Below are 55,651 nucleotides of genomic sequence, written 5' to 3'. Positions count from 1 at the left end.
TGAAGGCGAGCGCATCGACGTCGAACAGCGCCAACTCGGCGCGCAGGAGCGGATCTTCTACGCCCTGCCGTGCCAGCATCGCGCCGATGGTGACCAGCCGGTCCCCGCCGCCCGCGCCCGAGATCATCTCGCGCTCGTGGCCGAGCAGGTACTTGGCGACGTCCCAGCCGCGATTGAGCTGGCCGACGATCTGGTCCTTGGGGACCTTCACGTTGTCGAAGAAGGTCTCGCAGAACGGCGAGGCACCGCTGATCAGCTTGATCGGCTTGGTGGTGACGCCTTCGCTCTCCATGTCGAACAGCAGGAACGAGATGCCCTGGTACTTGTTCGCCTTGTCGGTCCGGACCAGGCAGAAAATCCAGTCCGCCTTGTCGGCGTAGGAGGTCCAGATCTTCTGGCCGTTGACCTGCCAGTAGTTGCCGTGATCCTCGCCGAAGGTCTGCAGGGACACCAGGTCGGAGCCGGAACCCGGCTCCGAATAGCCCTGGCACCAGCGGATTTCGCCGCGGGCGATCTGGCCCAGGTAGTGGACCTTCTGCTCCTCGGTTCCGAACTTGAGCAGCGCGGGCCCCAGCATCCAGATGCCGAAGCTCGACAGCGGCGGCCTCGCCCCGATCCGGGCCATTTCCTCGCGCCAGATCTTGGCTTCGGCAGGGGACATCCCCGCACCGCCATAGGCCTTGGGCCAGTCGGGCACGGTGTAGCCCTTTTCCGCGCAACGTTCGAACCACACCCGCTGGGCTTCGCTCTGGAAGACGGCGCGGCGGCCGCCCCAGAAAACGTCGCTCTCGTCGCGGACGGGCTGGCGCATCTCTGACGGGCAGTTCTGGTCGAGCCACGTACGGATTTCGCCGCGGAAATTCTCCAGGTCGGACATGTTTGTCGCTCCTCTCTTAATCGAGAGGTTAAAGCGACTCGCGGCAGCCGCGCAAGCGCGGATTTCCGCGGTTTGCCACGATCCCTGCATGCCGTAGCGTAAACCTGTGCGGCATTGACGGATGCGACGTCACGTTTACGTTCGCGGCAAAACAAACAACGATTTTGGAGAGGTCGATGCGCTTTCAGGACAAGACCGTCGTCGTGACCGGGGCCGCCTCGGGGATCGGCAAGGCCAGCGCCCTGCTTTTCGCCGCCGAGGGCGCGAAAGTCTATGCCGCAGACATCGACATGGACGGGCTCGGCAATGTCGCCGCCCAGTCCAACGGCAGCATCGTCGCGGTGCGCTGCAACGTGACCTCGTGCGAGGACATCAAGGCCCTGATGGACCGTGCGGGAAGCGAGACCGGCGGTATCGACGTCGTCTTCAACAATGCCGGCGCCGGCGGTGACCGCGCGAAGATCTTCGAGATCGAACCCGCCGGATGGGACCGGACGATGGACCTGCTGCTGCGCTCGGTCGCCTTCGGGATCCGCTACGCCGTCCCGCACATGCAAGGGCGGGCGGGCGCGGCGATCGTCAACACCTCGTCGATTGCGGCCGAAGGCTCGGGCTATTCGCCCACCGCCTATGCCGTTGCCAAGGCCGGCGTGCTTCATCTGACCAAGCTGGCCGCGGCCGACCTCGCGCAGTTCGGGATTCGCGTGAACGCGGTCCAGCCGGGCTTCATCAACACCAACATCTTCACTTCGGCGGTCGAGATGCCGGAGGACAAGGTGCCGGCGGCGCTCGGCGTGATCGCGGAAATGTCGAAGCACGCCCAGCCGGTGGCCCGCGGCGGGCAACCCACGGACATCGCCGAAGCGGTCGCGTACCTCGCCAGTGACGCCGCCGGGTTCGTCAACGGCACCTCCCTGCTGGTCGACGGCGGCATCCGCGTCGGCGAGCGGCCCAGCTGGGATCCCAACGCGCCCGGCCTGTTCGATGCGCTCGAGGCCATGGCCGCGGGCGGCGCAGAGGGACGCGAGTGACCGCCGCCGGGGGGCGCGTTTCCTTTCGCCTGGCCAATTTTCACGGCTTCGGCGCCATCGCATACGGGATCAAGGACAGCGGGTTCTCGACGTTCCTGCTGCTGTTCTACAACCAGGTCCTCGGCATGGACCCGAAGATGGTCAGCCTTGCGCTCGCGCTGGCGCTGATCCTCGATGCGTTTCTCGATCCGCTGATCGGTCACCTCGGAGACCGCACCCGCTCGCGCTGGGGACGCCGACTGCCGTGGCTCTACATCGCGCCCATCCCGCTCGCATTGGCATGGACGATGCTGTGGTCGCCTTCCCCCGGCGACACGCCTAGTTTTGTCGAGCTGGTGCTGCTGGCCATCCTCGTCCGCACGCTGGTCTCGTGCTGCGAGGTGCCGTCGATCGCGCTCGTGCCCGAATTGACCCGCGACTACGACGAGCGCAGCAGGTTGGTGCGCTACCGGTTCCTCTACGCATGGCTGGGCGGGCTGGTCATGCTGTTTCTCGCCTACCAGGTATTCCTCAAGGACGGGATGCTGTCGATCGACGGCTACCACCAGTTCGGAATTGTCGGCGCTATCCTCATGGCGGCATCGGTGCTGATCTCGGCGGCGGGGCAACACAGGGCGGCCGTGGCCGTTCCGGTCGCCGACTCAGGCACTCCCCTTTCGATCGGAGCCGCCTTCCGCGAAATCCGCGAGGCATTCACCCACCCAGCATTCCTGGTGGTCGTCAGCGCAGAGATCTTCGCCTACACCAGCCAAGGCGTGACCTTTTCCATCGCCAACTATCTTTACCTGTTCGTCTGGCGTTTCTCGGAGACCGCATACCAGCTTTACCCGCTGCTGCTGTTCGCCAGCGTCGTGACGACCTTCGTCGCGGTCGGGCCGCTGCACAAGGCGTGGGGCAAGCGGCTGACGGGGGTGCGCTGCACGCTCGCCGGGATGGTGTTCTGGGCAATACCGTTCCTGCTGCGCGGAGCGGGCCTATGGCCCGAAGTCGGCTCGACCGCCTCGACGTCGCTGGTGTTCGCGTTCTTCTTTGTCGCCAACGTGTTGTCGGTCTCGGCGGCCGTATCGATCGTCTCGATGATTGCCGACGTGGTCGAAGCCTCGGAGATCGAGACCGGCAGGCGCAGCGAGGGCACGTTCTACTCCGGCCACCTCTTCGCCCAGAAGTGCGCGACGGGCATGGGCATCTTCGTCACCGGGCTGCTGCTGAGCTGGGCGGGACTCGGAGAACAGTCCAAGCCTGGCGAAGTGGCCGAGCCGGTCCTTGATTCGCTCTCGCTGGGTTACATTGGCCTGGTCATCGTGTTCTCGATCGTGATCGCCGCGATCCTTCGCCGCTTCCCGATCGACCGCAAGGACCATGAAGAACGCCTCGCCGCTTTGGCCGCAGCGGCCCGCCTCGATCCGGACGCATCCGGGCTCCATCCTTAATCGCCCGGTTAAAACGGGCTTCCATCATACCGGCCAGTCTGCCAAACCACCCGCAAACAAGACTCGCGAAAACCCACGGGAAGGACAGGAAATGGATTTCGATCTCACCGACCGCCAGCGCTTCTGGCGCGACCGCGTCCGCCAGTTCATCGAGGATCACGTCCGTCCCCGCGAAAAGGACTACAAGGCCGAGCAGGCCACCGGCGACCGCTGGAAGGTGCTCCAGGTCGTCGAGGAAGAGAAGGCGCGTGCCAAGGCGCAGGGCATCTGGAACCTGTTCATGCCGCCGCGCAATTCCGGACACCATCACGTCGATGAAAGCTTCGAGTTTGAAGGCCCCGGCCTGACCAACCTAGAATACGCACTCTGCGCCGAGGAAATGGGCCGCATCGGGTTTGCGAGCGAGGTGTTCAACTGCTCCGCGCCCGACACCGGCAACATGGAAGTGCTCCATCGCTATGGCACCGCCGAGCAGAAGGAACGCTGGCTCAAGCCCATCATGAACGGCGAGATGCGCTCCGCCTTCCTGATGACCGAGCCGCTGGTCGCCTCGTCCGACGCCACCAATATCGAGACCTCGATCCGCCGTGAGGGCGACGAATATGTCATCAACGGCCGCAAGTGGTGGTCGTCCGGCCTTGGCGATCCGCGTTGCAAGGTCGCGATCGTCATGGGCAAGACCGACTTCGAAGCCAAGAGGCACCAGCAGCAGTCGATGGTCCTGCTCGATCTCGACACTCCCGGCGTGGAGGTCATCCGGCATCTCCCTGTGTTCGGCTATGACGATGCGCCGCACGGGCACATGGAGGTCGTCCTCAACAACGTCCGCGTCCCGGCCTCGAACATATTGCTGGGCGAAGGCCGCGGGTTCGAGATCGCGCAAGGCCGCCTCGGGCCGGGCCGTATCCACCACTGCATGCGCACGATCGGCGTGGCGGAAGAGGCGATAGCCAAGATGGCCCGCCGCCTCCAGTCGCGCGTCGCGTTCGGCAAGGCAATCTCCGAGCATTCGGTGTGGGAACAGCGCATCGCCCAAGCCCGCATCGACATCGAAATGACGCGCCTGCTCTGCCTCAAGGCGGCGGACATGATGGACAAGGTCGGAAACAAGGCGGCTGCGCTCGAAATCGCGATGATCAAGGTCCAGGCCCCCAACATGGCGCTGCGGATCATCGACGATGCGATCCAGGCCCACGGCGGTGGCGGCGTGTCCGAGGACTTCGGTCTTGCGAAGATGTACGCCGGCCAGCGCACGCTGCGCCTTGCCGATGGTCCGGACGAAGTCCACGCCCGCGCCATCGCCCGGATCGAGTTTGCCCGTCATTCGGGCAAGGTCAGCGATCCGGGGTTCAGCTCGGGCGACATCGGCGTCTCACGCTAACCTGCCCCTTTACCCGCGCGGCATCCGCCGCGCGGGTCAGTCCCCGACAGATCCGAGCACCGGAGCCGTATCGCATGAAAGCCGCCATCCTTGAGCAACCCGGCAAGCCGCTGGAAATCGACGACCTGACGATCTCGAATCCCGGCCCGCACGAGGTCCTGATCCGCACCGCCGCCTGCGGCCTGTGCCATTCGGACCTGCACTTCATCGAGGGCACATATCCTCACGCCCTGCCCGCGGTCCCGGGCCATGAAGCGGCGGGGATCGTCGAGGCGGTCGGCAGCGAAGTCCGCACGGTCAAGGTCGGCGATGCGGTGGTCACCTGCCTCTCCGCCTTCTGTGGGCACTGCGAGTTCTGCGTGACCGGGCGGATGGCGCTGTGCCTGGGCGGGGATACCCGGCGCAAGACCGGCGAGGCCCCGCGCCTGACGCGCTCCAGCGACGGCAGCGTGGTCAATCAGATGCTCAACCTCTCGGCCTTTGCCGAAATGATGCTGGTCCACGAACATGCCTGCGTCGCGATCAACCCGGAGATGCCTCTCGACCGGGCCGCGGTAATTGGCTGCGCGGTGACAACCGGTGCCGGCGCGATCTTCAACGCCTGCAAGGTGACACCCGGCGAGCAGGTCGCCGTCGTCGGCTGCGGCGGTGTAGGCCTCGCCACCGTCAATGCCGCCAGGATCGCCGGTGCTGGCCGGATCATTGCCGCCGATCCCATGCCGGAGAAGCGCGAACTGGCCAGGAAGCTCGGCGCGACCGACGTGCTCGACCCGACCGATCCCGATGCCGCTAAGCAGCTTCTCGAGCTGACCAAGGGCGGCGTTGACCACGCGATCGAGGCGGTCGGTCGTCCGGCGTCGGCCCAATTCGCAGTCGGCGCGCTGCGCCGCGGCGGCACCGCCACGATCCTCGGCATGATGCCGCTCAGCGAAAAGGTCGGCCTCGGCGCGATGGACCTTCTGTCCGGCAAGAAGCTCCAGGGCGCGATAATGGGCAACAACCGTTTTCCGGTCGATCTTCCCCGATTGGTCGACTTCTACATGCGCGGGATGCTTGACCTCGACACGATCATCGCCGAACGGATCCCGCTTTCCGGGGTCAACGAGGGGTTCGAGAAAATGAAACAGGGCCATTCCGCCCGTTCGGTGATCGTGTTCGACCAATGAGCAGCACGACCCCGCTGAACGCCGAGGAAGCCTTCGTCGGAACGGTTGCGCCGGAAGGCGCGGACAAGCTCGACGACGCCGCGCTGGCGGCGTGGATGCAGGCCAACGTGGCCGGCTTCCAGGGCCCCATGACGGTCACGAAGTTCAAGGGCGGGCAGTCCAACCCGACCTACAAGATCGAGGCCGCCAGCGGAAACTACGTCCTGCGGCGCAAGCCGTTCGGGCCCCTGCTGCCATCCGCCCACGCGGTCGACCGCGAATACAAGGTACAGGCCGGCCTGTCGAAGACCGGCTTCCCGGTGGCCCCGCAGTACGGGCTCTGCACCGACGACAGCGTCATCGGCTCGTGGTTCTACGTGATGGGCATGGTCGACGGGAAGACCATCTGGGACGGCGCGATGCCCGGTTCCACGCCCGAGTACCGTCGCGCCACCTACGATGCCATGATCGACACCTTGGCTGCGCTGCACAAGGTCGACGTTGACGCGGCAGGCCTCTCCGACTTCGGCAAGCCAGGCAACTACTTCGGCCGCCAGGTCGACCGCTGGACCAAGCAGTACCGCCTCGCCGAGACCGAGCGGATGGAAGAGATGGAGCGGCTGATCGAGTACCTGCCGCAGACCCTTCCCGAACAGGACCGCACCTCGGTGGTCCACGGGGACTACCGTATCGACAACATGATCTGGGCCAAGGACCGCCCCGAGGTGCTAGCGGTACTCGACTGGGAGCTTTCGACGCTCGGCGACCCGCTCGCCGACTTTACCTATGTCGCTATGGCGTGGGTGACCGACAACGGCGGCCGCTCAGGCGTGCAGGACATCGACCGCAAGGCACTCGGCATTCCCGAGCTCGCAGAGATGGTCGAACGCTACTCCGCCGCGACCGGGCGGAGCAGCGTGCCGGACATGAACTGGTACTTCGCCTACAACTTCTTCCGCCTCGCCGGGATCATGCAGGGCATCAAGAAGCGCGTGATCGACGGCACCGCCTCCAACGCGCAGGCCAAGGCCATGTCGGAACGCGTGCTGCCGCTGGCCGAGACGGCGTGGAGCTTTGCTGAGAAGGCGGGGGCGTAACCTCTAAGGGCGGGGCCAGCCTACTGGATCCCGCCGAGTCTCAGGCAAAACAGAATCCTGTCTTCCGCCTTCAATTCGGGAAGCGCGCTGAAGGCGGGACCATCGAAGTTCGCGGCGGCAGTCGCGAGTTCTTCGCTGGCGCTGTCGCCAGCTGCGGGATCGGCGAGCCATGCTTTGCGGACTTGGTCGGCCGCGCGTTCGAACATCTTCCGATCATCGCTTTTCAGCATCGGCTGCGATGCAAAGGCGGAGAGGAGGGCATAACAGGCGACCGGGTTCGGCAAGGCGGGATCGACGAGAATCACCGGCTGCATCAAGCCGGTGACGTAGCCATCGGGCCCGTCAATCAGGACGATCGTATCATAAAGGGGACGGCACTTGCCCAGAGCTTCTGCGACGGCGGCTTCCGGGTCGGCCGCTGGCCGGACCTGTTCGGCCAGCGCATAAAGATCGGCGGAAAATAAGCCGAGAATCTCGTCGGAGTTTTTGCCTGTTTCATCAGCCATGGCCTCGGCAAAACGGCCTGCGAGTACGCCTGCCCCCTCTGAGGTCACGCCAAGGGATCGCGAAAGGTCCTGCCCCTTGAGGGCCTCGGTCGCGAAAAGCGCCAGCGTGGCGCAGCGCAGTTCGCCCCGGCGCGTTTCGCCGAGTGACTGGTAAAGATCGGCACTGCCGCCATCGTCGCCCGATCCGCTCGAGGCCGCGACTGCACGTTCCAGCAGGGGAAGCACCTCCTGCTCGAACAACGGCGCGGCCTGCGATTCCTCATACCCGATGGCCGGCGCACAAGCCGCAGGATCTTCGCAGCCCGCATCCTGGGCAAGCGACAGCAGCAAGGCAAAGAGCAACATTCTATCCCCCCGAGGCCCCCAAACGATCCTCCAGCGAACCTAAAGCGCGCTCGTCATGTTGCAAGCGCACATTCCGGCCCGGTGGCTACCTTTGCAATTCCCCCGCATCGGGCGTATGGGCGCGCCTCTTGAAAGGAAGGCGAAGTGGCTGTGAACTGGACTGCGGAATCCTGGCGCGGGTATGAAGGACGGCATCTGCCGACCTATCCCGACGCCGCCAAGCTGGCTGAGGTCGAGAAGACCCTGCGGAGCTTTCCGCCGCTCGTGTTCGCCGGCGAAGCCCGCGCGCTGAAGGACGAGCTGGCGGGCGTCGCAGCCGGCAAGGCTTTCCTGCTCCAGGGCGGCGACTGCGCCGAGAGCTTTGCCGAGTTCCACCCCAACAACATCCGCGACACCTTCCGGGTGCTGCTCCAGATGGCGGTGGTGCTGACCTTCGCCAGCAAGGAGCCGGTGGTGAAAGTGGGTCGCATGGCCGGCCAGTTCGCAAAGCCGCGCTCGTCGCCGGTCGAAGTGCAGGACGGGGTCGAGCTGCCCAGCTACCTCGGCGACAACATCAACGGGATCGAGTTCACGGCCGAGGCGCGGATTCCCGATCCGCAGCGCCTGCTCCAGGGCTACAGCCAGTCGGCAGCGACGCTCAACCTGCTGCGCGCGTTCTCTACCGGCGGCTATGCCAACCTGCGCCAGGTCCACCAGTGGACCCTCGACCACATCGGCAAGAGCCCTTGGGCCGCGAAGTTCGCAGAAATGGCCGACAAGATCGGCGAGGCGCTCGACTTCATGGCGGCCTGCGGGGTCGATCCCAAGACCGTACCGCAGCTTCAGGGCACCAGCTTCTACACCAGCCACGAAGCGCTCCACCTCGCCTACGAGGAAGCGATGACCCGGCAGGATTCGCTGACCGGCGACTGGTACGACACCAGCGCGCACATGCTGTGGATTGGCGACCGCACGCGTTTCGAGGGATCGGCCCATGTCGAGTTCCTGCGCGGCGTCGGCAATCCCATCGGCATGAAGTGCGGGCCGAGCCTGACGCCCGATGCGCTGCTGTCGATGCTCGACACGCTCAACCCCGCGCGCGAGCCGGGCCGGATGACGCTGATCAGCCGCTTCGGCGACGACAAGGTCGAAGCCGGGCTCGCCCCGCTGGTCCGCGCGGTCAAGCGCGAGGGCCATCCGGTCGTGTGGAGCTGCGATCCGATGCACGGCAACGTGATCAAGGCGAACAACGGCTACAAGACCCGCCCGTTCGACCGCATCCTGAACGAAGTGAAGGGCTTCTTCGCCGTCCACCGTGCGGAAGGCACCCATGCCGGGGGCATCCATATCGAGATGACCGGCAAGGACGTGACCGAGTGCGTCGGCGGGGCAATCGCCATCACCACCGAAGGTCTGGCCGACCGCTACGACACCCACTGCGACCCCCGCCTTAACGCGGCGCAGTCGATCGAACTGGCGTTCCTGCTGGCCGAGCACATCAACCTCGAGCGCGCCGCCGCGCGGGCCGAGGCGGCCTGACTGGACATCGCGCCCGGATCGGACTTATCCTGCGAGGATGAGCGAGGTCCGGGAAGCGACGCGGAAGGGCGTGAAGGGTGCAGCCATGCGGCTGCGCCTGATCGAGGCGACGATCGCCGCCCTGACCGAGCTGGGCTATGCCGGGGCGAGCACGTCCGAGGTCGTGCGCCGGGCCAAGGTCAGCCGCGGGGCGCTGCTGCATCACTTCCCGACGCGTGCCGAACTCCTGCTCGCGACGGCGCGCCACATCTGCGAGGAACAGGAGCGCTTCCGCCGGCAGCGGCTGAAGGACGTGCCGCGAGGAACAGACCGCTTCTTTTCGATCACCGACGCGATGTGGGCGACCATGCAGCGCCCGGAATCGGTGGCCCTGACCGAGCTGATGCTTGGCTCGCGCGCGGACGAGGAACTTCGCGAACCGTTCGCCCAGGTCATGCGCGAGGCGGCGTCGCGCCTGTACGACGGGCCCGCCGAAGTGGCCGAGGATATCGGATACTCCAACGCGCGGATGGTCCGCGCGATGGCCAAGCTGCACATCGCGGCGATGCGCGGGCTGATGGTCGAGCAGCATTATGGCGGCGGCGACCAGCATATGGACGACGCGTACGAGTTGCTCGTCTGGTACAAGCAGGCGGCGATGCGCCGTCTGGCCGATCCGACCTTCGATGAATCCGTGCGCCTCGACCTCGATCGACCGCTGCGCCCCCCTGTTGTTCCAATGCAACGCTCCGGGAAAAAACAAAACAGGCAGAGTTGACGGTTCTGCGCCCCTTGGGCAGTCTCACCTGCAACCGATTTCGCAGGAAGCGGAACGGAATTTGGGAAAAGGGGCCTATGACCAAGTCGCATCTCCGCATCGCCACCTCGTTCGCCGTCCTCGCCGCGGCCGCGCTTGCTGCGCCGTCCTTCGCACAGGATGCGCAATCGGAAGAGGAAGCGCCCTCGGGCCCGCAAATCGTCGTCACCGCGCAAGGCCGCGCCCAGGCGCTGGCCGACGTGCCGGTCGCGATCTCCGCAGTGAACGCCGAGACGCTCAAGAACTCGGGCGCCAACGACATTCGCCAGCTCAACCAGGTGGCCCCGTCACTGCTGGTTTCCTCGACCGGCTCCGAAGCCAACGGCTCGGCCCGTATCCGCGGCATCGGCACGGTCGGCGACAACCCCGGTCTCGAAAGCTCGGTGCCAGTGTTCATCGACGGCGTGTATCGCTCGCGTTCGGGCATCGGCCTCAACGAACTCGGCGAGCTCGACCGCATCGAAGTCCAGCGCGGCCCCCAGGGCACGCTCGGCGGGCGCAACTCGTCGGCCGGCCTCATCAGCATCTATTCGAAGAAGCCTTCGTTCAGCTTCGGCGGGACCGCCGAGGCGACCTATGGCAACTATGACTTCATCCGCCTTTCGGGCAGCATCACCGGCCCGCTGACCGAAACGATCGCCGCCCGCCTCGACGGCGTCTACGTCAAGCGTGACGGCTTCCTTCGCGACAACACCAACAACACCGACGTCAACAACCGCGACCGCTACTTCCTGCGCGGCCAGCTTCTGTTCGAGCCGACTGATGCGCTGAGCGTGCGCCTGATCGCGGACTACACCTTCCGCGATGAAAAGTGCTGCGGTGCGGTTTATGTCGACCGGACGGTCAATCAGTACATCGGCAACCTCAACGATCCGTCCAGCCCGCTCACCCCGCTGCAGGCCAACGGCAACAACATCATCAACGTCCTGCGCGACCTCGGCCAGCCGCTGGCCGGGTTCAATGCCGGCTATGATCGCACCATCTATGTGTCGCCCGGCCGCAGCTTCGCCGGCGAGACCAAGGACTACGGTTTCTCGGGCGAGATCAACTGGGACCTCGGTGGCGCGACGCTGACCTCGATCACCGCTTACCGCGAATACCGTTCAGGCCAGGCCGGCGACGTCGACTACAGCGCCGTCGATATTCTCTACCGCGCGCCGAGCGACGACCTGTACCGCCAGTTCCATACCTTCACCCAGGAACTGCGCCTGCAGGGCGAAGCGTTCGACGGCAAGCTCGACTGGCTGGTCGGCGGCTATTACGCCAATGAGAAGCTGACGGTGCGCGACAACCTGCGCTTCGGCAACCAGTACGGCCGGTTCGCGACCTGCCGCCTGGTTTCGGGCGGTGGCCTTGCCGGGCTCTATTCGCCGAATTCGGCGGGCTGCCTTGCCGCGCGTCCCGCCGCGTTCGGCGCGGCCTCTCCGGCGATCTATGCCGCGATCGACGCGCTCGACGGGATCCGCGACAAGGGCACGATCAACGACCGCTACTTCCAGAAGGACGAAAACTACGCCTTCTTCACGCATAACATCGTCCACATCACCGATGCGCTCGATCTGACCCTGGGCCTGCGCTACACGCACGACCAGAAGGACTTCTCCGCCCAGTTCACCAACGACAACACCGGCTGCACCACCGTGCAGGGGCTGGTCGGCGGGTTCCTCACCAACGCCTCGCTGGCGGCGGTCTCGGGCGGCCTGATCGGGCTTGCCTGCCAGGGCAACTCCACGGCCGAGCTCAATGGCGTGTCGATCAACGACAGCCGCGGCGAGGACGAATGGACCGGCACTGCGATCCTTTCGTACAAGGTCACCCCGGACCTGCTGACCTACGCCTCGTATTCGCGTGGCTACAAGGCGGGCGGCTTCAACCTCGATCGTTCGGCGCTCAAGTCGCCGATCGCAACCTTCGCCAGCGTCGGTGGGGCCCAGGCGCTGGTCCGCAACCTGCGCTTCGATCCGGAGCTGGTGAACAGCTATGAGCTGGGCGCCAAGTACGCAACCGGTCCGTTCAGCGCGAGCGTCGCCTTTTTCCGGTCCGAGTTCAGCAGCTTCCAGCTGAACACCTTCAACGGCACGGTCTTCCTGGTGCAGAACGTCAACGGCTGCACCACCAACCTCGCCGGCGCGGATCGCGACCTCAGCGGCGCGACGGGTGCCTGCGCGGCGGACAGCGTCGGCTACGGCGTGAAGACCGAAGGGTTCGAGCTCGAAACCGCGCTGGTCCCGGCACAGAACTTCCGCGTCACTGCGGGCCTGACCTACGCCAAGACCAAGTACCGCAACAACCTGGTCGGCAACGACCGCGGCGCCCCGCTCGATCCGGCGCTGCGCCTGCTGCCCGGCAAGAACCTGTCGAACGCGCCCGAATACGTGGTCACCGCCTCGGCGGCGTGGACCCCGGACATCGGCAGCTCGGGTCTTTCGGCGCTGTTCTATGTCGATACCCGCCTGAGCGGCGACTACAACACCGGCTCCGACCTGTTCCCGCAGAAGCTCCAGGACGGCTATGCCATCGTCAATGCCCGCGTCGGCATCCGCGGCCCGGACGAGAACTGGTCGATCGAGGCGTGGGCGCAGAACCTCTTCAACGAGGACTATGCCCAGGTCGCGTTCAACACGCCGTTCCAGGCCGGCACCACCGCCGCGCCGTTCAACGACGCGGGCAACTACCCGGGCGGTCGCCAGATCTTCTCGCAGTTCCTCGCGGAGCCGCGGACCTACGGCGTGACCCTGCGCGGCAAGTTCTGATCTACAACGCGATGGTCAAAGGAAAGGCCCCCCTCCCTCGCGGGACGGGGGCCTTTTCATTTTCACGTCGTCCCGGACCTGATCCGGGACCGCTGCGAAGCTGGGCGCGAGATTGACTGGGGTCCCGATTCAAGCCCGGGACGACAACCAAAATCTACCGCTTCTCCGGCACGACCTCCAGCCGCCACGACCGGTCCTTGACCAGGTATCGCTTGGCCAGCGCCTGCATCCGCTCCGGCGTGGTTTCCGAATAGTCGCGCAGGATCGAGCGGAGGTCGCTGAACTTGCCAGGCTCGAACGCCGCGCCGTCGAGGTGGAGCAGGTAGAAGCCGTTGCCGGTCGAGACGCGGGTGACGTACTGCTTGAGCGGCTCCGTCACGCGGGCGAGTTCGTCGGCGGTCGGCGGGGTCGCCGCGAGGTCGGCGGCGATCTTGTCGGCAGCGGCGAAGAACGCGGGCAGGTCTTCGGGACGCAGCTGAACGGTGGCGATCACATAGCCGCCGGACTGCGAGTCCTCGGGCCACTGGCTGCCGACTTGCGGGGCATAGCTCGCGCCGATCCTTTCGCGCATCTCGTCGAACAGGCGGTTGTTGACGACCTGGGCGAGGATTTCGAGCTGACGGGATTCGCGGATGCCCGCACGCCCGCCACCCGTCGGCCAGGCGACCACCGCCGCCGCCTGGTTCGGATCGCCGCGATGGGTGAGGACCAGGGGTTCGGCATTGGCCGGCGGGATCGACGGTGAGAACGCGGGCTCGGCCGGGTCCTTGCGCGCCGGGAGCGCGCCGAAGGTCTTCTCCAGCGCGGCGACGGCGTCGTCGCGCTTGAAGTCGCCGAACATGTCGATCTCGATCGGCCCCTGCGCCAGCAGCGGTTCCCACACCCGGCGGAAGCCTTCGGCATCCGACTTGTCGAGCTCGGCCGGGGTCGGCGTGGAATAGCGCGGGTCGCCGTTCTTGAGCAGCCAGCCGAGATCGCGGTCGAGCACCCCGGCAGGCGAACCGTTGTAGCTTTCGTACTGCAGCCGCCCGGCCGCCTTGGCGCGCAGGATCGGGTTCTTGTCCCAGCGCGGCATCGCCAGCTTGGCCGCCATCAGGTAGAGCTGGTCGGCCATGTCGGCCGGCCTCGTGTCCGCGCTCATCGCGAAGGTCTTGTCCTCGATATCGAAATCCAGGCTGAGCTTGCGACCGGTGGACAGGCGGTCGAGCTTCTCGCGGTCCAGATCGGCAAAGCCCTGGTCCATCAGCGCGACCCGGCCGAGCCAGGCATAGGTCCCGTCCTGCTGGCTCATCGACGCATAGCCGCCGCCGAAGCGGACCTTCATCAGGATGCGGCCCGGCTCGGCATCGTTCGGCCAGAGCATCACGCGCACGCCGTTCGACAGTTCGATCGTCTCGATCCCCAGGAACCCGGCGGGCTTGGTCGAGGCGACCGTGCCCGGCGTGCCGATCGCCGGCAGGTCGGAGAACTTGAGGCTGCCCGCCGCGAGCCGGCTGCCCGATGCGGCATCGACCGGGGCGAGAAGCTCCGCCTTGAGCGCTGCGGCATCGCCATCGGCCGCACTGGGGGTGACCAGCACCCCGCGGATCACGGTGCCCTTGAACAGGCTCCGGGTGTGTTCGAGCACCGCTTCGGGGGTGAACAGCCCCTTCGACTTCGTGAAGATGTCGTAGACCGTTTCAGGATTGGCGACCGTTTCGCGGATGTCGACCGCGTTGGTGATCTCGTCGGCGAGCGCCGAGCCGGCCTGGGTCTCGCGGGTTTCGACCGGCACCTTGTAGGCAATGTCGAACTCCGCCACCTCGCGCTCGATCTCTTCGGGCGTCGGCGGGTTTGCCAGCGCATCGGCAATCACCGAGCGCACGTCCTTGAGTGCGCCGCGCCAGTCGTCGCCGAGCGGCGTCACCGAAACCAAGGTCGCGTCCGCCGAGCGGCTGACGTCCTGCTGCTCGACCGAGGCGAACAGGAAGCTCCCGCCGCCGCGGGCCTTCGCCTCGAGCCGGCGATTGATCAGCGCCAGCGCCAGCCGGTCGATCATCAGCCCCTGGTTGTAGACGATGGTGTCGTTGACCTTCTCCCACGGCCGCAGCACCGCGAAGTTTACGATGCGGGGCAGGTCCGGTTCGACGAATACCTTGGTATCGCCCACCGGATTGGCCGGGTCGGCCCCGGCGGGGGCGAGCGGCTTGCCGAAGCTGGGCGCCTTGGCGGCCTTGCCCTTCACCTTCCACGGCCCGAACCACTGGCCGATCTGCTGGATCAGCATCTGCGGATCGGCATCGCCGGCTACGACCACGACAGTGTTCTCGGGCCGGTACCAGCGGTCGTGGAACGCCTTGACGCTCTTGTCGGTCGCGGCGTTGAGCGTCTCGACCGTACCGATCGGCGCCCGGTCAGCGAGCGGCTGGCCAGCGAACAGCAGCGCGCGCGTCCCTTCCGCGATCCGGTTCTGCGCCCCGCCCCGCTCGCGCATTTCGGCGAGCACGATCGGCACTTCGGTCTTGACCCCGTGCGGTGTGAAGATCGGCGAAGTGATCATGCCCGAGAGCAACTTGAAGGTCTCGTCGATCTTCGGCGCGGTCGCGTCGGGAATGTCGAGCTGGTAGACCGTCTGCGTCGGGCTGGTATTGGCGTTGGTGTCGCTCCCGAACGTGGCGCCCAGTCGCTGCCAGGTCGGGATCGTCTCGCCTTCCTTGAGGTACTTCGACTCGCGGAACGAGAGGTGCTCGATCAGGTGGGCATAGCCGCGCTCGGCATCGGTTTCGTACATCGAGCCCGCATCGACCAGCACGCGGACCGAAATCTGCCCCGGCGGAACCCCGTTGCGACGCACGGCATAGCGCACGCCATTGGGCAGCTTGCCGAAGATCCATTCCTTGTCCTGCGGAACATCACTGCCCTCGTACAGCCAGGGCGTGGCGGCGTTCGCGGTCGCCGCAGGCTTTGCCGCAACTTCGGCGGTCAGGACCGGGGAAACCGCGAGCGCGAGCAGCGGCAGGGCGAGCAGCGAGGCGCTGCGGGCGATGCGCCGGGCGGCGCGGGGGATCGACGTCATCCCCGAGGTATAGGAAGCGATCCGATGAAGGACCAGTGAATAGCCGGTGCTATTTCAGCTCGACCTGAAAAACGAGATCGGCGTTGGCGGGAATCGGCCCTGCACCGTCGGCCCCGTAACCAAGCGCGGAAGGGATGCAGAAGCGGTAGATGCTGCCCTTGGGCATCATCTGCAGGCCTTCGGCAAACCCGTCGATCACCCCGCCGGCGCGGAATTCGGCGTTCTCGCCCTGGTCGAAAACCTCTCCCGTCAAGGCGAGATAGCCGATGTAGTTGACCGTAACCTTCTCGCTCGCGCGCGGCTTTGCGCCCGCACCGGGGCGCAGCTGCTTGAAACCGAGGCCCGACGGAGTCTTGCCGGTGCATACCCGCTGCTGGGCAGGGATGATCTGCTTGAGAGGAACCGGGATGATCCCGGTGGAGCGGGCAGAGACCAGCCCGATCCCGGCCAGGGGGACAAGGGCGGCAACGATGAGCAGGCGCTTGGCGATCGACATGGCATGCCCATAGCCAGCCAGATGCCCGCCGACCAGTCGCTTTGCGCCCTTGACCCCCCGGCGGCGAGGCCTACATGCGGTGCATGTTCATCGAGACCGAAACCACGCCCAACCCCGCCACCCTGAAGTTCCTTCCGGGCGAGCAGGTCATGGCCGCCGGCACCCGCGAGTTCACTTCGCCAGAGGACGCGGAGGCCTCGCCGCTGGCGCAGGCGCTGTTCGATACGGGCGAAGTCACCGGCGTGCTGTTCGGCCGCGACTTCGTGGCGGTCACGGCCGGGCCAGGCGCCGACTGGCCGCAGTTGAAGCCGCAGGTGGTTTCGGTCCTTCTCGACCATTTCGTCAGCAAGGCGCCGCTGTTCGTCGCCGACGCCAGCGGTATTGCCGTCCCCGGCGAAGACGAGGAGGCCGGGATCGGCGACGATCCGGCCGACGCCGATGTGGTGGCGCAGATCAAGGACCTGATCGAGACGCGGGTCCGCCCGGCTGTCGCCAACGACGGCGGCGACATCATCTATCGCGGCTTCCGCGAAGGCGTGGTCTATCTCAAGATGCAGGGCGCCTGCTCGGGTTGCCCATCGTCCACCGCCACGCTCAAGAACGGGATCGAGGGGCTGCTCAAGCACTACGTCCCGGAAGTGACCGAAGTCCGCGCGGCCTGATACCGGGGCGGCGATGCGGCGGCTGGTGATCGACAGCGCGACGGAAGCCTGTTCGGTCGCACTGTTCGAAGGCGATATCCTGCTGGCAGGCGAGTTCGCGCTGCTCGGACGCGGTCATGCCGAGCGTCTCGTTCCCATGATCTCCGCGCTTCCCGGCCATGGGCGCGCCGGGGAGATCCTCGTCAACGCCGGTCCCGGCAGCTTCACAGGCATCCGCGTCGGGCTTGCCGCCGCCAAGGCGCTGGCGATGGCCTGGAGCGCGCAGCTGCTCGGCTACCAGACCCATGATCTGCTCGCCGCGATGGCCCGGGCCGCGCGCGGCGGAGTGTCGCTCACCGCTGTCACCACGGGTGGTCATGGCGAGTGGTTCGTCCGCCCGTATGGCGCAGACGGTGCTGCGCTGGCAGACGTCGCATCGCTGACGCCTGAACAGGCGTGTGCCATACTGGCATCAGGGCTCGCCGTCGGTTCGCAGGCGGAGGCGCTGATCGCCCGCCGCGGCCAGGGCGAGTTTCTAGACCTGCGGCCGGACGCGCGCGAGGCACACCTGCTGCCTGAGTCCGCCCTCTTCCCCGCCCCCAGCCCGGTCTATGGCCGCGCGCCCGATGCGCGCCTGCCCGCGGCATGACCGACGCCGTGCTCGATCCGGTCGATGCGATCATGCGCGTCATGGCGCAGGCGTTCGAGCCGCAATACGGAGAGGCGTGGAACCGGCGCCAGGTCTCCGACGCGCTGCTGCTGGGGAATTGTCATTTCGGCCTGATCCGCGGTGATGGCGAGGACTGCGCGGATGCGCCGGGCGAGGCAGTCGGGTTCTACTTGTCCCGCGCGATACTCGACGAAGAAGAACTTCTCCTCTTCGCGATTTCGCCGGCTTATCGCCGCAAGGGTCTCGGCCACAGGTTGCTCGAGCGAATGATCGTCAACGCTCGCAGTCGCGGCATTGCCCGTGTGTTTCTCGAAATGCGGCGGGGCAATCCTGCGGAAATTCTGTATTGCGGCCATGGCTTTCGGCAGGTGGGAATTCGACCGCAATACTACCGCGGGAATGACGGGGCTAGAATCGACGCAATCAGTCAGGAACTCATTCTCTGCTGATTTTGTCGATTTCGAGCTGATTTGCCCAAATCGAGCATGGTTGATCGGCAATTTACGCCATTACGGTTGTTTCCCCGCAATATCCGAGTATAGCGGTCATGCCCTGATGGTCGCCGCTGATCGGGTGGACTCAAATTTGCTCAAGATAACGAGCTAGAACAAAGGTAATGCAAAATGAGCGAAACCGAAAACGACATGCGTGAAACGCTGATCACGCTCGCGTCCGACATTGTCGCCGCCCATGTCAGCAACAACAGCGTTGCCGTCGGCGACTTGCCGAGCCTTATTACCAACGTGTATGGCGCACTCGCCAGCCTTGGCCCGAGTCAGCCGGCGCCCGAACCGGCCCCGGAACCTGCCGTTTCGATCCGCTCTTCGGTCAAGAACGATCACATCGTCTGCCTCGAAGACGGCAAGAAGCTGAAGATGCTCAAGCGGCATCTTATGACCCGCTACAACATGACCCCGGAACAGTATCGCGCACGCTGGAACTTGCCCGCCGACTACCCGATGGTCGCACCGGCCTATGCCGAGAAGCGCCGCGAGCTCGCCAAGAAGATCGGCCTCGGCCGCAAGCCCGCGCCCAAGCGCGGCCGCAAGCCCGCCGCCAAAGCTTCGTAAGCCTTTCGGCCAGCCGGTTCGCCGGTTGCAGATTTGCCCCGCCGGTCTATGATCGGCGGGGTCGTCTTTTTCATGCAGGACTAACGTGCAACAGCCCATCGACATCGAAGCGATCTGTGCCGAGCGCGGCCTGCGCATCACCGACCAGCGCCGCGTGATCGCGCAGGTGCTGTCGGAAAGCACCGATCACCCCGACGTCGAGAAGCTGCACGAACGCGCGGTCGCCCGCGATCCGCGCATTTCGATTGCCACGGTCTATCGCACCGTCCGCCTGTTCGAAGAGGCCGGCATCCTCGATCGCCACGATTTTGGCGACGGTCGCGCCCGTTACGAAGCCGCGCCAGAGGCGCATCATGATCACATGATCGACGTCGAGACCGGCAAGGTCATCGAGTTCGTCGATCCCGAGCTCGAGGCGCTGCAACGCCTCATCGCCGAGCGGCTGGGCTATCGCCTGGTCGATCACCGCATGGAGCTCTACGGGGTTCGCCTTGAACGCGACGATAAGTCTTGATCCGGCGCGGCCGATCAGCGCGATCGGCCGGATCCGCATCATCCTTCGCCTGCTGGCGATGGTCGGGCTGCTCGTGGCCTGTGTCCCGCTTTATTACCTCTGGCGCATCGCACGACGGCGCAACCCGTGGCCGCGGGTGTTCCTTGGCGGGATCGCCTGGATTGCCGGCGTTCGCCTGAAGATTGCCGGAAAGCCGGCCCGCCGCGGCGCGTTTCTCCTTGCCAATCATGTGTCGTGGCTCGACGTGCCGATCCTTGCCGGGGCCAGCGGCACCGCGTTCGTCGCCCACAGCGGGCTGCAGGAGAGCAAGCTCCTGACGTGGTTGTGCGCGATGAACGACACCGTTTTCGTCGCGCGCCATGATCGCCGCAGCGTTCACGAGCAGGTCGAACAGGTGCGCAGTGCGCTTTCCGAAATGGGCGCGCTGACCATCTTTCCCGAGGGCACGACCAGCGACGGCACCGGCCTGCTTCCTTTCAAGTCCTCGCTGCTGTCGGCGCTCGACCCGCCGCCACCTGGCATTTGCGCCCAGCCCGTCTGGATCGACTACGGTCCCGACGTTGCGAAGATGGCATGGGTCGGCGAAGAGCATGGCCTCAACAACTTCCTGCGCATCCTCGCGCGCGGCCGTCCACTGCCGGTGACGGTGCATTTCCTCGAGGCGTTCGAGCCGGGCGAGGTCGGAAACCGCAAGGCGATTTCGGCGCATGCCCGCGAGGCCATTCTCGCCGCGATGGGTTTGTCGCCGCAGGCTTGATCCGGGGCCGCTGCGGGCCTAAATCGCGCCACCGCCAGCGTTCCCGGCGCGAGGCCGGGATGACGAAAGATATCATGCGCCCCACCACCGCCCCCAAGACGTTCCGCGTCAAGAGCTTCGGCTGCCAGATGAACGTCTATGATGGCGAACGGATGAGCGAACTGCTCGCCGCGCAGGGCATGTCCGCTGTCGCGGACGGGGACGAAGCCGATCTCGTCGTGCTCAACACCTGCCACATCCGCGAGAAGGCGACCGAGAAGGTCTATTCCGACATCGGCCGGATCGTGAAGGATTGGGGCCGCGATGACGGGTCCAGCCCGCTGATCGCGGTCGCCGGGTGCGTTGCCCAGGCGGAAGGCGAAGAGATCATGGCCCGCGCCCCGGCGGTGAAGGTCGTCGTCGGCCCGCAGGCCTATCACCGCCTGCCCGAGATGGTCGCGGAAGCTGCCGCCGGCAAGCGCGCCACCGAAACCGACATGCCGGCCGAGGCCAAGTTCGCCGCGCTGCCCAAGCGCCGGCGTTCAGGCCCCAGCGCCTTTCTCACGGTGCAGGAAGGCTGCGACAAGTTCTGCACCTATTGCGTCGTGCCCTATACGCGCGGCGCGGAAATTTCGCGGCCGTTCAGCGACCTGATCGAGGAAGCCAGGCTTCTGGTGGAAGGCGGAGCGCGCGAAATCACCTTGCTCGGCCAGAACGTGAATGCGTGGGCCGGCGAGGACGACAAGGGCCGGAGCGTCGGCCTGGACGGGTTGATCCGTGCGCTGGCCACCGACCCGGACCTCCAGCGGATCCGCTACACCACCAGCCATCCCAACGACATGACGGAAGGCCTGATCGCCGCGCATGGCGAGGTGGAAAAGCTGATGCCGTTCCTCCACCTGCCGGTGCAGGCCGGCAACGATCGCATACTCAAAGCGATGAACCGCTCACACACGGTTGAATCCTATCTGAAGATCCTGGACCGGGTCCGCGCCGCACGGCCGGACATCGCCCTGTCTGGCGATTTCATCGTCGGTTTCCCCGGCGAAACCGAGGCCGAGTTCGCCGATACGCTTTCGCTCGTCGACGCAACCGCTTACGCGCAGGCCTTTAGCTTCAAGTACAGCCCCCGCCCCGGCACACCAGCCGCGGACATGGACGGCCAGATCGCCGCCGAGGTGATGGACGAACGACTCCAGCGTCTCCAGGCCGCGCTGGGCCGTGACCAGCATGCCTTCAACCGCGCCTCGGTCGGCAAGCGCTGCACCGTGCTGGTCGAGCGCAAGGGCCGCCACCCCGGCCAGTGGCTGGGCAAGTCCCCGTGGCTCCAGTCGGTCCACTTCACCGGTGAGGCCGCGATCGGCGACCTGGTCGAGGTCGACCTGGTCGAGGCCGGCCCGAACTCGTTGGCGGGGCGGCTCGTGGCCTGAGCGCCACGCAAACCATTCTTTCCACCGCAGACTCTGCGGCTGTCCCTTGCCTGCAACCAAGGCGCGCATATCTTCGTGAATGCCGAGTCACCCGGCTCGGCATCCTGAAAGGAGCGCATGGCCCGCAAACCTGCTCGCGCCCATAGCGAGGCGTACGACACTCCCCAGGCCCGGTCGGACCGCCACCGCCGCGCCCGCGTGGAGATCGAATTCGACGAACCCACCGTACTTGGTGCGCTGTTCGGCCAGTTCGACCAGAACCTCGTGCTCATCGAGAACCGCCTCGGCGTCTACATCTCGGCGCGCGGCAATCGCATCCTGATCGAGGGGCCCGACGATTCGGTCGCGCGCGCGCGCGAGGTCATGAAGGGCATGCACGAGCGGCTTCTGAAGGGGCAGGAGCTCGATGCCGGCCTGATCGAATCGCTGATCATGATGTCGAACGAGCCCACGCTCGAGGGCATCATCACCGGCGAACCCGGCGGCCCTCCGCCGATCATGATCCGCACGCGCAAGAAGACGATTGTCCCGCGCTCGGCCACGCAGATCGAATACATGCGGGCGCTGGTTCGCGACGACGTGATCTTCGCGCTGGGCCCGGCGGGCACGGGCAAGACCTATCTCGCGGTGGCGCAGGCGGTCGCGCAGCTCATCTCGGGCTCGGTCCAGCGCCTGATCTTGTCTCGCCCGGCGGTCGAGGCGGGGGAGAAGCTTGGCTTCCTCCCTGGCGACATGAAAGACAAGGTCGATCCCTACCTGCGCCCGCTCTACGACGCGCTGTTCGACTGCATGCCGCCCGAACAGGTCGAACGCCGCATCGCCAGCGGCGAGATCGAGATCGCCCCGATCGCCTTCATGCGCGGCCGGACCCTGGCCGATGCCTTCGTCATCCTCGACGAGGCGCAGAACACCACGCCGATGCAGATGAAGATGTTCCTTACCCGCTTCGGCCAGAACAGCCGGATGGTGATCTGCGGCGACCCCAAGCAGGTCGACCTGCCCGGCGGCATTCCGGCGAGCGGGCTGGCCGATGCGGTGAAGCGGCTTGAGGGCGTGGAAGGCATCGGGGTCACCCGGTTCTCGACCGCCGACGTCGTGCGCCATCCGATCGTCGGTCGGATCGTCGAAGCCTACGAGGGGCAGGAGGCTTGACCTCCCCGGTACTCGAAATCGATGTCGATCCGGTGTGGGGCCAGGACACCGACTGGGAGGCGCTCGCCAACCGGGCGGCGGAGGCGGCGGCGCAGGTCGCGCCGGAACTCGCCCACGATAATCTCATCGTCAGCCTCGTCATGGCCGACGACGACGAGGTCCATGCACTCAACAAGCAGTGGCGCGCCAAGGACAAGCCGACCAATGTTCTCTCGTTCCCGATGCTCAGCCGCGAGGAGGTGCTCCACGCGGCGGCCGACGAAGGGGCTCCCGGAATGCTCGGCGACCTGATCCTTGCCCACGGCGTCTGCACGCGCGAGGCGGCGGAGAAAGGCATCTCGGCAGAGGACCACGCGACCCACCTAATCGTCCACGGGATGCTCCATCTCGCCGGCTACGATCACGAGACCGGCGAGGCCGATGCGACCGCGATGGAGGCGCTTGAAACCAAGGCCCTTGCGCTTTTGGGTCTCCCGGACCCATATTGCAGTGCAGCGTGACCCGGACGAGCCTGTCCGAACGCCGATAAAAGGGGAGTTGACGACCGATGCCCGAGGGCAACGGGCCTGCCGGGGATAGCCGGTCGGGCGACGGCGACAGTAGTCGCGCGCTGTGGCGCATGGTGAAGGCCTTCTTCGGACGGGGCGACAGCGACCTCTCGCTGCGCGCCCAGCTCGAGGAAGTGATCGACGAGCACGAGGAAGACGGCCACGGCCCCGGGCCAGCCGGTGACCTTTCCCCGCTTGAGCGGCAGATGCTTCGTAACCTCCTGCACTTTTCGGAACACGATGCCGACGACGTTGCGATCCCCCGCGGGGAGATCGTGGCGGTGCCGGCCGCTGCGACCTGGGACGAACTGGTCGCGGCCTTTGCCGAGCACGGCCACAGCCGCCTGCCGGTCTATGGCGACTCGCTCGACCAGATCGTCGGGATGGTGCTGATCAAGGACGTGTTCGCGATCATCGCCAGCGGAAAGCCGGCGCCCAAAGACTGGACCTCGCTGATGCGCCAGCCGCTGTTTGTCCCGACGGCGCGCAACGCGCTCGACGTGCTGGCCGACATGCGCGCCAGCCGGACGCACCTGGCCGTGGTCATCGATGAATATTCGGGCACCGACGGGATCATCACCATCGAGGACCTTGTCGAGGAAATCGTCGGCGAGATCGAGGACGAGCACGACGACGCCCGCGAGGAGCTGATCCAGCGGATCGACGAGCAGACCTGGGATGCCGACGCCCGCGCCGAACTCGACGATGTCGGACATGCCATCGACCCGCGCCTCGCGGAGATCGAAGAAGACGTTGATACGCTGGGCGGACTCGCCGTCGTCCTGGCGGGACAGGTGCCCCCCGTTGGCGCCATGCTCGACCATGACAGCGGCTGGCGCATCGAGATCACCGCCGGCGACGACCGCCGCGTGCAGAGACTTCGCTTGCATGCGCCCGTTCCCGAGGTAAGCGACGGCTGAGCCATGATCCGCCGTCTTCCTCCCTTGCGCTCGCTCGAAGCGTTCCTGCGCGTGGTGCGCACCGGCTCGGCCAAGACGGCCGCCGCCGAACTCGCGCTCAGCCCGTCGGCGCTGTCGCGGCGGATCGGGGCACTGGAAGACTTCATCGGCAAGAAGCTGTTCGACCGGCGGCACCAGCAACTGAAGCTGACCGACGACGGGCAGGCGCTATATGAGGCGGTGGCCCCGGTTCTCGACGACCTGGCTGACCGGGTCGAGCAGCTTTCGGGCAACAGCCGGGTCATGCGCCTGCGGCTCGGCGTACTTCCGCTGTTCGGCAGCCAGCGCCTGTTCCCGCGGCTCGGGGAGCTGCGCAAACTGCACCCCACGCTGCACATCGACGTGGACTCGTCGCACCTGGCCGAAACCAAGCTGGGCGACACGATCGACGCGGCGATCGTGCTGGTGGAGGAGCCGGATCCGGCGCTCTATTCGGTGCGGCTCGACCATAACAAGGTCTATGCGATAACGTCGTCCGAGATGGCCAAGCAGCTCGGCCCGAAGCCGGACATCGCGAAGCTCCAGAAGCAGACGTTCCTGGTCCACAACGACCTGCCGCAAAGCTTTGAGGCGTGGAAGAACGCCATGGGGCTCAAGCGGCTGGTGCCGGCCGCGATCGATCACTTCGATTCGGGGCAGCTGATCCTCGAAGCGGCTGCGCAGGGCCTCGGCATCGCGATCATGCACGATGACCACTTTACCCGCTCGCACGACGACCGCCTTGCCCGGCTCTACGACATCGACGTCGCCAGCCCTTATTCCTACTGGTTCGTGTGCAAGCCCCGCGCGCTGGAGACCCGTCCGGTGAAGCTGTTCCACGACTGGATGGTGAGCGCGAGCCTGTGAGGCATTGGCGCGATGCGCTGGCGGTCAAGGTCCATTGCCCGGTCGCGCCCGAAACGCTGGCCGCCCTTCTCGCTGGCGATGCAGGCGCAGTGGAGCGGGACGCCGCGGCCTCGGCCATTCTCGCCATCCTGCGGGACGCCAACGCGCTAGGCGACTTCGGCGCCTACCAGGGAGTCGTCGAAATCGCGCCGGGCTGGGAGAGCTTCCAGCCCACGGCGCAGGCACGGCCGACCCTCGGCACGGCGGGGGAGCGGGCGCTCTCGCCGACCGTGATCCTCACCACCTATGCCCCTGCCAACGCAGACATTGACGCGGCGCTGGGAGAACTGCTCGCCGCGCACCCGTGGGAGGTGCCGGTGATCGAGTGTTATCCCACGCGCCTCCTGCTGCGGGGCTGAGCAGGCGCGCTAGTCCTCCGGCCATTCGCTCGGCTGCGGGGGATCCAGCCGTTCGACCCACTGCCCATGGGCGTGGGCGTTGCCGAGATGCAGGCGGGTTTCGCCGCCGGGCCAGTGCTGCACCGACAGCTCGTGGCGATGGACCGTCCGGTTGGCTTCCAGCGCGACCCATCCCAGCGGGCGCTCCGGCGTGGCCCGGGCACCTGCCGCCTCCATCGCCGCCATCACCCGCGCCTGCTGGTCGCGCGGGACATATTGCCAGACGATCGAGTGCATCAGCACGCGCGTCGTTCCCGCCTCCTGCGGCTTCGCCAGTTCCGCCTCTACGAAGCTGGCCGCATCCATCCCGGAGATGTCGGGCCGTGAAGCACGGGCCGCACCGATCGCCGCCTCCATGCGGTCGAACCGCACGGTGTGCTCGGGCCAGATATAGGCCTTGAGCCGCAACGCCTGCGCCGGGTCGGTCAGGTCGACCGGCGCGACGTCGCACCCCCGCGTCGACACGATCTCGATGCGCCGGTCCGGCGGCGGCGGTCCGCGCCATTCCGGAGCGAAGCGCATTACCGCATCCGCCGGTCCGACCTCGATCCCGCCGAGATCGTAATGGTAGCGCGCCAGCATCAGGTTGATCCCCGCGCTGGACCCGATTTCCAGGCATTCGAAGCGCGAAGGGAGGCCCTGACCGGCCAGCCACAGCATCGCCGCGATGAAGCTTGACGAGCGTCCGGCCTCGTTGGTCTGCGGCGGCCCGTCGAGCCAGGGGAGCAGATCCTGCTCCCGCCTGGAAATGACTTCGCCGATTACCGCCATGTCGTCGGCAGGCTGGTCTGCATAAATCGGCGCAAGTGCGGGCTCGCCGCCGGCCAGGTGCAGCGAATGGATGCCGCCCGCGACCCGCAGCGGGAGCGCGTCGGCCAGCGGCGGTCCCTGCCAGTCCCGCACCCGGCGAAGAAGCTCGCCGGTCTTGTCGCCGGCGACCAGCCCGGCAAGAGCCTCCACCACCCGCGCCGTCACCGGGGCTTCGTTGGTCCGGCAGTAATAAACCTGGTTGTGGAAAGCGTCGACCACCGCGCTGTCACCGGTCTGGTAGATCGTCTGCCTGCGGTAGCCGTCGCTCATTTGTTGCCCTTTCGCGCGCCAGGCCATATGGGCGCGGCCATGTCTGCCGCCGGCCAGCTTGTCTTCGCGATTCCCAAGGGGCGCATCCTCGACGAGGCGCTCCCGCTGCTCGCGTCTGCCGGTGTCGTGCCCGAAGACGCGTTCTTCGACAAGAAGTCGCGCGCGCTGAGCTTCGCCACCAGCCGCTCGGACATGCGGATCATCCGCGTCCGCGCCTTCGACGTCGCGACGTTCGTCGCCCACGGCGCGGCGCAGCTCGGCATCGTCGGCTCGGACGTGATCGAGGAGTTCGATTACCCCGATCTTTACGCCCCGGTCGATCTCGACATCGGACACTGCCGCCTGTCGGTCGCCGAACCGGTCGGCGCGGCCGAGGACCCGGCCCGCCGGCACGAGAGCCACGCCCGCGTCGCCACCAAGTATCCCAACCTCACCCGCCGCCACTTCGAGCGGATGGGCGTACAGGCGGAATGCGTGAAGCTGAACGGCGCGATGGAACTCGCACCGTCGCTGGGCCTCGCCAGCCGGATCGTCGACCTCGTCTCGACCGGGCGGACGCTCAAGGACAACGGCCTTGTCGAGACCAGCCGGATCATGCCGATTTCGGCCCGGCTGATCGTAAACCGCGCCGCGCTCAAGACCGATAGCGCCCGCCTTGGCGCGCTGATCGACGCCTTCCGCGCGCTGTCCGCGAACAAGGACGCGGCCTGATGCAGCGGCTGCACTCGGCGGACGAAGGTTTCGCCCGCGCCTTCGCCAAGCTGGTCAAGGACCGCCGCGAGAGCGACCCCGACATCGCCCGCGATGTCGAGACGATCATCTCGGACGTGCGCATCCGCGGGGACGAGGCCCTGGCCGAATACACCGAACGGTTCGACGGCCACCTGCCTGCCGACGACGGCTGGCGGATTGACCCGAAGGCCTGCCGCGAGGCGTTCGACGACCTGCCACCGGACCTGCGCGCCGCGCTCGAACTCGCCGCCAAGCGTATCCGCGCCTATCACGAGGCCCAGCTTCCCGAGGACCGCGACTACACCGACAAGGCCGGCGTCCGCCTTGGCGCGAAGTGGCGGCCGGTGGACGGGGCGGGACTGTACGTGCCCGGCGGACGCGCAGCCTACCCCTCATCGCTGCTGATGAACGCGATCCCCGCCAAGGTCGCAGGCGTGGGCCGACTGGTCGTGACAACACCGACGCCGAAGGGTGAGGTCAACCCGCTGGTCCTCGCCGCCGCCCACCTCGCCGGGGTGGACGAGGTGTGGCGCGTTGGCGGGGCGCAGGCCGTGGCCGCTCTCGCTTATGGCACCAGGCGCATTCGCGCGGTCGATGTCGTCACCGGCCCCGGCAACGCCTGGGTGGCGGAGGCCAAGCGCCAGCTTTACGGCGTCGTCGGGATCGACATGGTGGCCGGCCCCAGCGAAATCCTCGTCATCGCCGATACGCAGAACAACCCGCAGTGGATCGCCGCCGACCTGCTCAGCCAGGCCGAGCACGATCCTGCCGCGCAATCGATCCTGATCACCGACGATGCCGGTTTCGCCGACCAGGTCGCCGACATGGTCGGGGTCGAGATCGCTTTCCTGCCAACCGCGAAAACCGCCAAGGCGAGCTGGGACAAGCACGGCACGATCATCGTCGTGAACTCGCTCGACGAGGCCCCGGCCCTCGCCAATGCGCTGGCGGCCGAACATGTCGAGATCGCCACCGCCGATCCTGAACCGCTGTTTGCGCAGATTCGCCACGCTGGCTCGGTATTCCTCGGCCGGCACACGCCCGAGGCGGTCGGCGATTATGTCGCCGGACCGAACCACGTCCTCCCGACCGGGCGCCGGGCGCGCTTCTCGTCGGGTCTGTCGGTGCTCGATTTCATGAAGCGGACCAGCTTCATCGAGCTGGACGCGGATGCGCTGGGCAAAGTCGGCCCCGCCGCGATCGCGCTGGCGGACGCCGAGGGTCTCGCCGCCCACGCCCGCTCGATCGAGCTGCGTCTCGGCATTTGAGCCGCGCCGCGTCCCGCGCTATCGCGGGTCTCGACAACCAGACCGGGAAGAGCCTGCCATGACCATTTCGCTCTATGACGCCACCGTGCCGAGCTTCATCCAGCATCTCCGCGCGCTCGACGGGATCTTGGCGAAGGCGCAGGGCTGGGCGGCCGAACAGGGCATCGCCGAGGCCGACCTGCTCGCCCGCCGCATCGCCGACGACATGATGCCGCTCTCGGTCCAGATCAAATGGGCGCGCCACCACTCGCTCCATGCGATTGAAGGCGTCCGCGCCGGAGCGTTCCAGCCAGACATGGGTCCGACACCCGAAACGCTCGCCGCACACCGCGAGAACCTGGCTGGCGCGATCGCGGCGCTTGAGGCACTGGATCCGGCCGAGGTCAACGGATTTGTCGGCAGCAACGTCCATTTCAGCATCCCGAACACCAGCTTCGCGCTGGACTTCGCCGCCGAGAATTTCCTGTTTTCGTTTTCCCTCCCGAACTTCTTCTTCCACGTGACCACCGCATACGACCTGTTCCGGGGCGCGGGCCTGCCGATTGGCAAGCGCGACTACCTGGGGGCGATGCGCTTCAAGGCGACCCCATGACCGATCGTTCGCGCGCCCGTTCCGCCTCACGGCTTGCCGCGGTGCAGGCGCTGTACCAGCTCGACATGGAGCAGACGCCGATGGCGATGCTGCTCGACGAGTTCCACATGCACCGCTTGGGTGCGGAGATCGAGGACGTCGAATACGCACAGGCCGACGTGCGTTTCTTCGACGACGTGGTGCGAGGCACGCACGCCCGGCGCGGTGAGATCGACGGCCTCGTTTCCGCCAAGCTGGCACAGGGCTGGTCGCTCGAGCGGCTGGACAAGACCATGCTGCAGATTCTGCGCGCAGGAACTTACGAGTTGCTCGCCCGCAACGATGTCCCCCGCGCCGCAGCGATCAGCGAATATGTCGATGTCGCCCATGCCTTCTTCGACCCGCGCGAGGCCAAGTTCGTCAACGGGATACTCGACGCCATTGCCCGCGAGGTGCGCGGTTAGAAGTTGACGAGTCATCAGGTTTTCGGCTTGATTGCTCCCGCAAGGGAGAGAAACACATGGCCTACAGGCTGCTCACCGACCAGGCACTGGCGCAGATCGGCTCCGTCACCCGCCAACGGACCGGGCTGGTTACAGCCAACGACATCGCGCGCTTCTGTTCGGGCATTCTCGAGGAAAGCCCCGAGCATTTCGATGTGAACGCGGCGCGGGCGCTCGGCTATCCTGACATCGTCGCCCCGCCGACATTTGCCTATCTCACCACGCGTCCCTGCCCGCCGCGATCGGCGTATCTTCCCGACGGGCAGTACGGGTTCGTCGCCCCGCCGGGGCTTCAGCATCTGCAGACGATGCTCGGCGGACAGGACTGGACGTTTCACCGTCCTGCGGTGATCGGAGAGGTTCTGGAGGAACGCACTACCGTGCTGTCGATGGACGAGCGCGAGGGCAAGACCGGGCCGATGGCGATCGTCCGCAGCGAGCAGGCGTTCGTCACGCCCGATGGCGAGCCGGTCGAGACGCTCGTCTCGACCCTGATCTTGCGGACTCCGCCGCCGGCCATCCAGGGGGCGGCGAAGGCGGAACCGGCCACGCTCGAAGAGGCAGCCGCCCTGCCGGAAGCCGGACCGCACCAACTGGTGGTCCAGACCGACATGATCCAGTCGTTCCTCTTCAACGCGGCGATCTGGGCAGTCCACCGGATCCACTGGGACGTGCCCTATGCGCGCTCGGAAGGGCTGCCTTCGACGGTGCTGGTGGGGTGGAACCTCGCCGGATTCGCTTCGCGACTCGGGCGCAGGCTCGCGCCCGAAGGCAAGCGGCTTTCGCGCCTCGACCTCAGCTATCGCGGCATCGCCCATCCCGGCGACGTCCTCACCGTGACAGCCGGAGAAACCGGTGACGATGGCCTGCGCGCGGTCACCATGACCAGCAACCGCGGCACGACCAACGTCATCGGCAGGATGGGCTGGGCCTGACGGACCCGGCCCCGCCGTTGGGGCTTACGACCCGATGACGTGAAGCGCGCACAGCTTGTTGCCGTCCGGATCGCGCAGGTAGGCGAGGTAGAACGGGCTGCCCTCACGCGGTCCCGGCGGATCTTCGCAAGCGGCGCCGCCGTTTTCGCGACCCGCCTTCTCCCACGCATCGGCCTGTTCCGGCGTCATCGCGAATCCGATGGTGCCGCCGTTGGCGCCGCACGCAGGTTCTCCGTTGATCGGCGTGGTCACGATGAACATCGAGCCGTTGTGCTGGTAGATCAGCCGGTTCTTGGGGTCGACGATCGCCGGCTTGCCGCCGAAAGCGGCAAAGGTGGCGTCGTAGAACGTTTTCGAGCGGGCAATATCATTGCTGCCCACCATGACGTGACTGAACATTTTCCTGTCTCTCCCGTGCGGTGACCACGCGGTTGTATGGGCAGGATTACTGCGGTCAAGGTCAAGCGGGCGACCGGCGGGATCGGGCAACCGACCGGCGGTACCGATGGCCCCGCCGGCGCTGCGCATCACCCAGGCTTGCGCTCCAGCCGGGCGATCTCCGCATCGAGCTGGCCGAGGATTTCGGCGCGCATCGAATCCGACAGCGAACCGTCCGAGGCGATCCGGGCGCGGGCATCGCGCACGGCCTGGAGCGCTTCGTCCGCGCTGCCCTCGCCGTCGCCGCAGACGCGGATCTTGACGCGGGTTTTCTTGCCCCCCTCTTCCGCCGAGGTGTCGATGTTGGCGCCGTCCTTGCCGTCGCAATCGAACTGCGCGACGTCGACGTCGCCGCCGGCATGGCGGACGATTACCCGCTTCTCGACGCGCCGGCCATCGACGCCGGGCACGGGCGGCACGGGCGGGACGGGCGGGATCGCGGCTTCGGCCTCGGCGACGCGGCGCTCGAGTTCGGCATCGCTCAGCTTGTCCTTCGTCTTGAACACGAAAGTCTTGCCGTCGCGGGTGACGACGCGGGTGTTGAGGCCGGCTTCATCGTCATCTTCGTCGATGTTGCCATCGGTGTTCACGATGACGACGTGCTGCTCCATCCGCGGCGCATCGGGTGCGCGCGGCGGGGCGGGAGGCGCGGGAGGCGCAGGCGGAGTGGGCTCGGCCAGCGCCTGGGCCAGCGGCACGGCGGCGAGGGCCGCACCGCAGGCGAGCAGCGCGGCGGCGAGACGGGTACGGGTGGTCTTGGTCATCGGTTCGCTCCCCAGCGGTTGATGGAGCGTGCCTGCGCGCCCGCCGCCGGGGAAACGAGCCGCTTTCGGCCAACCGCCAACCGCGACCGGACGAACGTCGGCGGGCGGCGACGAACGACTTACTCGCCGTCTTCGCCGCTTCCCTTGTCCTTGTCCTTGGCCTTGTCGCCTTCGCCGGGCTTCTTGGCCTCGTCCTCGCCCTGTGGGGCCGGCTCGGTGAACTCGTTGATCGCGTCGATCTTGAGCTCCTTGGCCTGCGCCAGCAGCGCTTCCTGGCTCGCCCCGCCCTTCATCGCATTGACCAGCTTGGCGTAGGGATTCTTGCCCGAAGCGTGCGGATCGAAGGCGATGGGCGAGAGGATCGTCAGCGCCAGCGGCATGTTGTTCTGGCGAATGAGCTCAACGCCAAGCCGTGCGCGCAGCGACGAATCGGCGGGCGCGAGGACCATCGCACCGCCCAGTGAATCGACCGCCGCCTTGGGTGCCGGTTCGCCCGCGCCGACGAAGCTGTCGTAATAGAGCACCAGCGGGAGCGCATAGTCCGGCTTCGCGCGGTTGGCGCGGAGGAACCACGATCGCGCGGTCTTCCACTGCGCGGCGTCCTTCTTCTCGACTGCCCGCTTGGCCGCAGCACGGCCCTTGTAGACCATCGCCATCACGTTCTGCGGATCGGCCGCGAGCGAGCGGTCGGCGCCGCATCGGCACGGTCGAGCTCGCCGGCGTCGAACTCCATTTCGGCGAGGTAGCGCTGAACCATGGCATCGTTCGGATAGCGATCGGCAATCGGGCGGGCCCTGGCGACGAGCTTGACCGCCTGCTCCTTGTTCACCCCATTGGCCGAGACGATCCGCAGCGGCAGCATGTCGCGTTCGCCTTGCGAGAGGTGGACGATTTCGACCTGGTCGGTGCCTGCGAGCTTGCTCGAGTCGACCAGATAGCTGCGCAACGTCGCCGAGCGGACATATCCGTCGAGTTCATTGTTGAGCTTGCCAAGGTCGCCAAAGATTCGGCGACCTACCTCGAGCGCCGGCTCACCCTTGTTCACCGCCTCGAAGAACTGCAGGAATTGCCCGGGACGCTTGCCGCTGAACAGCAGGTAGTGGAGCATCAACCAGCCGCGCGAATAAAGCTCGATTGCCTCGTCGCCTTTCGGTGGATTGGAATCGCTGTCGAGCAGGCGTTCGACGCTCCAGCGGTTCATGCCCGCCTGGGCATAGACACGCGAAGGGTTTTCTTGGCCGAAAATGACGCTGCCGTCGTCGCGCAGGTTGGCGGTCATGAACAGTTCGGCCAGCCCCTCGCTCATCCAGCGCGGGTAGAACACGTTGGTGGTCGATAGCAGGATGTGATGCGTATATTCGTGGAACAGGATGGACTCGGGGGTGAAGCCCTTGGCCTGGTAAGGCAGCTTTTCCGGCACGAACCCTGTCGGCCCCTGCGCGTCGCCGCGATAGTAGCCCCCGACCCTGCTGCTGCCCGCCAGCTCCTGCAGCTCCGACAGACTGCCAACGATATAGATCGTGCCGACATCGTCGCGATCCGCCTTGAACAGCGTGCGCAGCGCACCGTGAAAGCGCTCCAGCCGCTCGACCTTCCGCTTGAGCTCGTTCTCCGGCATGTCGCCATAGACGATGAAGTGCTTGGACTTCGCCTGCAGCCATTCGGCATGTGCCGGCTGGACGAAAGCAACAAGCGACGCCGCCGAAACCAGCGCGCCGCGCAGGAAGTTGCGCATTCAGAAAACCCCGTGACCCGTAAAACCTGCGGCCATGACTAGCGCATCTGCGCGGGGAATCCAGTATCGTTTGTTACTTGCCGGTCGAAGCGGGCCGAAAAGCAAAACGGCGCGGATCCGGCAGGACCCGCGCCGCTTGATGCGCCGATCGGCGAACCCTCAGTACACGCGCGCCTTCGGCTTGATGTACTCGGCGTCGTCGGTCAGCGTGTATTCGTGGACCGGGCGGTAATCGAGCTTCACGCCGCCGCCCTTGCCGCCCCAGCCGTCGAACCAGGCGACGGTGTGCTTCATCCAGTTGGCGTCGTCGCGGTTGGGGAAGTCCTCGTGCGCGTGGGCGCCGCGGCTTTCCTTGCGGTTGAACGCGCCGGCCATCGTCACGCTGGCCTGACTGATCAGGTTGTCGAGCTCCATCGTCTCGACGAGGTCCGAGTTCCAGATCAGCGACTTGTCGGAGACGTGGATGTCCTGCATCCGCTCATAGGTCTTGGCGAGCTTGGTGACGCCTTCGCTCATCAGCTCGTCGGTGCGGAACACCGCCGCGTGGGCCGACATCGTGCGCTGCATCTCGGTTCGCACCTCGGCCGTGGGCGAGCCGCCCTGAGCGTTGCGGAAGTGGTCGAGACGGGTCAGCGCGAGGTCGGCGCTGTCCTTGGGCAGCGCGTTGTGCGCCGTGCCGGGCTTGAGGATCTCCTTGAGGCGGAGACCCGTCGCGCGGCCGAACACCACAAGGTCGATCAGCGAGTTCGAGCCCAGGCGGTTGGCACCGTGGACCGAGACGCACGCCGCCTCGCCCACCGCGAACAGGCCGGGCACGACCGTGTCCGGATTGCCGTCGGGGCCGATGGTGACGACTTCGCCGTGGTAGTTACAAGGGATGCCGCCCATGTTGTAGTGAACGGTCGGAACCACCGGCAGCGGCTGGCGTGTCAGGTCGACGCCCGCGAAGATCTTGCCGCTCTCGGTGATGCCCGGAAGCCGCTCGCCCAGCACCTTCGCGTCGATGTGGTCGAGGTGAAGGTAGATGTGGTCCTTGTGCGGGCCAACGCCGCGGCCCTCACGGATTTCCATCGCCATCGAGCGCGAAACGACGTCGCGGCTGGCAAGATCCTTGGCCGAGGGGGCATAGCGCTCCATGAAGCGCTCACCTTCCGAGTTGGTGAGGTACCCGCCCTCGCCGCGCGCGCCTTCGGTGATGAGCACGCCGGCACCGTAGATCCCGGTCGGATGGAACTGCACGAACTCCATGTCCTGCAGTGGCAGGCCGGCGCGCAGCACCATCCCGCCGCCGTCGCCGGTGCAGGTGTGGGCGCTGGTCGCGGTGAAGTAGCAGCGGCCGTAACCGCCGGTCGCCAGCACCACGGCGTGGCTGCGGAAGCGGTGGATCGAACCGTCGTCCATGCACAGGGCGATCACCCCGCGGCACTGGCCGTTCTCCATGATCAGGTCGATCGCGAAGTATTCGATGAAGAAGTCCGCCTCGTACTTCAGCGACTGCTGGTAGAGCGCGTGGAGCATCGCGTGGCCGGTGCGGTCGGCCGCGGCGCACGTGCGCTGGACCGGCGGGCCCTCGCCCATGTTCTGCATGTGGCCGCCGAACGGGCGCTGGTAGATCGTGCCTTCCGGGTTGCGCGAAAACGGCACGCCGGCATGTTCCAGCTCGTAGACCGCCGCCGGGGCTTCGCGGACCATGTATTCGATGGCGTCCTGGTCGCCCAGCCAGTCCGACCCCTTGACGGTGTCGTACATGTGCCAGGTCCAGTGATCCGGGCTGTTGTTGCCGAGCGAGGCGGCGATGCCGCCCTGCGCCGCGACGGTGTGCGAGCGGGTCGGGAACACCTTGGTAATGCAGGCGGTCTTGAGGCCGGCCTGGGCCGAGCCCATCGTCGCGCGGAGGCCCGAGCCACCGGCGCCGACGACGACCGTGTCATAGGTGTGGTCGATGATCTTGTAAGCGGGCTGGCTGGATGCGGTTGCCATGGGCTCAGGCGCCTCCCAGCGCGACGCGAAGGACACAGAGGATGCCATAGGCGGCACCGAGGAACGGCAGCAGGTTCAGCGCGATCAGCGCCGCGAACTTTTCCGCGTGGCCGTGGAGGTAATCCTCGGCGAGGACCTGCACGCCGAGGCGGGCGTGCCAGAACACGTTGAGGATGAGCAGGATCACGGCGGTGGCCGGGATCGGCTTCGCCAGCCAGGCGTGGACCGTCGCGTAATCGACCTGCGGCATCAGCGCGAGGCTGAACAGCAGGAAGGGAACGAGGATCAGGTTGCCGACCGCGGTGAACCGCTGGAGCAGCCAGTGATGCGCGCCGTGCTTGGCCGAGCCGAGGCCCCGCACGCGTCCGATTGAAGTTCCGTTGCCCATGATTTCCCCCGAGTATTCGGTTCGCTGACGCCCGAAGGCGCCGCGTGTCAGAACTTGAGTGCGACCAGCCAGAACACGACGGTCAGCAGCACGCCGATGAGGATGGCGATCAGCGACCAGCGGTTGTTCTGGTCCACATCATACCCCGCGCCGATGTCGAGGAAGAAGTGGCGGATGCCCGATGACAGGTGCTGGAAGAACGCCCACGACAGACCGACCAGGGCGATCTTGCCGAGAATGCTGGTGATGCCCTTCAGCGCGCTGCCTTCCTCGCCGGTCCAGACCCAGCTGGCGAAAGTGGCGTAGGCTTCCGGGCCCGAGGCGATCGCGCCGAGCCACCACAGCAGCAGCGGCAGGCCGACGAAGACCATCCCGTTGCCGGCAATGCGGTGGAGGATCGAGATCGTCATGGCGGGACCCCACCGCCAGATCTGCAGGTGCGGTGAAAGCGGGCGTTTGCTGCGTGCCTGCGCCATGTGGTTCCCCCTCGCGGTCATGCAGGCCACGGCAAACCGCCGCAGCCGATTGAGAATCGGTATTAGCCGAAAAGTCCCTTCGCGCAAGCGCGCCGCAGCGTCATTTTCGGCGCAGTTGCGCCCTCCGTCGCTCCTCCCCTAGAAGCGGCCGATGCAATCCCCCGTCATTCTCGTCACCGGCTCGACCCGCGGCATCGGCGCCGCTGCGGCCGAAGCGCTCGAATCCGCAGGCGCGCGGGTGATCCGCCACGGCGCCCGCCCTCGCCCCGGCGTCCTCTCCGCCGATCTCGCCAACCCCGGCGCGCCCGAACAGCTTTGGGAGGACGCGATGGTCGAGGCCGGCGGGCGGATCGACGTCCTGGTCAACAACGCCGGCCTGTTCGAGAAGAACCCGCTCGAGCTCTCGGACATCGCCTGGCTCGACAACTGGGAAGACACGCTGCGGATCAACCTGACCGCGGCGGCGCAGCTCACCCGCCTCGCCGTCCGCCACTGGCTTGGGCAAGGCCGCGGCGGGCGCGTGGTCCATGTCGCCAGCCGCGCCGGCTATCGCGGCGATTCGCCCGATCACTGGCACTACGCCGCCGCGAAGGGCGGGATGATCGCGATGCACAAGACCGTCGCGCGCGGCTATGCGAAGGACGGTATCCTGAGCTTCGCGGTGACCCCGGGCTTTACCGACACCGACATGGCCGGCGACTATCTCGCCAGCCGGGGCGGGCCGGGCCTGCTCGCCGACATTCCGCTGGGGCGGGTGGCGACGCCCGCGGAAATCGCCGCGATCGTCAAGTTCTGCGCGCTCGATGCGCCGCCGAGCATGACCGGCGCGACCATCGATGCCAACGGAGCGAGCTATGTCCGCTAGGCTCGCGATCCTCGCTGCGGCACTCGCCGCGGCCTGCACGCCGACCCCGGAGATCAAGGCCCCGCCGCCCCGCACCGATCTCGCCGCGGCCTGCGGAGAGCGTGACGGGTGGAGCGACCCAGCGCCTGCAGCACACGTCTGGGGCAATGTCTGGGACGTCGGCACCTGCGGCATCACGGTGCTGCTGGTGAAGGGCGATTCCGGCCACGTCCTGATCGACGGTGCGACCGACCAGGCGGTTCCGGCGATCCTCGCCAACATCCGTGCCGCCGGGGCCGACCCGCGCGACGTTCGCTGGATCGTCATGAGCCACGAGCACAACGACCACGTCGGCGGCATTGCCGGCCTTGCCGCCGCGACGGGCGCGAAGGTCGCGGCCGGCGAAATCGCCGCCGCCGCGCTCGAACGGGGCCAGGTCGGTCCGGACGATCCGCAGGCGGCGATCCACACCGCGTTTCCTCCGGCCAAGGTTGACCGCATCCTGGCCGATGGCGAGACCCTGACGCTCGGCAACCTCGCCCTGACCATGCACCTCGCCGGTGTCCACGCCCCCGGCTCCGCGAACTGGACCTTCGAGGCGCGGGACGAGGCCGGCCGGACCCAGCCGATCGCCTATCTCGACAGCATGTCCACGATCGCCGCCGACGACTACCGTTTCGCCGACCATCCCCAGCGCGTGGCGCAGGTGCGCACCGGGCTGGACCGCTCCGCACCCTTGCCCTGCGGCGTTCTGCTGACGCCGCACCCCGGCGCGAGCAACATGTTCGAACGGCTCGCGGGCCGGGCGCCGCTGGTCGATGCAGCGGCGTGCAGGCGTTATGTCGATAATGCGCGAAGCGCCTTCGAGGCGCGGCTCGCCAAGGAACGCGGGCAATGAGCTGGAAGATCACCGTCCACGCCTCTCGTGCGGTCATCGAGGCGGCGCTCGTCGCCCACGAAGACGCCTTCGACTGGGACCCTGAGGTCGTGATCGGTGGCTGCGAGGTGGCGGAGGACAAGCCCGACGACTGGCGGCTCGAGGCCTGGCTCGCCCGCAAGCCGACAAAGGCGGACAAGGCCGCCGTCGCCGCGCTGTTCGCCGAGGGCAGCCCCCCGCTGGAGATCGAGAAGCTTCCCGATGCCGACTGGGTGACGCTGAGCCAGCAAGGGACCGCGCCCATCCGCGAAGGCGTATTCCACGTTCACACCCCCGAGCATCCGCCGCTCGGGCATCCGGGCATCCGCGACTTCGTCATCGCCGCGAGCCGCGCCTTTGGAACCGGGCAGCACGCCACCACTGCAGGCTGCCTGGCCATGCTCACCCAGATGAAGCGCCAGGGCGTGCTCGTGCGCAACCTCGCCGACATCGGCACGGGGACGGGTCTGCTGGCCTTTGCCGCGCTCGATCTCTGGCCGCGCGCGCTCGCGACCGCGAGCGACATCGACGCGGTTTGCGCGCCGGTCGTGCTCGACAACGCCAAGGCCAACCGAATTCCGGTCGGCGGCGGTCCCGGCGAGCTGACGATGGTCGTCGCGCCCGGAACCGACCACCCCCTGATCGCAGCACGCGGGCCCTACGACCTGCTCATCGCCAACATCCTCGCCGGACCGCTGGTCGAGCTCGCGCCGGACTTCGCCCAAGCGGTGCTGCCGGGCGGCCACCTCCTGCTCGCCGGACTGCTCGAGACGCAGGAACCGAGGGTTCGCGCGGCCTATCTGCGCGCAGGCTTCCGCCTCGCGGCGCGGATGGTGCGAGGCGACTGGTCGATCCTGTGGTTGCGCCGCCGCGCCCGGGGCCGGGTGCGGCCTACCCGGGTCGGCGCACTGCCGGAATGGTCGAAGCGATGGTAGGCGGTCAGGCCCCGGTGGCGCGCAAGGCGAACTGCTTCCAGCCGTAGCTGCCGATCAGCTCAAAGCGTCCGGCAGCGATCGCTTCCTGTACCGCGACGTAGACGCCGTGATGCGGACTGGCGGGATTCTCGTCCCAGTCGTCGCCGATCAATACCCCGCCGGGCCTGAGCCGGGAGGCCAGCAGCGCGAGCTCGTCCCGCGTGCCTTCAAGGTCGTGCCCCGAATCGAGATAGGCCCAGTCGAGCATCGCCGGCGGGAACATGGCCAGGAAGCTCTCCGACCGGTCGATCACCACGTGGCACACACAATCCCGCCCGGCCCTGGCGATCCGGCGGCGGGCGGCGTTGAAGGCAGTCCGCGTCGAAAGCGTGCCCCACGCGGTATAGGCGCCCCAGTCCGGATAGATCGGGCCGAATTCGTCCCACCACACGTCGACGAACCACGCCTCGCGGGGTTGCGCGACTTCGAGGAGCATGGCCGAGAACAGCCCGGTAAACACCCCGATCTCGACGCCTCGGCCATGCTTGGGCACATGCTCGGCAATGAAGCGGCGGGCGCGGACGCGGTGATCGATCGACAGTTCGGCCCGCCACAGGGCCGGGTCGAGCGGGCCGGCGCCAGCGGCCAGCACGTCGCCCGCGCGGTGAGCCACCGCACGTGCGCCCTGCGCCACAGGTCCGACGATAGGCAGTTGTCCGAGCCCCATCCGCTTTCCTTTACGGCATCATCCTATCTTAGGATAGCCGAAAGTTAGCGTGACGTTGTGCTCTAGGGCATCGTCGTGCAATCGCGCAGGAGGCCGAGCGCTGCGAGCGCGAAAGCCTCCATGTTGGCGATCCGGGCATCGCTGCCGGTTTCGGTGACGAGCACGCGCTCGATCTCTGGTCCGACCACTGCAATACAGCTGCGCCCGCTCGCGACGCCCATCGGGTGGACGCTCGCGCCGGCCGAGCCGGTTTCGGCGAGGCCCCATTCGGCCCCGAAATGCTCGCGGATGGCATGCGCCTGGGCGAGCGCGTATTCCTCGGTCGCCGAGCGCATGCCGCGCCACGCCTCGCGCGGGCGGCCCAGCAGGATCTCGCGCGCCTTCAGCGAATAGAGCACGCCGCCGCCGACATAGAACTGCAGCGCGCCTGGCACGGTCAGCAGCGCCGCCGAAACCAGCCCGCCGGTTGCGCCGTCAATCACCGCGACCCTTTCGCCGCGCCCTTTCAGTGCTTCGGCAATTTCGAGCGCGATCGGGTGAAGCGGCTCGATCATCCGGCGTTTCTCACGATTTCGGCCCAAGCCGCCTCGTCGATCACCGGAATTCCGAGCGCCGCGGCCTGCTTGAGCTTCGATCCGGCCCCCGGCCCTGCCACGACAAGGTCGGTCTTTGCCGAAACCGAACCCGCGGCGCGTGCGCCCAGCGCCTCGGCCTGGGCCTTCGCCTCATCGCGGCTCATGGTTTCGAGCTTGCCGGTGAAGACCACCGTCTTGCCCGCGACCTCGCTGTCCTTGGTTTCAACCACGTAAGGGGGCGGGCTGACTTCGGATAGCAGGTCATCCCACACCGCGAGGTTGTGCGGTTCGTGGAAGAAATCGCCCAGCGCCTCGACCACGACGGGGCCGACACCTTCGATGGAGGTGAGTTCGGCGGCGGCCTCGGCATCTCCGCCATGCGCCCGCTCGGCAGCCGCACGCAGCGTCGGAAGGGTGGCAAACCGCTTCATCAGGTCGCGCGCCGTCACCGCACCCACGTGGCGGATCCCCAGCCCGAACAGCAGCCGCGCCGCGTCGGGCTTGCGCTTCGCCTCGATCGCGGCGAGGAGGTTGTCGACCGACTTGTCCTTCCACCCCTCGCGCCCGACGATCTCGCTCCGGCGCGCCTTCAGGCGGAAGATGTCCGCCGGGCTTTCCAGCCAGCCGAGCGCGAAGAATTCGGCGATGGTCTTCTCGCCCAGCCCCTCGATGTCCAGCGCAGCGCGGCTGACGAAGTGTCTGAGCCGCTCGGTCCGCTGCGCCGGGCAGATCAGCCCGCCGGTGCAGCGCACGTCGACCTCGCCTTCCTCGGCGACGGCTTCGGACTGGCATTCCGGGCAATGGTCAGGGAAATGATAGGGATCGCGCGTCTCGTCCCGGGTGAGGTTGTCCACGACCTGCGGGATCACGTCGCCGGCGCGCTGGAGCACAATCCTGTCCCCCACCCGCAGCCCCAGTCGCCCGATCTCGTCGCGGTTGTGGAGCGTGACGTTGGTGACCGTGACTCCGCCGACCAGCACCGGCCGCAGCCGCCCGACCGGAGTCAGCTTGCCGGTGCGGCCGACCTGGATGTCGATCGCCTCGAGCACCGTCTCGGCGCGCTCAGCCGGGAACTTGTGGGCCAGGCCCCAGCGCGGGGCCTTGGCGACGAAACCCAGCCGCTCCTGCCAATCGAGCCGGTCGACCTTGTAGACCACGCCGTCGATGTCATAGGGCAGCGCCGCCCGCTGCGCCCCGATGCTCGCATAGTGCCCGGTCATCGCCTCGACCGAGCTGCAGCGCACCAGCAGCGGCGAGACCGGCACGCCCCATCCGGCGATCTTCTGCATCATCTCGAACTGGGTCTGCGCCGGAACCGCGCTCGCCGCGCCCCAGCCGTGGGCGAGGAAGCGCAACGGGCGGCTGGCGGTGACGCTGGCATCTTTCTGGCGGAGCGAGCCGGCGGCGGCGTTCCTCGGGTTGGCAAAGATCTTGCCGCCGTTCGCTTCCTGCGCCGCATTGAGCGCGAGGAAATCCGCCTTGGCCATGTAGACCTCGCCACGGATCTCGAAAACCTCCGGCACATCGAACAGCCCGTCGCCGTGCAGGACCTGCGGAATGTCGGAAATGTGCGCCACGTTGGCGGTGACATCCTCTCCCACCTGCCCGTCTCCGCGGGTGGCGGCGCGAACCAGGCGGCCCTGCTCGTAGCGCAGCGAGCACGACAGGCCGTCGATCTTGTCCTCGGCGGTCATCGCCACTTCGGCCTCGGCAGGCAGGTTGAGGAACCGCCGGACCCGCGCCACGAAGTCGGCCACCTCCTCGTCCGAGAAGGCGTTGTCGAGGCTCATCATCCGCACCTCGTGCGTGACCTTCGACAGCGGCGAGGCAGCAACCTCGTGGCCGACCGCCGCACTCGGGCTGTCGGGGCGGACCAGGTGGGGGAACGCGGCCTCGAGCTCGGCATTGCGGCGGACCAGCGCATCGTATTCGGCGTCGGAAATCTCCGGCGCGTCGTCGGCGTGGTAGAGGCGGTTGTGGTGGGCGATCTGCTTCGCCAGCCGCATCAGTTCGTTGGCGGCATCGGCTTCGGACATGGCGGTGGTCATGTCTGCGTTCCTAATCGGCGACGAGGATCGTTGCCACCATCATCCTGCGCCTGCGGAAGCCCAAAGCCTCATAGACCCGGATCGCGCCGTGGTTGCTCGACAGGACATGGAGGAACGGCACCTCGCCGCGCGCCGCCATCCGCGCCGCGACCGCCCGCACCAGCGCCGCCGCCAGACCCTCCCCGCGTGCGTCGGGATGGGTGCAGACGGCGCTGACCTCGGCGAAACCGGGTCCGGGGAGCATCCGCTCGCCGGTCATGGCGATCAACCGTCCTTCGCGCCGCACACCCAGGAACGGGCCGATCTCGTGCGTCCGCGCTTCCCATGGCCCCGGCTCGGTCAGCGCGGCCAGCGCCGCCATATCGGCAATGTCGCCCTCCCCGAGCGGGGCGATGTCGGCAACGCTCGGCCCCGATACGATGCCGCCGTCCGCGATCATCTGGAGCAGTTCGAGCTCTTCCGCCACGTGACACCCCGGCGGCGCGGGCCACGGTTCCGCTTCGATCGGCGCGCAGGGCCCGTGCGCCGCCACCAGCTTGGCAAGGTCGCACTGCGCCGCCTCCGAGGCATCGCGCGCCGCGACAAACGGCCCGCAGCCCGGCGCGATCCGCACCGCCGCGCCGCCATCAATCGCAAGATGCCGCTGCCGCCCGGTCAGGCTGTTCCACACCGGCCGGTCGAGCGGCGAGAGGTTCAATGCCGGCTCCCCGCCACCGGCTCGACCTCCGCCCGCGCGCCGAAACCGGCGATGATCGGCCGCCCCTTGGCGATGGCGGCCTGCACTGATGGCAGCGAGAGGCTGGCCTTGTGCGCCTCTACGCTGGTCCAGACCTCGGTAATCCAGATCGCGTCGGCATCGCCGAGGTCGCGGAAGATCGTGTAGGCAAGGTTCCCCGGCATCTCGCCCGTCCCCTCGAGCAGGATCGCGATCAGCGCCTCGCGCTGGCCCGGGGTTGCGCGCATCTGGCCGATGACGCCGTAGAGCTTGTCCGTCTCGATCTCGTCCATGGGTGTCCTGCAGGCAGTAAGGAGCAGCGCCGCAGCAGCGGCACCGATGAATTCGCGACGATGGAGATTCACGCCCGCTCCAGCAGGCGGTCGGCCTGCGCCCGCGCCTCGGCGGTGATTTCGGCGCCGGATTGCGTCAAGGCGATCACTTCGCATTCTCCTGCGGCCAATTGTCTGGATCGACAACGCCCACTTTGGCGAGATTGCCACGCAGGTTTTCACCGCCGTGCCCAAGTCGCCATTCGGCCAGCCAGAATGCTCGCGCCGCCGCCTCGTCGCCATTTTCCAGGGCGATGGTTCCCAATAGATCAAGCGCAGGAGGGTTAGGCTTGACCTCGACCGAAGCTTTCGCGTCCGCGATGGCGGCATCCTTGTCGGCCAGGTTGTAGTTCGCCAGCGCCCTTCCCCCGAGTGCATAAGCCCGTGTATTCAAGTCGAGCGAGGGACTGGCCAAGGCCCGGGCAAATTCGTTACGTGCAGCCCAGCTGTGCCGCGCCGAAATCAGGCTGAAACCATAATTGACGTGGCGCTGCGGATTCTCCGGATCTATCGCAGCCGCCATGGCGTAATCGTCCATCCCGGCAGCCATTCTGTTTTCGGCTACGATCCGCGCAGAAGCCCGCACAGTGAGGAACTCTCCGCGCTTCGAAGGTTCGGGCTCGTGATCAAAAGCCCAGGAACAAGCGTCGACCATGCTTGACCCCTCTGAAAGCACTGCAAGATTCTCCAGCGTGCAGGCCGAAAAGGTTTCAGGCCCGCCCTGAAATGCCTGCCGGCGGGCAATGCTGGCAGCCAACTGGCAGGCCCCCTCATCATAGCGCGAACTGTCGAAGCCGGACAGCTCGAGAGCGGCTTCCTCATACCGGCCCAGCCAGGCCAGAGCGGATGCGCGATCGGACGAACGCGCCGGCGTGTTGCCCGCCATCGCGATCACGCGGTCAATGTCGGCCAGCTCTTCGCTGAACCGGGCGAGGCGGTGGTAGGAAAACGAACGCTCCTGCCAAATCCGGACCTCGTCCGGAGCAAGCGCCACGGCTGTGGTCAGGTCGGCGAGCCCCTTTTCGTAGAAGCCAAGATCATTGTTGGTATAGCCCCGCTCGTGCCATGCAGTCACGAAGTCCGGCACCGCGGCGATGGCCTTGTCGAGGTAAGGGATTGCAGCGATGCCCTTGCCTGCCTCGTTCAGCGAATAGGCCCACGCAAAATAGAGTACGGCGCGTGCGCGATCGTCCTTCGCCGCCCCGATTGCTTCCAAGCAGTCAGCGGGAGGAACCTCGCTTATCAAGCTTGTCCCGGCGACACGGCAAGGACCGGCGATGTCGGACTCCGTGGTCGAGAATTTCGCAGCGGCAGGGCTTGTCAGGAAAAGCCCACCGAGAAGGCAAGCCCCCCAAAACGCCGCCCTGCTCACACCCGCTCCAGCAGGCGGTCGGCCTGCGCCCGCGCCTCGGCGGTGATTTCGGCGCCGGAGAGCATCCGGGCGATTTCCTCCTGCCGCCCGGCCGCATCGAGCAGGGCCACGCCGGTGCGGGTGACGGTCCCCTCACTCGACTTGGCGATCATGTAGTGGGCGTCCCCGCGCGCCGCGACCTGGGGCGAGTGGGTGACGGCAAGGAGCTGGCCGCCCGCCGCCAGCCGCGCGAGCCGCTCACCGATTGCGCTCGCCACCGCGCCGCCGACGCCGCGGTCGATCTCGTCGAAGATCACCGTCGCCGCGCCGCCCTGCTCGGCCAGCGCGACCTTGAGCGCGAGGATGAAGCGCGAAAGCTCGCCGCCGGACGCGATCTTGTTGAGCGGGGCGAAGTCCGCGCCGGGGTTCGTGGCGATCAGGAACTCGACCGCGTCCGCGCCGTGCGGGCCCCAGCGGTCTTCGGGCAGGGTCGCCACCTGCGTGCGGAACCGCGCCGCATCAAGCTTGAGCGGGGCGAGTTCCGCCGCGACCGCCTGGTCGAGCTTGGCCGCGGCCCTGGTGCGTTCGCCGGAAACCCGCTCCGCCTCGGCCCGAAAAGCATCGCCCGCGACCCGTGCCGCCTTCTCCAGCGCCGCGACCGCTTCTTCGCCGTGTTCGATGGCGTCGAGCGCGGCGCGCATCTCGTGCATCCTGTGCGGAAGATCGTCGACCTGGCAGCCGTGCTTGCGGGCCGCTGCGCGCAGCTCGAACAGGCGGGTTTCGATGCGGTCCAGCTTGTCGGGATCATGGGCCAGCGCCTCGGCCGCACGGGCGATGCGGTCTTCGGCCTCGCTCGCCTCGATCACCGCGCGGTCGAGCGCTTCGAGCGCCTCGGCCAGCAGCGGGTGTTCCTGGGCAATCCGGTCAAGCCGCCGCGCCGCACCGCGCAGCGAGGCCAGCGCGCTGTCGGATCCGGCCCACAGCCGGCGCAGCTCCTCGAGATCTCCGGTCAGGCGCTCGCCCTTCTGCATCGCCGCGCGCTGGCGGGCGAGGTCTTCTTCCTCCCCGATCACCGGCTGGAGATCGTTGAGCTCGGCAAGGTGCGCGAGCAGGAGGTCCTGGTCCGCGCTGTCGCGGGCAATCCGCGCCCTCGCTTCGGCGAGCGCGTCGCCGGCCTTTTTCCAGCTGCCCCAGGCCGCTTCCAGCGCGGCGCGGTCGGTCCCGGCGTAGCGGTCGAGCAGGTCGCGGTGCCCGCGCGGATTGACGAGCCCGCGGTCGTCGTGCTGGCCGTGCAGTTCGACTAGGAACCGCGCCATCTCGCGCAGCAGCGCCACGCCGACCGGCTGGTCATTGACGAAGGCCTTGCTGCCGCCCCCCGACTGCTCGTTGCCAGCGCGCAGGCGGCGCTTGATGATCAGCGGCTCGCCCGGTTCGACATCGAGTTCCGCCTCGCCCAGCATGCGGCGGATGCCATCCGGCAGGCGATCGAATTCGAAGGTGGCGGTCACGCTGGCCTGGTCCTCCCCGGCGCGGACCAGCCCGCTGTCGGCGCGGTCGCCCAGCACCAGGCCCAGCGCATCAAGGAGGATCGACTTGCCGGCCCCGGTCTCGCCGGTCAGCACGCCGAGCCCCGGTCCGAACGACAGGTCGAGCGCCTCGATCAGGACGACGTTGCGGATGGAGAGGGTGGTCAGCATGGCTTGCCGACGACCCTAGCGCCTCTTCGCGGCTACGTCACCGGGGGGTGCATCACCGGCGGAGCAAGGCGATGCTGGCGCTGGTCATGGACCCAGACGCGGTGCTTCACCCGCCGAATCGGCTTCTCGCAATGGGTGCAACGGGAAACGAACTGCCCCCCGTCCCACCACGCATCGCGGCGGTCGGGCTCGTGGCGGTTCAGCCAGCACAACTTCAGAAAACTTGGCATCACGACACTCCGGGTCCCACGAGATGCCTTTCAAAGCTCTCCCCCGAGTCGTTCTTTGGACACCTTGTATAGCAGTAACATTACGTAGGGACAGGTCGTAATCGGCCGGATGGGGCGGGACGCCTTATCGGACGTCCCGCCCGTCGCGGGAAATTCAGAATTCGACCTTGATCGTACCGCCGAAGGTCCGCTCGTCGCCCGGCGTGCCGGCAATCAAGCCAACGTTGCCGGGTGCGACCTGGAGCAGTTCGATGTAGTTGACGTCGAAGGCGTTGCGGACCCAGGCGAAGACGTTCACCCCCTCGCCGCGGAAGCCGAGCCGGAAGTTGGTCAGCGCATAGCCGTCGACCACGGTATAGATCGAAGGCGATGCGTTGGAGTTCCACTTCGAACGGTAGCTGCCATCGACCCCGAGGTAGACCTGCCCGTCCTTGCCGAGCAGCGTGGCCGGCAGGTTGTATTCCGCGCCATAGGAGAACGCCCACTTCGACACGCCCGGCAGCTGCTGGCCGGAAATGTCGCACTGGCGCGGGCTCAGCGTGCCCGGCACCCCGGCGTTCGAGTAGTCCGGCGTCGCGCCGATCGGCTGCAGCGTGCCACCCGACAGCTCCGGCGGGCACGGTGCATTGGTAAACTTCACGTACTTGGCGTCGGTGTAAGCCGCGTTGGCATAAGCGGTGAAGCGATCGCTGGCGACAATCTTGAAATCCGCCTCGATGCCTTGCGAACGCACCTTGTCGGCGTTGGCGAGATAGCCGCGCACCGTCCCGAACTGGCCGCCGTTGACGGTGGCCTGGAAGTTCCTGATCTCGGTGCGGAATGCGGTGAGGTTGAAGGTCGCCCGGCGGTTCCGGAACTGGGTCTTGAGCCCCACCTCGAAATGGTTGACCGATTCGGGTTTCACCGTCCCCGCGGACAGGTCGGGCAGGTTGGTCGCGCTGTTGAGCGGCAGCCCGTTCTGGTTGATGCCGACGGTCTTGAAGCTTTTGGCGTACGTCGCATAGGCGAGGATGTCGGGCGCGATCTTGTAGTTGACGTTGATATCGTAGCTGAAATTCCAGTCGCTGATCGAAGGCGCGGTGCTCTGCGGCTGGTACACGCCGCACTGCGCGGCGAGGACCGAGCCGGCGGCCGGGACCGGGTTGCACACCACCGGATTGCCGGCCCCGTCGGTAACGACGCGGCTGTAGAAGCCTTCCTTCTTGTCGTAGTTGATGCGTGCCCCCGGCTGGATGGTCAGTTCCGGCGTCAATTTGTAGCTGACCTGCCCGTAAAGCGCGGCGCTGTCGCTCTTGAGATACTGGACGTTGCTGGCGGTCAGTCCGGCCAGCACCGCAGGATTGGCTGCGAGCGCGCCGGAGAGGCTCCAGCGGCTTGCGTCCACGCCCTGCTGCTCGGTCCCTTGCGTGTCGATGCGCTGCTTGAACCCGAACAGACCGGCCACGAAGTCGACCTTGTCGCCCGAATAGTTGTAGCGGAACTCCTGGCTGTACTGGTCCTGCTGAGACGGATTCTGCGACTTCGAGACGATCGACAGGCCGGTGAAGTCGCGGTCGTTCTGCGGCTTCCAGTCCCAGAACCGCCACGCGGTGATCGAGGTCAGTTCGCCCGCACCCAGCTTCCAGTTCACGCGCAGTGAGGCGCCGCCGATCTTGTTGCCGGCCTGGAGCGGCGCGTCGATATCGGTCAGGCGGTCATAGACGTTGCGGCTTGGCACGGCGTAATTGCGCCCCGGGGTTGCAGCGTTGAGCGCGGCAACCAGGGCGTCGTACTGGCGGTTCAGCGCACGCTGGGTCTTGCCGACGCGGACGAACGCGGTGCCAAAGCCGTAGGGGTCCTGCTGGCTGTAATCGCCCGAAAGGGTGACGGAGAGATCGTCGTTCGGCTTGAACAGGAGCGTGCCCCGCAGGCCGAGGTTGTCCTGTTCATTGATCCAGCGCCGCGAGGCGACATTGTAGAGCGTGCCGCGCCGGGTGGTCGATGCCGCGGCGATGCGGACCGCGACCGTGTCTGTCAGCGGGCCCGAGACTGCCGCCTTGGCCTGCCGGTAACCGAGGTTGCCGATGGTCAGCTCGGCTCGTCCCTCGAAGTCGAAAGTCGGCTGGTTGGTGGTGATGTTGATTGCGCCGGCCGTGGTGTTCTTGCCGTACAGCGTGCCCTGCGGCCCGCGCAGCACCTCGACCTGGCTGACGTCGAGGAAGTCGAACGTCGCGGCCGCCACGCGGCTGTTATACACGTCGTCGACATAGATGCCGACGCCCTGCTCGAAGCCGTCGCTGGTCAGCCCGAACGGCACGCCGAGCCCGCGGATGTTGACCGAGGTGTTGCGCGGATTGGAAGTGTAGACCTGCAGCGTCGGCGCCAGCTGCTGCAGCTTGACCACGTTGAAGTTGCCGGTCGCCTCGATCGAATCCCCCTTCACCACGGAAATCGCCAGCGGCACGGCTTGCGCCGCTTCCTGGCGGCGGCGCGCGGAGACGATGATTACCTCACCGCGCGAGAGATCCTCGTCTTCTGCCACCGCGGCAGGCTCGGTGGCCGGTGCGTCCCCAGCCGCGGCAGGGTCGGCAGACGGTTCGTCTGCAACCGCCGCGTTGATGACGGGATCGGCTGCCCATGCCGGGGTGGTGGTCGCGACGGCGACGGCGAAAAGCGAAGTGCGGACGAACGAATGCATGCCCAAATCCTTGGAAAAAAGGGAATTGGCCGCATCCGGTGGTCCGGTCTGCAACGGGTGATCAGGTTGCCGGCATTGGCCGGCGGGTCAGTTTGCCCCGCTCAGGTGAAGCGGCGACGCTCGGTGACGTCGACCTGGACGAGCCGTCCATCGTGGACGGTCAACTGGATCGCGCCATAGCGAATGCGGCCGAGCGCTTCGGCCACGGTTTCGAGCGGGTCACGGGCTGTATCCGCCTTGGGCGGGCTGCCGGTGGTTCCGTTTCTGGTGGTCATCTGCTGCCTCCTCGACGAGCGCCGCTATATCTCTACCTCTTCGATAGACAATAGTAGAAGCACTTCGATGCGGCCAAGCGCAACTTTCAAGCGCCGGACCGAAACGCAAAAGGCCCCGCCGAAGCGGGGCCTTTCGGTCGATCGGAATCGAGTCGGGCGATCAGCTCGCGGTGGTGCCGGGCGCCTTGTCGTTCATCAGCCCGTAGGCCTTCTGGTACCACTCGCTGCCCGGATAGTTCGCTCCGAGCACGGCGGCGGCCTTCTGGGCCTCTTCCGGGATACCGAGCGACAGGTAGGTCTCGACCAGGCGGTAGAGCGCCTCGGGCGCATGGCTCGTGGTCTGGTACTTGTCGACGACCGTCCGGAAGCGCAGCGCCGCCGCAAGCCACTTGCCGCTGCGCTCGTAGAACCGCCCGATCTCCATCTCCTTGCCGGCGAGGTGATCGTTGACAAGGTCGATCTTCAACCGCGCATCGGCGGCGTAGTCGCTGTTGGGATAGCGGCGCACCAATTCGGTCAGCGCCCGCAGCGCCTGATCGGTGGTCTTCTGGTCGCGGGTGACGTCGCTGATCTGCTCGTAATAGCAGAGCCCGATCAGGTAGTACGCGTAAGGCGCGTCCTTGTTGCCGGGGTGAATCGAGAGGAACCGCTGCGAGGCCTGGATCGACTTGGTGTAGTCGCGCGAGACGTAATAGCTGAACGCGCTCATCAGCTGCGCACGGCGGGCCCACGGTGAGTAGGGGTGCTGGCGCTCGACCTCGTCGAACAGCGCGGCAGCCTGCTTGGCCTGCCCCCGGTCGAGCCGGTCCTTGGCGGCCGCATAAAGCGTGTCGACGTCACGCGCGACGTAGGCCGTATCCCTCTTCGGCCCGCGCCCGCCCGCGCACCCGGCGGTGAGTGCCATGGCCCCGGCGGCAGTGGCAAGAACGGCGATCCGCAGCGCTCTGCTGCCTGGCACGATGGACATCATGGGCGATCCTATAGCCAGCGCCGGGATGAACGCCAAGTGAAGTTGCGGGGGTGCGCTATTCTTCCACGAACGGCGGCTCGACCTCGATCGGATCCGCCAGCGTGACCCGGTCCAGCATCGCCGCCATCTCGTCGCGCAGCGACAGCATCAGGCCGCGCAGGCGGCACTCGGCCTCTGGCAGGCAATTGACGCATTTCTCGTGCGCATTGCGCGCCGCGCATGGCACCAGCGCGAGGCTGCCGCGCGTGAGGCGAATGATGTCGCCGTAGCGAATGTCTATCGGCGGGAGCGCCAGTTCATAGCCGCCCTCGCGCCCACGCAGTGAATTGACGATTCCCTCGCGGGCAAGCTCGGACAGGATGACGGTGAGAAACTTCCGCGGAATGTTCTGCGCCTCAGCGATCGCATCCAGCCGCACCGGCCCTTGGCCGAAATTGTCGGCGAGGTGCTGCAGCGCACGGATAGTGTAACGCGTCTTCTGGGAAAGCATTGCCGCCAGAAACGCCTCGGGCATCATAAAGTCAACCGCAGCGGTGGAATTGCAGCAATCCCGCTTGCATCGCGGCACAGGGCGCGCATCATACGCCCCGGTATAAGAAAATGGAGCAGCCGATGCCGCCTATCATCCTCCATCAGTACGACAGCTCGCCGTTCTCGGAAAAGGTGCGCATCTGCCTCGGCATCAAGAACGCGGAATGGTTCGCGGTGGACCAGCCGGTCATCATGCCCAAGCCCGATCTCGTGCCGCTGACCGGGGGATATCGCCGGATCCCGGTCATGCAGATCGGCGCGGACATCTATTGCGACAGCGTGCTCATCGTCGAGGAAATCGAGCGGCGCCTGCCCGGCCCCAGCCTCTTCCCCGGAGGCGTCACCGGCCTGGCCACTGCGCTCCAGTATTGGAGTGACCGGGAATTCTTCCAGGCCGCGGTGGCAGTGATATTCGGTGGCCTCGGCGACAAGGTCGATCCGGCCTTCATCAAGGACCGCGAAGCCCTTTCCGGTCGCCCGTTCGATACCGGCGCGATGCAGGCCGCCATCCCCTATATGCGCGAGCAACTGCAGGCACATGCCGGGCTGATCGATCGGCAACTGGAGGATGGCCGCCTGTTCCTCGGCGGAGGGGAGCCGGGGGCGGCCGACGCGGCGGCCTATTACAACCTCTGGTTCGTCAAGGCGCATTACCCACCGGCCGCGAGCGCCTTCGCCGCGTACCAGAGGCTGGAAGCGTGGATGGACCGCGTCGCCAGCCTCGGGCATGGCACGCGCCGGGAAATGTCCCGCGAAGAAGCGCTCGTAATCGCCAGAGACAAACAGCCCGATCAGGCCGTGGGCGGCGAACACCCGCTTATCGGCAGGACTGTCGCCGTCTCCGCGGCCGATTACGGGCGCGATCCGGTTGTCGGCCAGCTTATTGGCATGGAAGCAAACCGGGTCAGCCTTCTCCGGAGCAACCCGTCCCTCGGCCCCACCGCGGTCCACTTTCCGCGGATCGGATATGCCGTGACGCCGGCTTGAGCGACGCACAAACGAAAAAGGCCCCGCAAAAGCGGGGCCTTTTCGTGGTTGCGGGGGTAGGATTTGAACCTACGACCTTCAGGTTATGAGCCTGACGAGCTACCGGGCTGCTCCACCCCGCGTCACCAAGATCGGAAGCGAAGCTTCCGGGAGCTCTTCCAGCTCCAAAGACACAAAAGCCGCCGCGCGGAGTGATCCGGCAGCGGCCTTGTGTAACATGTGAATGGGTCATTCCGCGATTTGCGCCAGCTGCAATGCCTGGCGACGACCTACTCTTCCAACGCTTGAGCGTTAGTACCATCGGCGCTGTCTGGTTTCACGGCCGAGTTCGAGATGGGATCGGGTGGGTCACAGACGCTATGGCCACCAAGCAATGGAGCCAGCGCAAATCACGGGTTTTTAATCGATGCAACTTTATCAGGCGTCGTTTGTCCGGCCGGAATACCGCCCCTCAACGCCAACCCCGCAGGGCTGTCATTGATGGTGGGACTCTCAAGCATGAACAGAGTTATTAGGACCGGTTAGCTCCATACGTTACCGCACTTCTACACCCGGCCTATCAACGTGATGGTCTATCACGACTCGATGATACCTTATCTTGAGGGAGGCTTCCCGCTTAGATGCTTTCAGCGGTTATCCCGTCCATGCATAGCTACCCTGCTGCACCGTTGGCACGATGACAGGTACACCAGAGGCATGTTCACCCCGGTCCTCTCGTACTAGGGGCAACTCCTCTCAAGTATCGACGCCCACGGCAGATAGGGACCAAACTGTCTCGCGACGTTCTGAACCCAGCTCACGTACCACTTTAATTGGCGAACAGCCAAACCCTTGGGACCTGCTCCAGCCCCAGGATGTGATGAGCCGACATCGAGGTGCCAAACGATTCCGTCGATATGAGCTCTTGGGAATCATCAGCCTGTTATCCCCGGCGTACCTTTTATCCGTTGAGCGATGGCCCTTCCACGAGGGACCACCGGATCACTATGACCGACTTTCGTCTCTGCTCGACTCGTCAGTCTCGCAGTCAGGCAGGCTTATGCCATTGCACTCTAACAGCCGGTTTCCAACCGGCCTGAGCCTACCATCGCGCGCCTCCGTTACTCTTTAGGAGGCGACCGCCCCAGTCAAACTACCCGCCACAGAGGGTCCCCGAACCGGCTAACGGTCCTGGGTTAGACATCAGAAAACAACAGGGTGGTATTTCACCTATGGCTCCACACCAGCTGGCGCCGGTGCTTCAAAGCCTCCCACCTATGCTACACAATTCTTTCCTAATGCCACTCTGAAGCTGCAGTAAAGGTGCACGGGGTCTTTCCGTCTAACCGCGGGTACTCCGCATCTTCACGGAGAATTCAATTTCGCTGAGCATATCCTGGAGACAGTGGGGAAGTCGTTACGCCATTCGTGCAGGTCGGAACTTACCCGACAAGGAATTTCGCTACCTTAGGACCGTTATAGTTACGGCCGCCGTTTACTCGGGCTTCAATTCGGAGCTTGCACTCCTCCTCTTAACCTTCGAGCACCGGGCAGGCGTCAGACCCTATACGTCGTCTTGAAGCCGACTTAGCAGAGTCCTGTGTTTTTGCTAAACAGTCGCTACCCCCTGGCCTGTGCCCCCTCAACCTGCTTGCGCAAGATGAGGGCCTCCTTCTTCCGAAGGTACGGAGGCAATTTGCCGAGTTCCTTCAGGATACTTCTCTCAAGCGCCTTGGTATACTCTACCAGACCACCTGTGTCGGTTTCGGGTACGGTCTATACGGTGGGGCTATTTCCTGGAACTGCTTCGAAGCCTGACCAATCCGATAAGGCCAGACAACACACGCAATCCGTCACACACCACCAGGCCCACGAATATTAACGTGGTTCCCATCGACTACCCCCTTCGGGCTCGTCTTAGGGGCCGGCTCACCCTGCTCAGATTAGCTTTAAGCAGGAACCCTTGGTCTTTCGGCGAGAGGGCATCTCACCCTCTTTGTCGCTACTCATGTCAGCATTCGCACTTCCGATACCTCCACGACCCATTACCAGATCGCTTCATCAGCCTACGGAACGCTCCGCTACCGCTCAGTCAAAGACTGAACCCTAAGCTTCGGTGCATCACTTTAGCCCCGATACATCTTCGCCGCAGGAACCCTTATTTAGACCAGTGAGCTGTTACGCTTTCTTTAAAGGATGGCTGCTTCTAAGCCAACCTCCTGGTTGTTTTGGGATTCCCACATGCTTTCCCACTTAGTGATGACTTGGGGACCTTAGCTGTAGGTTAGGGCTGTTTCCCTTTTGACGACGGACCTTAGCACCCGCCGTCTGTCTGCCGAACTAGACTCGTTGGTATTCGGAGTTTGGTTAGAATTGGTAGATCTCGCGACCCCCGCATCCATCCAGTGCTCTACCCCCAACGGCAAATATTCGACGCTCTACCTCAATAGATTTCGCGGAGAACCAGCTATTTCCCGGCTTGATTGGCCTTTCACCCCTAAACACAACTCATCCGATAATTTTTCAACATTAAACGGTTCGGTCCTCCAGTGCGTGTTACCGCACCTTCAACCTGGTCATGCCTAGATCGCCGGGTTTCGGGTCTAATTCATCGAACTCAGTCGCCCTATTCAGACTCGCTTTCGCTACGCCTACACCTAACGGCTTAAGCTTGCTCGATAAACTAAGTCACTGACCCATTATGCAAGAGGTACGCGGTCACTCCCTATGGAGCTCCCACTGCTTGTAAGCATTCGGTTTCAGGTACTGTTTCACTCCCCTCATCGGGGTGCTTTTCACCTTTCCCTCACGGTACTGTGTTCGCTATCGGTCATGTACGAGTATTTAGGCTTGGAGGGTGGTCCCCCCATGTTCAGACAGGATTACACGTGTCCCGCCCTACTCGAGTCCTTCTCCATCACTTTCGCATACGGGGCTGTCACCCGCTATGGCCACTCTTTCCAAAGTGTTCTGCTAGTTGAAGAGAAGGCACTGGCCTGGTCCGCGTTCGCTCGCCACTACTAACGGAATCTCGGTTGATGTCTTTTCCTCCAGGTACTGAGATGTTTCAGTTCCCCGGGTTCGCTTCACCAAGTCTATTTTATTCAACTCGGTGATACCTTATCCACCTCACTCAACCTGCGGCGAACCGCACATCGAATGAAATGGTGAAGGTGGGTTTCCCCATTCGGAAATCGCCGGATCAAAGTTTGCTCACAACTCCCCGACGCTTATCGCAGCGTGCCACGTCCTTCATCGCCTGTACATGCCAAGGCATCCACCAAATGCTCTTACCTCACGCTTGAGAATCCACACCATCAACGACAGCCCTGCATAATGGCTGCGCTGTAATAGGTGCGGACGATAATCTCAGCCAGACTTAACATCTGTAAGTGCCGCATACGCACGCAGTTCGTCACCACGCACGATGCGCCACGGCATCGATTAAAAACCCATTCACAATGTCAAAGAAGCGCGGGCAGATCCCGCATTACCGGCCGAAGCCGGATATCGTGTCTTCATCTCTGGAGAAGTTTTGGTGCAGCCCATCGCGGCAAGCCGCAGGGCCGTGGCAAACCTG

The 55,651-nt window shown here is 66.1% G+C and carries 53 protein-coding genes, 2 tRNA genes and 2 rRNA genes (2 of these 57 cut by a window edge); 29 read left to right on the top strand and 28 right to left on the bottom strand.

Annotation, left to right across the window (positions count from 1 at the left end; translation table 11 throughout):
• On the bottom strand, positions 1-877 hold the 5' portion of the coding sequence (locus AC3WLD_RS12145; RefSeq protein WP_492557221.1) for an acyl-CoA dehydrogenase family protein. The gene continues 284 nt to the left of window position 1, outside the view; only the first 877 of its 1,161 coding nucleotides appear in the window; the start codon lies at positions 875-877; its stop codon lies off the left edge, out of view.
• Between the two features lie 176 nt (positions 878-1,053).
• Between AC3WLD_RS12145 and AC3WLD_RS12140 the strand changes: the two genes are divergently transcribed.
• The 5 genes from AC3WLD_RS12140 (at position 1,054) to AC3WLD_RS12120 (ending at position 6,961) form a co-directional block, all read left to right on the top strand.
• A complete protein-coding gene (locus AC3WLD_RS12140; protein ID WP_492557220.1) occupies positions 1,054-1,908 on the top strand; it encodes an SDR family NAD(P)-dependent oxidoreductase in 855 nt (284 codons plus the stop codon).
• On the top strand, positions 1,905-3,338 hold the full coding sequence (locus AC3WLD_RS12135) for an MFS transporter (protein ID WP_492557219.1): 1,434 nt from the start codon (positions 1,905-1,907) through the stop codon (positions 3,336-3,338). The genes AC3WLD_RS12140 and AC3WLD_RS12135 overlap by 4 nt, the downstream gene beginning before the upstream one ends.
• A gap of 91 nt (positions 3,339-3,429) precedes the next feature.
• Positions 3,430-4,719 (top strand): acyl-CoA dehydrogenase family protein, encoded by a 1,290-nt coding sequence (locus tag AC3WLD_RS12130; protein ID WP_492557218.1) that lies wholly within the window; start codon positions 3,430-3,432, stop codon positions 4,717-4,719.
• Positions 4,720-4,793: 74 nt separating this feature from the next.
• Positions 4,794-5,885, top strand: coding sequence for a Zn-dependent alcohol dehydrogenase (locus AC3WLD_RS12125; protein WP_492557217.1), 1,092 nt, complete (start codon positions 4,794-4,796; stop codon positions 5,883-5,885).
• Positions 5,882-6,961, top strand: a complete 1,080-nt coding sequence (locus AC3WLD_RS12120; protein WP_492557216.1) for a phosphotransferase family protein — start codon at positions 5,882-5,884, stop codon at positions 6,959-6,961. The genes AC3WLD_RS12125 and AC3WLD_RS12120 overlap by 4 nt, the downstream gene beginning before the upstream one ends.
• A gap of 20 nt (positions 6,962-6,981) precedes the next feature.
• Here the strand turns inward: AC3WLD_RS12120 and AC3WLD_RS12115 are convergent, their stop codons facing one another.
• Positions 6,982-7,812 carry a hypothetical protein gene (locus AC3WLD_RS12115; RefSeq protein ID WP_492557215.1) on the bottom strand — a complete coding sequence of 277 codons (831 nt, stop codon included), beginning with the start codon at positions 7,810-7,812 and terminating at the stop codon, positions 6,982-6,984.
• Between the two features lie 144 nt (positions 7,813-7,956).
• Here AC3WLD_RS12115 and AC3WLD_RS12110 point away from each other — a divergent pair, with 144 nt between their 5' ends.
• The 3 genes from AC3WLD_RS12110 to AC3WLD_RS12100 all read left to right on the top strand — a co-directional run bounded on the left by AC3WLD_RS12110 (position 7,957) and on the right by AC3WLD_RS12100 (position 12,879).
• Entirely contained in the window at positions 7,957-9,330 is a 1,374-nt protein-coding gene (locus tag AC3WLD_RS12110) for a class II 3-deoxy-7-phosphoheptulonate synthase (RefSeq protein ID WP_492557214.1), read from the top strand.
• Between the two features lie 85 nt (positions 9,331-9,415).
• Positions 9,416-10,087 carry a TetR/AcrR family transcriptional regulator gene (locus tag AC3WLD_RS12105; RefSeq protein ID WP_492557213.1) on the top strand — a complete coding sequence of 224 codons (672 nt, stop codon included), beginning with the start codon at positions 9,416-9,418 and terminating at the stop codon, positions 10,085-10,087.
• Positions 10,088-10,164: 77 nt separating this feature from the next.
• Positions 10,165-12,879, top strand: a complete 2,715-nt coding sequence (locus AC3WLD_RS12100) for a TonB-dependent receptor (RefSeq protein ID WP_492557212.1) — start codon at positions 10,165-10,167, stop codon at positions 12,877-12,879.
• Positions 12,880-13,033: 154 nt separating this feature from the next.
• Here AC3WLD_RS12100 and AC3WLD_RS12095 read toward each other — a convergent pair whose 3' ends face one another.
• Together AC3WLD_RS12095 and AC3WLD_RS12090 are read right to left on the bottom strand one after the other, a co-directional pair.
• A complete protein-coding gene (locus AC3WLD_RS12095) occupies positions 13,034-15,934 on the bottom strand; it encodes a M16 family metallopeptidase (RefSeq protein ID WP_492557211.1) in 2,901 nt (966 codons plus the stop codon).
• Between the two features lie 49 nt (positions 15,935-15,983).
• On the bottom strand, positions 15,984-16,430 hold the full coding sequence (locus AC3WLD_RS12090; RefSeq protein ID WP_492557210.1) for an FKBP-type peptidyl-prolyl cis-trans isomerase: 447 nt from the start codon (positions 16,428-16,430) through the stop codon (positions 15,984-15,986).
• Between the two features lie 83 nt (positions 16,431-16,513).
• On the opposite strand from AC3WLD_RS12090, the gene AC3WLD_RS12085 reads away from it, so the two are divergent.
• From AC3WLD_RS12085 to AC3WLD_RS12030, 12 genes are all read left to right on the top strand, one after another.
• The gene (locus AC3WLD_RS12085; protein WP_492557209.1) at positions 16,514-17,092 is read left to right on the top strand and encodes a NifU family protein; all 579 of its coding nucleotides are present in this window, start codon (positions 16,514-16,516) and stop codon (positions 17,090-17,092) included.
• Between the two features lie 13 nt (positions 17,093-17,105).
• The gene (tsaB, locus tag AC3WLD_RS12080) at positions 17,106-17,720 is read left to right on the top strand and encodes a tRNA (adenosine(37)-N6)-threonylcarbamoyltransferase complex dimerization subunit type 1 TsaB (protein WP_492557208.1); all 615 of its coding nucleotides are present in this window, start codon (positions 17,106-17,108) and stop codon (positions 17,718-17,720) included.
• Entirely contained in the window at positions 17,717-18,190 is a 474-nt protein-coding gene (locus AC3WLD_RS12075; protein ID WP_492557207.1) for a GNAT family N-acetyltransferase, read from the top strand. Before tsaB ends, AC3WLD_RS12075 begins: the two co-directional genes overlap by 4 nt.
• A gap of 174 nt (positions 18,191-18,364) precedes the next feature.
• A complete protein-coding gene (locus AC3WLD_RS12070) occupies positions 18,365-18,811 on the top strand; it encodes a Ros/MucR family transcriptional regulator (RefSeq protein ID WP_492557206.1) in 447 nt (148 codons plus the stop codon).
• Between the two features lie 85 nt (positions 18,812-18,896).
• Positions 18,897-19,325 carry a Fur family transcriptional regulator gene (locus AC3WLD_RS12065; protein ID WP_492557205.1) on the top strand — a complete coding sequence of 143 codons (429 nt, stop codon included), beginning with the start codon at positions 18,897-18,899 and terminating at the stop codon, positions 19,323-19,325.
• Positions 19,303-20,082, top strand: a complete 780-nt coding sequence (locus tag AC3WLD_RS12060) for a lysophospholipid acyltransferase family protein (protein WP_492557204.1) — start codon at positions 19,303-19,305, stop codon at positions 20,080-20,082. The genes AC3WLD_RS12065 and AC3WLD_RS12060 overlap by 23 nt, the downstream gene beginning before the upstream one ends.
• A 74-nt stretch (positions 20,083-20,156) precedes the next feature.
• Positions 20,157-21,491, top strand: a complete 1,335-nt coding sequence (miaB, locus tag AC3WLD_RS12055) for a tRNA (N6-isopentenyl adenosine(37)-C2)-methylthiotransferase MiaB (RefSeq protein ID WP_492557255.1) — start codon at positions 20,157-20,159, stop codon at positions 21,489-21,491.
• A 117-nt stretch (positions 21,492-21,608) separates the two neighbouring features.
• Positions 21,609-22,643: a PhoH family protein gene (locus AC3WLD_RS12050; protein ID WP_492557203.1), complete on the top strand. Its 1,035-nt coding sequence runs from the start codon at positions 21,609-21,611 to the stop codon at positions 22,641-22,643.
• Positions 22,640-23,143, top strand: a complete 504-nt coding sequence (gene ybeY, locus AC3WLD_RS12045; protein ID WP_492557202.1) for an rRNA maturation RNase YbeY — start codon at positions 22,640-22,642, stop codon at positions 23,141-23,143. The genes AC3WLD_RS12050 and ybeY overlap by 4 nt, the downstream gene beginning before the upstream one ends.
• 47 nt (positions 23,144-23,190) lie before the next feature.
• The gene (locus AC3WLD_RS12040; RefSeq protein ID WP_492557201.1) at positions 23,191-24,111 is read left to right on the top strand and encodes a hemolysin family protein; all 921 of its coding nucleotides are present in this window, start codon (positions 23,191-23,193) and stop codon (positions 24,109-24,111) included.
• A gap of 3 nt (positions 24,112-24,114) precedes the next feature.
• Positions 24,115-24,996, top strand: coding sequence for a LysR substrate-binding domain-containing protein (locus AC3WLD_RS12035; protein ID WP_492557200.1), 882 nt, complete (start codon positions 24,115-24,117; stop codon positions 24,994-24,996).
• Positions 24,993-25,394, top strand: coding sequence for a hypothetical protein (locus AC3WLD_RS12030; protein ID WP_492557199.1), 402 nt, complete (start codon positions 24,993-24,995; stop codon positions 25,392-25,394). Before AC3WLD_RS12035 ends, AC3WLD_RS12030 begins: the two co-directional genes overlap by 4 nt.
• 9 nt (positions 25,395-25,403) lie before the next feature.
• Here AC3WLD_RS12030 and AC3WLD_RS12025 read toward each other — a convergent pair whose 3' ends face one another.
• Positions 25,404-26,513, bottom strand: coding sequence for a DUF2332 domain-containing protein (locus tag AC3WLD_RS12025; protein WP_492557198.1), 1,110 nt, complete (start codon positions 26,511-26,513; stop codon positions 25,404-25,406).
• Between the two features lie 39 nt (positions 26,514-26,552).
• Here AC3WLD_RS12025 and hisG point away from each other — a divergent pair, with 39 nt between their 5' ends.
• Genes hisG through AC3WLD_RS12000 form a run of 5 tightly spaced genes read left to right on the top strand, consistent with a single transcriptional unit; the run spans position 26,553 to position 30,522 of the window.
• Positions 26,553-27,224: an ATP phosphoribosyltransferase gene (hisG, locus tag AC3WLD_RS12020; protein ID WP_492557197.1), complete on the top strand. Its 672-nt coding sequence runs from the start codon at positions 26,553-26,555 to the stop codon at positions 27,222-27,224.
• On the top strand, positions 27,224-28,513 hold the full coding sequence (gene hisD, locus AC3WLD_RS12015; protein ID WP_492557196.1) for a histidinol dehydrogenase: 1,290 nt from the start codon (positions 27,224-27,226) through the stop codon (positions 28,511-28,513). The genes hisG and hisD overlap by 1 nt, the downstream gene beginning before the upstream one ends.
• A gap of 58 nt (positions 28,514-28,571) precedes the next feature.
• Positions 28,572-29,105 carry a DUF1993 domain-containing protein gene (locus tag AC3WLD_RS12010; protein WP_492557195.1) on the top strand — a complete coding sequence of 178 codons (534 nt, stop codon included), beginning with the start codon at positions 28,572-28,574 and terminating at the stop codon, positions 29,103-29,105.
• Positions 29,102-29,548: a transcription antitermination factor NusB gene (nusB, locus tag AC3WLD_RS12005; protein WP_492557194.1), complete on the top strand. Its 447-nt coding sequence runs from the start codon at positions 29,102-29,104 to the stop codon at positions 29,546-29,548. Before AC3WLD_RS12010 ends, nusB begins: the two co-directional genes overlap by 4 nt.
• A gap of 56 nt (positions 29,549-29,604) precedes the next feature.
• Entirely contained in the window at positions 29,605-30,522 is a 918-nt protein-coding gene (locus tag AC3WLD_RS12000) for an FAS1-like dehydratase domain-containing protein (RefSeq protein ID WP_492557193.1), read from the top strand.
• A 24-nt stretch (positions 30,523-30,546) separates the two neighbouring features.
• Here AC3WLD_RS12000 and AC3WLD_RS11995 read toward each other — a convergent pair whose 3' ends face one another.
• The 7 genes from AC3WLD_RS11995 to sdhC form a co-directional block, all read right to left on the bottom strand.
• On the bottom strand, positions 30,547-30,921 hold the full coding sequence (locus tag AC3WLD_RS11995) for a VOC family protein (protein WP_492557192.1): 375 nt from the start codon (positions 30,919-30,921) through the stop codon (positions 30,547-30,549).
• A 128-nt stretch (positions 30,922-31,049) separates the two neighbouring features.
• Entirely contained in the window at positions 31,050-31,724 is a 675-nt protein-coding gene (locus tag AC3WLD_RS11990; RefSeq protein WP_492557191.1) for a hypothetical protein, read from the bottom strand.
• A 119-nt stretch (positions 31,725-31,843) separates the two neighbouring features.
• Positions 31,844-32,380, bottom strand: coding sequence for a hypothetical protein (locus AC3WLD_RS11985; RefSeq protein WP_492557190.1), 537 nt, complete (start codon positions 32,378-32,380; stop codon positions 31,844-31,846).
• Positions 32,380-33,459 (bottom strand): hypothetical protein, encoded by a 1,080-nt coding sequence (locus AC3WLD_RS11980; protein WP_492557189.1) that lies wholly within the window; start codon positions 33,457-33,459, stop codon positions 32,380-32,382. The genes AC3WLD_RS11985 and AC3WLD_RS11980 overlap by 1 nt, the downstream gene beginning before the upstream one ends.
• A gap of 159 nt (positions 33,460-33,618) precedes the next feature.
• On the bottom strand, positions 33,619-35,439 hold the full coding sequence (gene sdhA / locus AC3WLD_RS11975; protein WP_492557188.1) for a succinate dehydrogenase flavoprotein subunit: 1,821 nt from the start codon (positions 35,437-35,439) through the stop codon (positions 33,619-33,621).
• A 4-nt stretch (positions 35,440-35,443) separates the two neighbouring features.
• Positions 35,444-35,827 carry a succinate dehydrogenase, hydrophobic membrane anchor protein gene (gene sdhD, locus AC3WLD_RS11970; RefSeq protein WP_492557187.1) on the bottom strand — a complete coding sequence of 128 codons (384 nt, stop codon included), beginning with the start codon at positions 35,825-35,827 and terminating at the stop codon, positions 35,444-35,446.
• 47 nt (positions 35,828-35,874) lie between these two features.
• The gene (sdhC, locus tag AC3WLD_RS11965) at positions 35,875-36,303 is read right to left on the bottom strand and encodes a succinate dehydrogenase, cytochrome b556 subunit (RefSeq protein ID WP_492557186.1); all 429 of its coding nucleotides are present in this window, start codon (positions 36,301-36,303) and stop codon (positions 35,875-35,877) included.
• 151 nt (positions 36,304-36,454) lie between these two features.
• Here sdhC and AC3WLD_RS11960 point away from each other — a divergent pair, with 151 nt between their 5' ends.
• From AC3WLD_RS11960 to AC3WLD_RS11950, 3 genes are read left to right on the top strand one after another with little or no spacing between them, the layout of a single operon-like run.
• Positions 36,455-37,168 carry an SDR family NAD(P)-dependent oxidoreductase gene (locus AC3WLD_RS11960; protein WP_492557185.1) on the top strand — a complete coding sequence of 238 codons (714 nt, stop codon included), beginning with the start codon at positions 36,455-36,457 and terminating at the stop codon, positions 37,166-37,168.
• Positions 37,158-38,045: a subclass B3 metallo-beta-lactamase gene (bla, locus tag AC3WLD_RS11955; RefSeq protein ID WP_492557184.1), complete on the top strand. Its 888-nt coding sequence runs from the start codon at positions 37,158-37,160 to the stop codon at positions 38,043-38,045. Before AC3WLD_RS11960 ends, bla begins: the two co-directional genes overlap by 11 nt.
• Positions 38,042-38,998 carry a 50S ribosomal protein L11 methyltransferase gene (locus AC3WLD_RS11950; protein ID WP_492557183.1) on the top strand — a complete coding sequence of 319 codons (957 nt, stop codon included), beginning with the start codon at positions 38,042-38,044 and terminating at the stop codon, positions 38,996-38,998. Before bla ends, AC3WLD_RS11950 begins: the two co-directional genes overlap by 4 nt.
• 4 nt (positions 38,999-39,002) lie before the next feature.
• Here AC3WLD_RS11950 and AC3WLD_RS11945 read toward each other — a convergent pair whose 3' ends face one another.
• The 12 genes from AC3WLD_RS11945 to AC3WLD_RS11890 all read right to left on the bottom strand — a co-directional run bounded on the left by AC3WLD_RS11945 (position 39,003) and on the right by AC3WLD_RS11890 (position 51,064).
• Positions 39,003-39,704, bottom strand: coding sequence for a class I SAM-dependent methyltransferase (locus tag AC3WLD_RS11945; RefSeq protein ID WP_492557182.1), 702 nt, complete (start codon positions 39,702-39,704; stop codon positions 39,003-39,005).
• A gap of 62 nt (positions 39,705-39,766) precedes the next feature.
• The gene (locus AC3WLD_RS11940; protein ID WP_492557181.1) at positions 39,767-40,258 is read right to left on the bottom strand and encodes a CinA family protein; all 492 of its coding nucleotides are present in this window, start codon (positions 40,256-40,258) and stop codon (positions 39,767-39,769) included.
• Complete coding sequence (gene ligA / locus AC3WLD_RS11935; RefSeq protein WP_492557180.1) at positions 40,255-42,327, bottom strand: NAD-dependent DNA ligase LigA; 2,073 nt, start codon at positions 42,325-42,327, stop codon at positions 40,255-40,257. Before ligA ends, AC3WLD_RS11940 begins: the two co-directional genes overlap by 4 nt.
• A gap of 10 nt (positions 42,328-42,337) precedes the next feature.
• Positions 42,338-43,024: a GNAT family N-acetyltransferase gene (locus tag AC3WLD_RS11930; RefSeq protein ID WP_492557179.1), complete on the bottom strand. Its 687-nt coding sequence runs from the start codon at positions 43,022-43,024 to the stop codon at positions 42,338-42,340.
• Entirely contained in the window at positions 43,021-43,407 is a 387-nt protein-coding gene (locus AC3WLD_RS11925; RefSeq protein WP_492557178.1) for a putative quinol monooxygenase, read from the bottom strand. Before AC3WLD_RS11925 ends, AC3WLD_RS11930 begins: the two co-directional genes overlap by 4 nt.
• A gap of 73 nt (positions 43,408-43,480) precedes the next feature.
• On the bottom strand, positions 43,481-44,590 hold the full coding sequence (locus AC3WLD_RS11920; RefSeq protein ID WP_492557177.1) for a tetratricopeptide repeat protein: 1,110 nt from the start codon (positions 44,588-44,590) through the stop codon (positions 43,481-43,483).
• Positions 44,591-44,742: 152 nt separating this feature from the next.
• Complete coding sequence (gene recN / locus AC3WLD_RS11915; protein WP_492557176.1) at positions 44,743-46,422, bottom strand: DNA repair protein RecN; 1,680 nt, start codon at positions 46,420-46,422, stop codon at positions 44,743-44,745.
• Positions 46,423-46,454: 32 nt separating this feature from the next.
• Positions 46,455-46,652, bottom strand: coding sequence for a hypothetical protein (locus AC3WLD_RS11910; protein WP_492557175.1), 198 nt, complete (start codon positions 46,650-46,652; stop codon positions 46,455-46,457).
• Positions 46,653-46,806: 154 nt separating this feature from the next.
• The gene (locus AC3WLD_RS11905) at positions 46,807-49,329 is read right to left on the bottom strand and encodes a TonB-dependent receptor (RefSeq protein WP_492557174.1); all 2,523 of its coding nucleotides are present in this window, start codon (positions 49,327-49,329) and stop codon (positions 46,807-46,809) included.
• Between the two features lie 101 nt (positions 49,330-49,430).
• Entirely contained in the window at positions 49,431-49,604 is a 174-nt protein-coding gene (locus AC3WLD_RS11900) for a YezD family protein (protein ID WP_492557173.1), read from the bottom strand.
• A gap of 160 nt (positions 49,605-49,764) precedes the next feature.
• Complete coding sequence (locus AC3WLD_RS11895; RefSeq protein ID WP_492557172.1) at positions 49,765-50,508, bottom strand: outer membrane protein assembly factor BamD; 744 nt, start codon at positions 50,506-50,508, stop codon at positions 49,765-49,767.
• A gap of 121 nt (positions 50,509-50,629) precedes the next feature.
• Positions 50,630-51,064: an RrF2 family transcriptional regulator gene (locus tag AC3WLD_RS11890; RefSeq protein ID WP_492557171.1), complete on the bottom strand. Its 435-nt coding sequence runs from the start codon at positions 51,062-51,064 to the stop codon at positions 50,630-50,632.
• A 122-nt stretch (positions 51,065-51,186) separates the two neighbouring features.
• On the opposite strand from AC3WLD_RS11890, the gene AC3WLD_RS11885 reads away from it, so the two are divergent.
• The gene (locus tag AC3WLD_RS11885) at positions 51,187-52,092 is read left to right on the top strand and encodes a glutathione S-transferase family protein (protein WP_492557170.1); all 906 of its coding nucleotides are present in this window, start codon (positions 51,187-51,189) and stop codon (positions 52,090-52,092) included.
• Positions 52,093-52,137: 45 nt separating this feature from the next.
• Here the strand turns inward: AC3WLD_RS11885 and AC3WLD_RS11880 are convergent.
• The 4 genes from AC3WLD_RS11880 to AC3WLD_RS11865 all read right to left on the bottom strand — a co-directional run.
• Positions 52,138-52,214 (bottom strand) — tRNA-Met (locus tag AC3WLD_RS11880).
• Positions 52,215-52,348: 134 nt separating this feature from the next.
• Positions 52,349-52,463: ribosomal RNA gene (gene rrf, locus AC3WLD_RS11875) — 5S ribosomal RNA — on the bottom strand.
• A 120-nt stretch (positions 52,464-52,583) separates the two neighbouring features.
• Positions 52,584-55,375, bottom strand: a 23S ribosomal RNA gene (locus AC3WLD_RS11870).
• 274 nt (positions 55,376-55,649) lie between these two features.
• A tRNA-Ala gene (locus AC3WLD_RS11865) sits at positions 55,650-55,651 on the bottom strand (it continues 74 nt past the right edge of the window).

The organism is Novosphingobium sp. FW305-C-111 (assembly GCF_058783565.1).
The sequence above is the reverse complement of the archived record's forward strand: the minus strand, read 5'-3'. Positions and strand labels throughout refer to the sequence as shown.

What these genes read in the sequence shown, in the direction of transcription:
- AC3WLD_RS12140 (WP_492557220.1), top strand. Translation starts at nt 1,054, where the DNA reads ATGCGCTTTCAGGACAAGACCGTCGTCGTGACCGGGGCCGCCTCGGGG.
- AC3WLD_RS12130 (WP_492557218.1), top strand. Translation starts at nt 3,430, where the DNA reads ATGGATTTCGATCTCACCGACCGCCAGCGCTTCTGGCGCGACCGCGTC.
- AC3WLD_RS12125 (WP_492557217.1), top strand. Translation starts at nt 4,794, where the DNA reads ATGAAAGCCGCCATCCTTGAGCAACCCGGCAAGCCGCTGGAAATCGAC.
- AC3WLD_RS12120 (WP_492557216.1), top strand. Translation starts at nt 5,882, where the DNA reads ATGAGCAGCACGACCCCGCTGAACGCCGAGGAAGCCTTCGTCGGAACG.
- AC3WLD_RS12115 (WP_492557215.1), bottom strand. Translation starts at nt 7,812, where the DNA reads ATGTTGCTCTTTGCCTTGCTGCTGTCGCTTGCCCAGGATGCGGGCTGC.
- AC3WLD_RS12105 (WP_492557213.1), top strand. Translation starts at nt 9,416, where the DNA reads ATGCGGCTGCGCCTGATCGAGGCGACGATCGCCGCCCTGACCGAGCTG.
- AC3WLD_RS12100 (WP_492557212.1), top strand. Translation starts at nt 10,165, where the DNA reads ATGACCAAGTCGCATCTCCGCATCGCCACCTCGTTCGCCGTCCTCGCC.
- AC3WLD_RS12095 (WP_492557211.1), bottom strand. Translation starts at nt 15,934, where the DNA reads ATGACGTCGATCCCCCGCGCCGCCCGGCGCATCGCCCGCAGCGCCTCG.
- AC3WLD_RS12090 (WP_492557210.1), bottom strand. Translation starts at nt 16,430, where the DNA reads ATGTCGATCGCCAAGCGCCTGCTCATCGTTGCCGCCCTTGTCCCCCTG.
- AC3WLD_RS12085 (WP_492557209.1), top strand. Translation starts at nt 16,514, where the DNA reads ATGTTCATCGAGACCGAAACCACGCCCAACCCCGCCACCCTGAAGTTC.
- tsaB (WP_492557208.1), top strand. Translation starts at nt 17,106, where the DNA reads ATGCGGCGGCTGGTGATCGACAGCGCGACGGAAGCCTGTTCGGTCGCA.
- AC3WLD_RS12075 (WP_492557207.1), top strand. Translation starts at nt 17,717, where the DNA reads ATGACCGACGCCGTGCTCGATCCGGTCGATGCGATCATGCGCGTCATG.
- AC3WLD_RS12070 (WP_492557206.1), top strand. Translation starts at nt 18,365, where the DNA reads ATGAGCGAAACCGAAAACGACATGCGTGAAACGCTGATCACGCTCGCG.
- miaB (WP_492557255.1), top strand. Translation starts at nt 20,157, where the DNA reads ATGCGCCCCACCACCGCCCCCAAGACGTTCCGCGTCAAGAGCTTCGGC.
- AC3WLD_RS12050 (WP_492557203.1), top strand. Translation starts at nt 21,609, where the DNA reads ATGGCCCGCAAACCTGCTCGCGCCCATAGCGAGGCGTACGACACTCCC.
- AC3WLD_RS12040 (WP_492557201.1), top strand. Translation starts at nt 23,191, where the DNA reads ATGCCCGAGGGCAACGGGCCTGCCGGGGATAGCCGGTCGGGCGACGGC.
- AC3WLD_RS12035 (WP_492557200.1), top strand. Translation starts at nt 24,115, where the DNA reads ATGATCCGCCGTCTTCCTCCCTTGCGCTCGCTCGAAGCGTTCCTGCGC.
- AC3WLD_RS12025 (WP_492557198.1), bottom strand. Translation starts at nt 26,513, where the DNA reads ATGAGCGACGGCTACCGCAGGCAGACGATCTACCAGACCGGTGACAGC.
- hisG (WP_492557197.1), top strand. Translation starts at nt 26,553, where the DNA reads ATGTCTGCCGCCGGCCAGCTTGTCTTCGCGATTCCCAAGGGGCGCATC.
- hisD (WP_492557196.1), top strand. Translation starts at nt 27,224, where the DNA reads ATGCAGCGGCTGCACTCGGCGGACGAAGGTTTCGCCCGCGCCTTCGCC.
- AC3WLD_RS12010 (WP_492557195.1), top strand. Translation starts at nt 28,572, where the DNA reads ATGACCATTTCGCTCTATGACGCCACCGTGCCGAGCTTCATCCAGCAT.
- nusB (WP_492557194.1), top strand. Translation starts at nt 29,102, where the DNA reads ATGACCGATCGTTCGCGCGCCCGTTCCGCCTCACGGCTTGCCGCGGTG.
- AC3WLD_RS12000 (WP_492557193.1), top strand. Translation starts at nt 29,605, where the DNA reads ATGGCCTACAGGCTGCTCACCGACCAGGCACTGGCGCAGATCGGCTCC.
- AC3WLD_RS11995 (WP_492557192.1), bottom strand. Translation starts at nt 30,921, where the DNA reads ATGTTCAGTCACGTCATGGTGGGCAGCAATGATATTGCCCGCTCGAAA.
- AC3WLD_RS11990 (WP_492557191.1), bottom strand. Translation starts at nt 31,724, where the DNA reads ATGACCAAGACCACCCGTACCCGTCTCGCCGCCGCGCTGCTCGCCTGC.
- AC3WLD_RS11985 (WP_492557190.1), bottom strand. Translation starts at nt 32,380, where the DNA reads ATGGCGATGGTCTACAAGGGCCGTGCTGCGGCCAAGCGGGCAGTCGAG.
- AC3WLD_RS11980 (WP_492557189.1), bottom strand. Translation starts at nt 33,459, where the DNA reads ATGCGCAACTTCCTGCGCGGCGCGCTGGTTTCGGCGGCGTCGCTTGTT.
- sdhA (WP_492557188.1), bottom strand. Translation starts at nt 35,439, where the DNA reads ATGGCAACCGCATCCAGCCAGCCCGCTTACAAGATCATCGACCACACC.
- sdhD (WP_492557187.1), bottom strand. Translation starts at nt 35,827, where the DNA reads ATGGGCAACGGAACTTCAATCGGACGCGTGCGGGGCCTCGGCTCGGCC.
- sdhC (WP_492557186.1), bottom strand. Translation starts at nt 36,303, where the DNA reads ATGGCGCAGGCACGCAGCAAACGCCCGCTTTCACCGCACCTGCAGATC.
- AC3WLD_RS11960 (WP_492557185.1), top strand. Translation starts at nt 36,455, where the DNA reads ATGCAATCCCCCGTCATTCTCGTCACCGGCTCGACCCGCGGCATCGGC.
- bla (WP_492557184.1), top strand. Translation starts at nt 37,158, where the DNA reads ATGTCCGCTAGGCTCGCGATCCTCGCTGCGGCACTCGCCGCGGCCTGC.
- AC3WLD_RS11950 (WP_492557183.1), top strand. Translation starts at nt 38,042, where the DNA reads ATGAGCTGGAAGATCACCGTCCACGCCTCTCGTGCGGTCATCGAGGCG.
- AC3WLD_RS11945 (WP_492557182.1), bottom strand. Translation starts at nt 39,704, where the DNA reads ATGGGGCTCGGACAACTGCCTATCGTCGGACCTGTGGCGCAGGGCGCA.
- AC3WLD_RS11940 (WP_492557181.1), bottom strand. Translation starts at nt 40,258, where the DNA reads ATGATCGAGCCGCTTCACCCGATCGCGCTCGAAATTGCCGAAGCACTG.
- ligA (WP_492557180.1), bottom strand. Translation starts at nt 42,327, where the DNA reads ATGACCACCGCCATGTCCGAAGCCGATGCCGCCAACGAACTGATGCGG.
- recN (WP_492557176.1), bottom strand. Translation starts at nt 46,422, where the DNA reads ATGCTGACCACCCTCTCCATCCGCAACGTCGTCCTGATCGAGGCGCTC.
- AC3WLD_RS11910 (WP_492557175.1), bottom strand. Translation starts at nt 46,652, where the DNA reads ATGCCAAGTTTTCTGAAGTTGTGCTGGCTGAACCGCCACGAGCCCGAC.
- AC3WLD_RS11905 (WP_492557174.1), bottom strand. Translation starts at nt 49,329, where the DNA reads ATGCATTCGTTCGTCCGCACTTCGCTTTTCGCCGTCGCCGTCGCGACC.
- AC3WLD_RS11900 (WP_492557173.1), bottom strand. Translation starts at nt 49,604, where the DNA reads ATGACCACCAGAAACGGAACCACCGGCAGCCCGCCCAAGGCGGATACA.
- AC3WLD_RS11895 (WP_492557172.1), bottom strand. Translation starts at nt 50,508, where the DNA reads ATGGCACTCACCGCCGGGTGCGCGGGCGGGCGCGGGCCGAAGAGGGAT.
- AC3WLD_RS11890 (WP_492557171.1), bottom strand. Translation starts at nt 51,064, where the DNA reads ATGCTTTCCCAGAAGACGCGTTACACTATCCGTGCGCTGCAGCACCTC.
- AC3WLD_RS11885 (WP_492557170.1), top strand. Translation starts at nt 51,187, where the DNA reads ATGCCGCCTATCATCCTCCATCAGTACGACAGCTCGCCGTTCTCGGAA.